This window comes from Psychrobacillus sp. BL-248-WT-3, from assembly GCF_012843435.1.
Taxonomy (GTDB): Bacteria; Bacillota; Bacilli; order Bacillales_A; family Planococcaceae; genus Psychrobacillus.
The window spans coordinates 1-51,344 of the sequence record NZ_JABAFC010000028.1; the positions used below are offsets into that span (position 1 = coordinate 1).

Annotated in this window: 42 protein-coding genes, 6 tRNA genes and 1 pseudogene; 6 read left to right on the top strand and 43 right to left on the bottom strand. The window is 34.8% G+C overall.

The genetic code is table 11. From position 1 onward, the window contains the following. Positions 1-75: 75 nt before the first annotated feature. Together HF876_RS18915 and HF876_RS13450 are read right to left on the bottom strand one after the other, a co-directional pair. Positions 76-189: pseudogene (locus HF876_RS18915) on the bottom strand (TnsA endonuclease N-terminal domain-containing protein); the annotation flags it as partial. Between the two features lie 571 nt (positions 190-760). After that, positions 761-1,894 carry a hypothetical protein gene (locus tag HF876_RS13450; protein ID WP_169360580.1) on the bottom strand — a complete coding sequence of 378 codons (1,134 nt, stop codon included), beginning with the start codon at positions 1,892-1,894 and terminating at the stop codon, positions 761-763. Between the two features lie 555 nt (positions 1,895-2,449). Here HF876_RS13450 and HF876_RS13455 point away from each other — a divergent pair. After that, positions 2,450-2,995, top strand: a complete 546-nt coding sequence (locus HF876_RS13455) for a VTT domain-containing protein (protein WP_169360581.1) — start codon at positions 2,450-2,452, stop codon at positions 2,993-2,995. 298 nt (positions 2,996-3,293) lie between these two features. Here the strand turns inward: HF876_RS13455 and HF876_RS13460 are convergent, their stop codons facing one another. Both HF876_RS13460 and HF876_RS13465 read right to left on the bottom strand, forming a co-directional pair. After that, positions 3,294-3,620: a four-helix bundle copper-binding protein gene (locus tag HF876_RS13460; RefSeq protein ID WP_205964108.1), complete on the bottom strand. Its 327-nt coding sequence runs from the start codon at positions 3,618-3,620 to the stop codon at positions 3,294-3,296. 131 nt (positions 3,621-3,751) lie between these two features. After that, entirely contained in the window at positions 3,752-5,236 is a 1,485-nt protein-coding gene (locus HF876_RS13465) for a multicopper oxidase family protein (protein ID WP_169360582.1), read from the bottom strand. 239 nt (positions 5,237-5,475) lie between these two features. On the opposite strand from HF876_RS13465, the gene spoIIP (HF876_RS13470) reads away from it, so the two are divergent. Next, a complete protein-coding gene (gene spoIIP / locus HF876_RS13470; RefSeq protein WP_169360583.1) occupies positions 5,476-6,324 on the top strand; it encodes a stage II sporulation protein P in 849 nt (282 codons plus the stop codon). 126 nt (positions 6,325-6,450) lie between these two features. Here the strand turns inward: spoIIP (HF876_RS13470) and spoIIP (HF876_RS13475) are convergent, their stop codons facing one another. The 9 genes from spoIIP (HF876_RS13475) to HF876_RS13515 all read right to left on the bottom strand — a co-directional run bounded on the left by spoIIP (HF876_RS13475) (position 6,451) and on the right by HF876_RS13515 (position 14,622). Then, a complete protein-coding gene (gene spoIIP, locus HF876_RS13475) occupies positions 6,451-7,506 on the bottom strand; it encodes a stage II sporulation protein P (protein ID WP_240949768.1) in 1,056 nt (351 codons plus the stop codon). 174 nt (positions 7,507-7,680) lie between these two features. Next, positions 7,681-8,175, bottom strand: coding sequence for a C40 family peptidase (locus tag HF876_RS13480; protein WP_169360584.1), 495 nt, complete (start codon positions 8,173-8,175; stop codon positions 7,681-7,683). A gap of 256 nt (positions 8,176-8,431) precedes the next feature. Further along, a complete protein-coding gene (locus HF876_RS13485; RefSeq protein WP_169360585.1) occupies positions 8,432-9,022 on the bottom strand; it encodes a YdhK family protein in 591 nt (196 codons plus the stop codon). 451 nt (positions 9,023-9,473) lie between these two features. After that, a complete protein-coding gene (locus tag HF876_RS13490) occupies positions 9,474-9,848 on the bottom strand; it encodes a hypothetical protein (RefSeq protein ID WP_169360586.1) in 375 nt (124 codons plus the stop codon). Positions 9,849-10,214: 366 nt separating this feature from the next. Beyond that, a complete protein-coding gene (locus tag HF876_RS13495; RefSeq protein ID WP_169360587.1) occupies positions 10,215-12,632 on the bottom strand; it encodes a heavy metal translocating P-type ATPase in 2,418 nt (805 codons plus the stop codon). An 84-nt stretch (positions 12,633-12,716) separates the two neighbouring features. Then, on the bottom strand, positions 12,717-12,923 hold the full coding sequence (copZ, locus tag HF876_RS13500; RefSeq protein WP_169360588.1) for a copper chaperone CopZ: 207 nt from the start codon (positions 12,921-12,923) through the stop codon (positions 12,717-12,719). Positions 12,924-13,031: 108 nt separating this feature from the next. Continuing rightward, entirely contained in the window at positions 13,032-13,244 is a 213-nt protein-coding gene (locus HF876_RS13505) for a copper ion binding protein (protein ID WP_169360589.1), read from the bottom strand. A 15-nt stretch (positions 13,245-13,259) separates the two neighbouring features. Beyond that, positions 13,260-13,586 carry a metal-sensing transcriptional repressor gene (locus HF876_RS13510; protein ID WP_205964109.1) on the bottom strand — a complete coding sequence of 109 codons (327 nt, stop codon included), beginning with the start codon at positions 13,584-13,586 and terminating at the stop codon, positions 13,260-13,262. Positions 13,587-13,701: 115 nt separating this feature from the next. After that, a complete protein-coding gene (locus HF876_RS13515) occupies positions 13,702-14,622 on the bottom strand; it encodes a plastocyanin/azurin family copper-binding protein (protein WP_169360590.1) in 921 nt (306 codons plus the stop codon). Between the two features lie 195 nt (positions 14,623-14,817). Here HF876_RS13515 and HF876_RS13520 point away from each other — a divergent pair, with 195 nt between their 5' ends. Continuing rightward, positions 14,818-16,881: a copper-translocating P-type ATPase gene (locus HF876_RS13520; protein ID WP_169360591.1), complete on the top strand. Its 2,064-nt coding sequence runs from the start codon at positions 14,818-14,820 to the stop codon at positions 16,879-16,881. Positions 16,882-16,971: 90 nt separating this feature from the next. On the opposite strand, the gene HF876_RS13525 is transcribed toward HF876_RS13520, so the two are convergent. The 12 genes from HF876_RS13525 to HF876_RS13580 form a co-directional block, all read right to left on the bottom strand. Beyond that, positions 16,972-17,427 carry a VanZ family protein gene (locus HF876_RS13525; protein ID WP_169360592.1) on the bottom strand — a complete coding sequence of 152 codons (456 nt, stop codon included), beginning with the start codon at positions 17,425-17,427 and terminating at the stop codon, positions 16,972-16,974. Between the two features lie 361 nt (positions 17,428-17,788). Further along, the gene (locus tag HF876_RS13530; protein WP_169360593.1) at positions 17,789-18,523 is read right to left on the bottom strand and encodes an urease accessory protein UreH domain-containing protein; all 735 of its coding nucleotides are present in this window, start codon (positions 18,521-18,523) and stop codon (positions 17,789-17,791) included. Between the two features lie 22 nt (positions 18,524-18,545). Then, on the bottom strand, positions 18,546-19,469 hold the full coding sequence (locus HF876_RS13535; protein WP_169360594.1) for a F510_1955 family glycosylhydrolase: 924 nt from the start codon (positions 19,467-19,469) through the stop codon (positions 18,546-18,548). A 15-nt stretch (positions 19,470-19,484) separates the two neighbouring features. Continuing rightward, entirely contained in the window at positions 19,485-20,162 is a 678-nt protein-coding gene (locus HF876_RS13540) for a response regulator transcription factor (RefSeq protein ID WP_169360595.1), read from the bottom strand. A gap of 52 nt (positions 20,163-20,214) precedes the next feature. Further along, positions 20,215-21,576, bottom strand: coding sequence for a HAMP domain-containing sensor histidine kinase (locus HF876_RS13545; protein ID WP_169360596.1), 1,362 nt, complete (start codon positions 21,574-21,576; stop codon positions 20,215-20,217). A 78-nt stretch (positions 21,577-21,654) separates the two neighbouring features. After that, complete coding sequence (gene resA / locus HF876_RS13550; protein WP_169360597.1) at positions 21,655-22,188, bottom strand: thiol-disulfide oxidoreductase ResA; 534 nt, start codon at positions 22,186-22,188, stop codon at positions 21,655-21,657. 42 nt (positions 22,189-22,230) lie between these two features. Continuing rightward, a complete protein-coding gene (locus HF876_RS13555) occupies positions 22,231-22,941 on the bottom strand; it encodes a cytochrome c biogenesis CcdA family protein (protein WP_169360598.1) in 711 nt (236 codons plus the stop codon). Positions 22,942-23,523: 582 nt separating this feature from the next. After that, positions 23,524-25,365, bottom strand: a complete 1,842-nt coding sequence (locus tag HF876_RS13560; protein ID WP_169360599.1) for a TnsD family Tn7-like transposition protein — start codon at positions 25,363-25,365, stop codon at positions 23,524-23,526. A gap of 15 nt (positions 25,366-25,380) precedes the next feature. Further along, positions 25,381-27,288 (bottom strand): TnsD family Tn7-like transposition protein, encoded by a 1,908-nt coding sequence (locus HF876_RS13565; RefSeq protein ID WP_169360600.1) that lies wholly within the window; start codon positions 27,286-27,288, stop codon positions 25,381-25,383. Position 27,289: 1 nt separating this feature from the next. Then, positions 27,290-29,008: an ATP-binding protein gene (locus tag HF876_RS13570; protein WP_169360620.1), complete on the bottom strand. Its 1,719-nt coding sequence runs from the start codon at positions 29,006-29,008 to the stop codon at positions 27,290-27,292. Beyond that, positions 28,998-31,163, bottom strand: coding sequence for a Mu transposase C-terminal domain-containing protein (locus HF876_RS13575; RefSeq protein WP_169360601.1), 2,166 nt, complete (start codon positions 31,161-31,163; stop codon positions 28,998-29,000). The genes HF876_RS13570 and HF876_RS13575 overlap by 11 nt, the downstream gene beginning before the upstream one ends. A gap of 25 nt (positions 31,164-31,188) precedes the next feature. After that, positions 31,189-31,998 carry a TnsA endonuclease N-terminal domain-containing protein gene (locus HF876_RS13580; protein ID WP_169360602.1) on the bottom strand — a complete coding sequence of 270 codons (810 nt, stop codon included), beginning with the start codon at positions 31,996-31,998 and terminating at the stop codon, positions 31,189-31,191. A 402-nt stretch (positions 31,999-32,400) separates the two neighbouring features. Between HF876_RS13580 and HF876_RS13585 the strand changes: the two genes are divergently transcribed. The 3 genes from HF876_RS13585 to HF876_RS13595 all read left to right on the top strand — a co-directional run bounded on the left by HF876_RS13585 (position 32,401) and on the right by HF876_RS13595 (position 36,536). Beyond that, complete coding sequence (locus HF876_RS13585; protein ID WP_169360603.1) at positions 32,401-34,470, top strand: ATP-dependent nuclease; 2,070 nt, start codon at positions 32,401-32,403, stop codon at positions 34,468-34,470. Continuing rightward, positions 34,449-36,143 (top strand): ATP-dependent helicase, encoded by a 1,695-nt coding sequence (locus HF876_RS13590; protein WP_169360604.1) that lies wholly within the window; start codon positions 34,449-34,451, stop codon positions 36,141-36,143. Before HF876_RS13585 ends, HF876_RS13590 begins: the two co-directional genes overlap by 22 nt. Positions 36,144-36,293: 150 nt before the next feature. Next, positions 36,294-36,536, top strand: a complete 243-nt coding sequence (locus HF876_RS13595; RefSeq protein ID WP_169360605.1) for a hypothetical protein — start codon at positions 36,294-36,296, stop codon at positions 36,534-36,536. A gap of 719 nt (positions 36,537-37,255) precedes the next feature. On the opposite strand, the gene glmS is transcribed toward HF876_RS13595, so the two are convergent. From glmS to HF876_RS13685, 18 genes are all read right to left on the bottom strand, one after another. Next, positions 37,256-39,058, bottom strand: a complete 1,803-nt coding sequence (gene glmS / locus HF876_RS13600) for a glutamine--fructose-6-phosphate transaminase (isomerizing) (protein WP_169360606.1) — start codon at positions 39,056-39,058, stop codon at positions 37,256-37,258. Positions 39,059-39,558: 500 nt separating this feature from the next. After that, positions 39,559-40,086, bottom strand: coding sequence for a chromate transporter (locus tag HF876_RS13605; protein ID WP_169360607.1), 528 nt, complete (start codon positions 40,084-40,086; stop codon positions 39,559-39,561). After that, entirely contained in the window at positions 40,083-40,679 is a 597-nt protein-coding gene (locus HF876_RS13610; RefSeq protein ID WP_169360608.1) for a chromate transporter, read from the bottom strand. Before HF876_RS13610 ends, HF876_RS13605 begins: the two co-directional genes overlap by 4 nt. Further along, a complete protein-coding gene (locus tag HF876_RS13615; protein ID WP_169360609.1) occupies positions 40,673-42,277 on the bottom strand; it encodes a gamma-glutamyltransferase family protein in 1,605 nt (534 codons plus the stop codon). Before HF876_RS13615 ends, HF876_RS13610 begins: the two co-directional genes overlap by 7 nt. A gap of 147 nt (positions 42,278-42,424) precedes the next feature. After that, entirely contained in the window at positions 42,425-42,937 is a 513-nt protein-coding gene (locus HF876_RS13620; protein ID WP_169360610.1) for a type 1 glutamine amidotransferase domain-containing protein, read from the bottom strand. Positions 42,938-43,094: 157 nt separating this feature from the next. Then, positions 43,095-44,447, bottom strand: coding sequence for a phosphoglucosamine mutase (gene glmM, locus HF876_RS13625; protein ID WP_169360611.1), 1,353 nt, complete (start codon positions 44,445-44,447; stop codon positions 43,095-43,097). Positions 44,448-44,482: 35 nt separating this feature from the next. Further along, positions 44,483-45,766 (bottom strand): CdaR family protein, encoded by a 1,284-nt coding sequence (locus HF876_RS13630; protein ID WP_169360612.1) that lies wholly within the window; start codon positions 45,764-45,766, stop codon positions 44,483-44,485. Further along, complete coding sequence (gene cdaA, locus HF876_RS13635) at positions 45,759-46,595, bottom strand: diadenylate cyclase CdaA (protein ID WP_169360613.1); 837 nt, start codon at positions 46,593-46,595, stop codon at positions 45,759-45,761. The genes HF876_RS13630 and cdaA overlap by 8 nt, the downstream gene beginning before the upstream one ends. Before the next feature lie 172 nt (positions 46,596-46,767). After that, positions 46,768-47,415, bottom strand: coding sequence for a zf-HC2 domain-containing protein (locus tag HF876_RS13640; RefSeq protein WP_169360621.1), 648 nt, complete (start codon positions 47,413-47,415; stop codon positions 46,768-46,770). 14 nt (positions 47,416-47,429) lie between these two features. After that, positions 47,430-48,002, bottom strand: coding sequence for an RNA polymerase sigma factor SigW (gene sigW, locus HF876_RS13645; RefSeq protein WP_169360614.1), 573 nt, complete (start codon positions 48,000-48,002; stop codon positions 47,430-47,432). A gap of 174 nt (positions 48,003-48,176) precedes the next feature. Then, a complete protein-coding gene (gene rocF / locus HF876_RS13650) occupies positions 48,177-49,079 on the bottom strand; it encodes an arginase (RefSeq protein ID WP_169360615.1) in 903 nt (300 codons plus the stop codon). A 70-nt stretch (positions 49,080-49,149) separates the two neighbouring features. After that, positions 49,150-49,728 (bottom strand): GNAT family N-acetyltransferase, encoded by a 579-nt coding sequence (locus HF876_RS13655; protein ID WP_169360616.1) that lies wholly within the window; start codon positions 49,726-49,728, stop codon positions 49,150-49,152. 131 nt (positions 49,729-49,859) lie between these two features. Then, positions 49,860-49,932, bottom strand: a tRNA-Ala gene (locus HF876_RS13660). Between the two features lie 18 nt (positions 49,933-49,950). Beyond that, positions 49,951-50,025, bottom strand: a tRNA-Gln gene (locus tag HF876_RS13665). A 5-nt stretch (positions 50,026-50,030) separates the two neighbouring features. Beyond that, positions 50,031-50,114: transfer RNA gene (locus HF876_RS13670), tRNA-Tyr, on the bottom strand. Positions 50,115-50,141: 27 nt separating this feature from the next. Continuing rightward, a tRNA-Val gene (locus HF876_RS13675) sits at positions 50,142-50,217 on the bottom strand. Between the two features lie 108 nt (positions 50,218-50,325). Further along, positions 50,326-50,398, bottom strand: a tRNA-Thr gene (locus HF876_RS13680). A gap of 7 nt (positions 50,399-50,405) precedes the next feature. Continuing rightward, positions 50,406-50,480 (bottom strand) — tRNA-Asn (locus HF876_RS13685). Positions 50,481-51,344: the final 864 nt, after the last annotated feature.

Consider the following 51,344-nt stretch of genomic DNA (forward strand, 5'->3'; position numbering starts at 1 on the left):
ACCGACAGAATTTGTTTTAAGCAAAAGTGTTCACTCTAAATTAGCAAAAAGTGTTCAATTCTACTTGACGGTTACAACATCTTGGGTTGTTAGCCATGGCTTATAATTAGTTAATTCACCTTGACCTCTTTTTTCTTTTTGATACTTTGCAATTTTTACTTCTGTCCATCCAGTTTCTCTTTTACTCATATTTATCCTTTAAACTCTCCTTTATTTTATTGTAGTGGGGAAGGGGTAAGATTTTAAAATAAAAAAATATCTGTCCGCATTAAGCGAACAGATTCAAATTAAATATATAATAGACAATTTTATTTTTTTATATACATAACTGTATATTATTTTTGTACAACTTTATTATTTATATATATACAACACTTAGCGTTTAATACTTTTTGTAGTACTTTATTTTCCAACTAAGATATTTTGTACAACTTTATTTTTTATATATAATATTTTTTGTATAACTTTATTTTTTTTGTACAACTTTATTTTCAAATCACATGTCCAATGACATTATAGTTGGTAACTCCAAAATTCAATAACAGCAATTAAATATGGATGTTTCAAAAAACTTTAACTTACATTATAGTTGGTAACCCATCCAATCGTACTTTTAAGGTATTTACATTATAGTTAGTAACCCAATGTTTTCCTTAATGTTATTGATTTTTGTTATTGCAAATTACTTTGAACGACTTTCAAAATGAGAAACCTAACAAGAGTACACCTTTATGACTGAATCTCCATTTAATTTTATTGATTAGTCATGATATTTAGGAAAACTATTTTGAGTAGTTTGTGATGCTTCCTCTAAAATCTTTTTTACCCGCAGTAATTCTAGCGGGGGAAGTTTATCTTCAGTCATAAAAGTATTGATAAATCTCTGAAATAAGAAATTATGTGGAATATGGGAAACATTTTCTTTTGTTTTACTATCAAATGTAGAATGAGCTATAACAGGATGGTAAAATGCTTTGTTTTTAAAAGGTATATTAGAAAATGGGTTATGAAAGACAATTAATCCGTCTAATAAATGCTCCACATAATTTTCCTTGAATGTTACTTCATTAATAGGTTGAGTACCAAAATCGTTATATCTAGAATGGCTGACTAAAGTAATTCTTGGATCATCACACATTACCCTCACTTTACCAAACGTTGCTGTATTACTAAAAATAACAGCGCTAATATGAGCAAACTTGGGAGTTGTAAAATATCCTAAAGGTACTTTAGCTCCATTTTTTTTATCTATTTCCTCCATGTATATAGCATCCAGTATATCTCTATTTTCATCATCCCAGTCTACTGCTATATATCGATCAAAACCATATAAAACTCTATGTATAGCTTGCATACGTTGCTCATTTGTATAAGGCGAGTCAAAAGGAGTAATTGCTATAATGAACGGTTTTCCTTTAACATGTTCCAACTGACCATACGATTCTTTATATTTTTGAGACTTGCTCATAAAAGCATTAGCAATTCTAATGGTGGCGTTATCAACAATCTTCTCCACTGGCCATTCTTTAAAGATATCTTTAGAAAAATCTTTTTTCCATTCTGGGGTTTCATCCTGTGCGTGACTAGCAATAGTTGCCTCTACATTAAAACCATCTTCACCTTCAATAACAAAATCTGGACGATTATAAGACATATTTACATTTAATTTTAGTTCCTTGCACACTGCAAAAAGGTATAGCTCCCAAAACGATGAGTTAAAAGTTGTTTGAAACTCTTTAACAAATTTATGGTCACGATCTTCAAATCCTTCTGCCCACTCTTTTATAAATTCTCTAGCATAAAACAATTTTTCATTATAAATACTCAGGAAATTTGGATGTAATTTATCTTCAGGATATTGAGGGACAAATAATAAATCACTAACTTTTTTCATTTATAACCCACCTTTAATAAAAGAAGCTTAGATATTACTACTTATTATACTATTTCATGGAAAATAAAATAAGCCTGTGGCTTTGCAGCAACCATAGGCTTTCTGTTACAATAATTCGTTTTAACTTCAAACCATTTTTCATGCTTTGATATATTTTTTTGAAGAAGTATCATAAGGTTCATATCTTTGTTTCAAAGCTGGTATCCCAAGTTTTGACTTTACAATACGCAGCTTCGTCGTGTCTATCTGTATATATTTATTTTCATCGAATGAATTTTCTGGGTTTCTATCATGTAAAATTACATTAGTTAATGGATAGGAAATCACAATGATTTATTCCCATAACATACTCCTTTAATAAAAAAACTATACAATTTCACCAACCTCAATTGTTAAATTGTGTTTTAATTACAATGGTATTAAAAAATTTAATCTCCATAACTTTTCCTTATTTCTTCTATATTATATATTAGTACACAAGGAAGGAGTATCCTCCTCATTGGAGCGACCATATGAGTAAATACTAATAACATTATCATAGGTGGTTTATAGTTTGTGAATGAATCGATAACACTCATTTCTTTAATGAGCACAACAATCAAATTTATCTTATTACTTTTCTTGAACTGGGGAATTGGTGCAATTGGCTTTATACCAAGTTTCTTTGTTACTGCTATCAACATAAACTCCTTGGGTTTAGTGCTTGGTGTCATTCTTACATTTACTGGAGAAATTTTTGGTGCAATTATTGGTTTTCACATGTATCGGTGGGGCTTCTCTAAAATTAATCCTGGATGGCTAAGTCATTCAATTTTTAAAACTATAAAAAATAGTTCTCCCATGCATGTGTTCACACTAATTATTCTATTTCGAATTCTACCATTTGTTCCATCTGGGATAGTTACCGCAGGTGCTTCTTTAACAACTATTAACGGATGGTTTTTTATGACTGCAAGTTCAATCGGGAAAGTACCTGCAGTTGTCATTGAAGTAGCAATAGTCTTTGGGGTTCTTCAAAAAATATCAATGAATTATTTATACGGGGTTATGATCTTGTTATTGGTAATATTTACACTTTTTTTGATTAAAAAGAAAATGTAAACCACTGGTCATAGTTAATGGCAAAGTAAAGAAAAAATTTAATAATCTAGATATAATAATTTACTTGGTAATAATTTTTTATGATTGTAAGTTGCTCCTTTATATATAGCGCACAAAAATATTTGGCCATATAGTTTTCTGTGTAATCTCCTCAACCTAATAATAGGAATTCTAGCAATTACTTATTTCTATTAATATTAAATGCAGTTCTTTAATAATTATAAGGCTACCACTAAAGCCATAAAGTTTGACTTTTTGCAGTAGCCTTATAATATTTTAATATACTCTGTAAATTTTCTTAAGCACTCATTTGACGACATGCTTCAGCACATTTACGGCATGACTCCGCACATCTTTGACAATGGTCATGTTCATGCTTAGCACACTCTTCAGCGCAACGTTCACAAATTTCAGCACATAGTTGGCATATTTCTTTCATAAAAGGGCTATTCGAAGTCATCGCTTGTATCGCAAAGGCGCAAGCATCAGCACAAGCGCGATCTAATCGTATACAATCGACCATCATCTTAACATCGCCTTCTTTTAAACAAGCATCAAAACATGTGTTACAAGCCTTTAGACATTCCATACAAGCCTTTAGACATTCTTCATATTTTTGATTCAAAAAAATTCCTCCTAAATATTAATATTGCATTCAGTATTAATATTCCCATGAGATATTAATTCAAACAGTAAAATGAGAACTCCTTAGAAAATCCTTATTTTTGTAACTCGTATGTAATTCTAATATAAATTTTAATCTATTTTTACTTGTCCCATCATTCCATTCTCTTCATGCTCAAGAACATGACAATGGAACATATATATACCTTTGTTATTAAATTTAACGGCTAATTTCACTGTTTCTCCTGCATCAATTGCGACAGTATCTTTCCAACCTTGTTCGTTTACTGGCGGTTCGTTTCCATCAATTGAAATAATTTTAAACTGTGTCCCATGAATGTGGAATGGATGTGTCATTCCGCCCATTGCATCAGGTTTATTATAAATTTCCCACACTTCGGTAACCCCTTGTTTTTGAGTTAAGTCAATTCGATCTATATCAAATTGCTTATCATTAATGGTCACCATTGCACCCATTCCAAAAAGTTCGAGTTTCTTCGTAACAGGTAAATTTCTTTCTTCATTTGTAACAGCAAAATTATTTAAAGTTTTTGGTAAATCACTTGAATTTGTTTTCTGTTCATCAATTTTAAATGGTAAAACGTTTGTATTTTCCTCATTAATTAATGCTATATCACTTGAGGCTTTATACTTTGAAAAATCAATGATAATCTCTGAACGTTCACCGGGTGTTAACGTTATTTCATTCATTGTTGTTGGTTCATTTAAGAAACCACCATCTGTAGCAATTTGTTGGAATGAATCTCCTGTATTTAATTTAAAAGAATAATTTCGAGCATTTGAACCATTTAATATACGTAATCTAACTTTTTCTTTACCTACCGTAAGTTTAGGATTCAATGTTCCATTTATTAATAAAGTATCTCCTATTGTTCCATCCTCATTAACTACTGCTTGGTAATCGAATTGCTTTTCCTCATTAAATTGTCTGTCTTGGAATACTAACGGAAAATCGTTTATCCCATATTCCTTTGGTAAATCGAGATTTTTCGATTTTTCATCCTCCACATAAATTAAACCAGCTAATCCTTTATACACTTGCTCAGCTGTAGCACCTTCAGGATGTGGATGGAACCATAGAGTGGATGCCTCCTGATTAACAGTAAATTTCACATCTTCTGATTCACCTGGTTGTAGGATTTGATGTGGACCACCATCACCTTCCCCTGGAATATCTACACCATGCCAATGAAATGTCGTTGGTTCTGATAAATCATTGTTAGTTCTAAATGTTACTGTTTCATCTTTTGATACTTGAATAATTGGCCCTAAAAATGAACCATTATATCCATATGTTTCGGTTTGAACATTTTTGTAAAATTCAGTTGTTCCTTGCTGTGCTGTAATATCAATGATTCCATCCTTTGGTTTAATTAAAGTTGGGAGTAATAGTTCATTTTCTCCAGTTGAATTATTTAATGCTAAAGGATTTGTATGGCTATCATGACCGTTTTCCATAGAACCCATTTCTTCCTCACTCATATTGGAATGATCCATGGTCGGATTTTTGTCAGGAGATGAATCACTTGCACTACAACCTCCAATTATAAAAATACTTACCGACAACACTGAAATAATCCACATTTTGTATTTCATCTTTATTCTCTCCCACTAATTTATTTAATACATCGGTAGTGTATCAAATAAATATGAAAAATTTGTGGAGTAATACGTTTAAACTAAATGGACGAACCAACGAAGCAATGTTAGCCGGAATATCCGGAATATATAACACTCTTTTATTTCAATTAGTATTATTATATTTTTTTATCTTACCAAAAGATACAGTTCTAATACCTACACTTCCAACATATTGTTATTTGAGGTGTATTAATATGAGAAACCAAAATAGAACTATTATTGGACTACTTTTATTACTTTTTATATCACCAATTATTATAGCTACTCTTAGTAACCCTCAACAAATAGGAAATATGGACATCGCTGATGAGAAGGCAGTGGAGAAATCAGCGGTCGTATATGCTTCAACTCAAAATCAAAATCTTCATAATATCGAATTGATTGAACCAAAGAAAGCATTATTACTATTTACACACTCCCACGAAGCCTTTATACCAATAGTAAAAAATGAGACCGGTCAAGCAGAGGTATACCATTCAACCTCAAACATAACCGCTTTTGAAGATATAATTAGAAATCATTTTAGCTTAAATTCTATTGAAACTGAGTTTCTTGGAGTTGACACCATGGATGAGTTAAAGAAAACAAATCGTACTTTTCCAGAAGCCTATAACGTTGTCCGTCCTTATTTAACAGAAAATGTTCAGAACAATAAATATGACATAATTATCGATTTACACAGAGATTCTGCAAACAGAAAAAATTCAACACTAACTTATAATAATGAAACATTTGGAAAAATATATTTTGTGGTAGGGGAAGAGAATCCGAATTACGTATTAAACAAATCCTATGCCCAACATCTTTCCTCTCACTTAAATGAATTGGTTCCCGGAATATCTAAAGGCGTCATCGGTAAAAAAGGAGACCATGTGGACGGCATTTATAATCAAGATCTTGCTAACAATATGGTGTTAATAGAACTTGGTGGAATCGATAATACACAGGAAGAAATTAATCGTACAATTTCAGTTCTAGCAAAAGCTGTTTCAGACCTATTACAAGATGAACCTACCAATCTAGTATCACATGCAGGAATTTAAAAATACAAAATGAAATGCACCTTAAGCCATAGGCTTAAGGTGCATTTCATTTTGAGATCTCAAATAATTTGAAGTATATTTGGAAAATAAACGAACTAAATAATGTCTTGGATCAAAAAAACTGATTTACATTTCTTCATGAAAATAATATTCACTTAAAACATCAGCAAAAACCTCTGTAGTTCGGTGAAGCTCTTCTACTGTATTATCTACGCCTCCTATTTCCACAATAATTGAGTTTGGAGAAATATCTTGATTATAAATTCCATTGCCTTGTTTACTGCTTTTTTGTATTACGCCTTTGGACAGCCCGGGGTATTGATTATCTAAAATTGTTTGTAGCCCTTCCGCGAACGTAAGATTCTTTCCATAACCTTCATGGCCCGTACCTACAACAAATAACAGTTTGGCATAGTTTACTCCATTCATTACAGTAGTAGTAGAATCACTACGTAAAGAATCGCGATGTAAATCTAGAAAGATCTCTAAATCCTTATTATCTTTTAATGCAGCACGTACTTGCTCTCCTGAGACATTATAAGAACTGTTATAGTTTAAACCTCTTGTAGCTAGTTCTTGAACGATATCGGTTGAATTGACTGTTGTCCCTACTCCCCTTCTTTCCAGTGCCCTTCCAAGCAGTTCTCCTACTAGTGTAATATTTGCTTTCGAGTGATAGGCTTCTTCAGGTATATCTGTTTCTTCTAAATATGGCAAAAAAGATTCCCTGCTATGAGTATGGTAAATATACAGGACTTCCTTTCCGAAAGTTGAATGGAATGATGAAATTTCTTTGGGAGATTTCATATTTTCAAAAAGAGCATCAATATTCTTTTTAGTAAGTTCTCTTTCGTTAAAGAAACGGTCCATAGTAGGCGCAAATTCATCCCTATCCTCTAGACTCAAGTTTGATTTCCCACCTGTATCTAAATTATTTGTTTTAGTAGGCATCCCATCTAATTCTTCAGATAAAGGATCTTTTAATTCAACATGGAAAAAAGGGTAGATTTTATCATCAAAAATATTTTCTTCCTCTTGTTTAGGAACATAAAAAAATGTCGCCCAGAAAGAAAAAAGCAAGAGAATAAATAGCAAAATTGTTAAGTATAATAAAATTCTTAGTAAAATATTTTTCTTTTTCTTTATTGTGTTCTTTTCTTTGTTTAGGGAGCTAGAGGACATTCGGTCCCTCCTATAATTTATCTTTTCAGTAGATTTATTTTAATAACATACCATAGAAAAGGATAACAAATAATTGTGGATAATATATGGACAAGAATGATTTTCCTACCCACAAAACATAAAAAAGCACAATCATCTATACAGTCGATGATTGTACTTGAAAAATTTTTAAGCTTAGTTATTAGTATTTTTTCCATTTTCCATAGCTACAGTTACATTAGATAACCGTTTCGCTCCTGCATATTTAGGTCCCCAATACGGATCTGTTTTTAAGTTAGCTTTTAAAATACCCTTACTTTTGGCAGATATGAACTCCCCGTTCCCCAAATAAATGCCAGTGTGAGAAATACCTTTTTTATATGTATTAGCAAAAAACACTAGGTCTCCAGGTTGTAGTTTATCTTTTGCAACTGTTTTTCCAACTTTATATTGCTCAGCAGATGTTCGTGGTAAACTAATATTGAATTTATTGTAAACATATCTAATATATCCAGAACAATCAAATCCCTTAGGAGTTGTTCCTCCAAATTTATATGGAGTACCATAAAATTTTGAAGCAAATGCTCCGATGTCAGTTGATGTTGCAGCATTGACTTTATCTGCTGAAAATACTTGTACAGAAAAAATTAAAGATACCACAATTAAAACTTGCATAATTCTACTTCTCATTTTACACCCCAGTAAAGTTATTTTTATAATTGTAACTTTATCACAAGTGATGCAATATATTCGTTACGATTTGATTACAAAATCATTACAAATTCCTAGTTTAACTTTCTTAAAAGACAAAATTCAGGACTATAGTTTTATCCGAATTAATATATCTATTTTTTATAATATGTATTGTAATTTTATATAAACTTGCATTAGAAAAAACCTAACCATTTAATGGATAGGTTTTTTGAATAAATCTAAAAGTAAAAAGTTATTTTATTGGTGACAATTCACTTTCAGTTACCCATTTGTGATTAGTCACTTTGTCTCCGGTAGTAGAAGTGTAATCAACCATATACACAGTTGTTTCTTCAGCAGAATCTATTTCAGCGGTTGCTCCTTCCATCCCCTCCATATGGTCAGCTATTAAGACTACTTCTGTACCAGGTTCTAATGGTGCAGATTGTGGTTCTCCTAATTCTTCATGAATGACCCATTTATGATTTTCTACTCGTTCTCCTCCAGTTGTAGGAGTATACGATACAGTATAAACAGTTGTATCATAAGCACCAACAATTGTTGCTTCGGCACCTTTCATACCTTCCATATGATCTGTTTCAATAATAGCTTGACTACCTACCTCAAAAGTTGGATTTTCGGCTACTTTTAAGTCTTCAGGAACTTCACCTGATCCGGACATATCCATATTAGAATGGTCCATACCTTTACTTTCTTCCGTATTCATATCCGTGTGCTCTTGTGTGTTCGTGTTCTTTTCCGTTTCCTTTTCATCACCAGCACAAGCAGACATTGTAATTGTGATAGCTAATGAACCAAGTACCATCAATAATTTTTTACTCATTGTTATCCTCCTCTAAACTCTAATAAATTTACAACAAGATACACTTCGTTGTTTTAAACAATCTTACACTGAAATTGTGAAAAAATTGTGCAGACCAGTTACTGAAGATTCTAATGCCTGAATTTTATCACTATGTAATTTGTCTTTATATTTTATACTTCCCTATTTGATTGAAAAAAAACTAGGACTTTCCTTAAACGACTATTTAAACGTTATAAACACCGTGGCACATTTAAATTTTTATATTATTTTCCTGACTTTTTATACCTATGTAGCAAATAAGATAACTGTCCTTAGCGATAAAGCATAACAATCAATTCTTCCAAACAAATAATTTTACATAGAAAAGAGCATTGATTTTTGTGAAATCAACGCTCTTTTCTAATAAATAATATCTATAATAGTGGTTACTGTTAGATATTCACTTAAGGGTATTATAGTCTAGACACAATTATATAAAAAACCACCTGAAAGTGGCCCAGGATATCAAGAGAAAAACGCTTGAAATTGCAAAGAAATACCAGATAAACTGTCTACTTTCTTGATTTTGCAGTTTTTTATAATCTTTATAAGAGATTTCCCCCATAGCGTACCTTAACCCATTTTCATTTGGTTCTACACTAATTTGTAATCCTTCATTGTTTTCTAAATTTATCCTTGTAATTAGTGATATGTCTTTTCCGCTACTTTGCATTGTGAAATCTTGTATTCCAACGTTTTTTTCACTAATAAAATCCAAACTTACTGGTTTATATATAGAGTTTTTAATTATCTTATCACTTATGATAAGCGCTTGTTGTTCGATTACATTAGTTGAAAAGCACATAGTTTTCACCTCGTCATTATCATATTTAAATCATGTTCTAAAGGTACTCAAAAGCGTAAAACAAAGGTGATTATTGTTCGAAATTCTATTAGTATGGAGAAACTTTCTCTTTATTCGGAAGACTTTTAAATACCTTACAATAAACATGTTAATAGTGCAAACTTAGTGATTGTTCATAGTTAAAATTGGTAGTTTTGCTGAAGGCTAGATACATAAGTTGCATCTATCCACTTCTTTATAAGTTGGGTATTTTATTTATTATATGATTTCATAATTAGTGTACGTAGTAGTCTCTTATTGAAGTTTTTTACACACCACGTAAGATAAATAAAAATTAACCCACCGAAGTGGGTCCGATTAAAAGTTTTACTTTTCTAGTTTTACTCTTTGAAGTCGTAATGCATTTAGTACAACAGATACAGAACTAAATGCCATAGCCGCCCCCGCTACCCAAGGTGCTAGTAATCCGACTGCGGCAATCGGTATGCCTAACGTGTTATATGCGAATGCCCAAAACAGATTTTGCTTAATGTTTCTCATCGTCTTGTGGCTCATAATAATTGCATCCGCTATGCTGTTTAAGTCTCCTCTAATCAATGTAATATCTGCAGCTTCCATCGCAACGTCTGTTCCTGTTCCAATTGCCATCCCGATATCTGCGACTGCAAGAGCTGGTGCATCATTAATTCCATCTCCAACCATCGCTACTTTCTTTCCAGTTGCCTGAAGTTTTTTTACTTCTTCGGCTTTTCCTTCAGGAAGTACCTCAGCGATAACTTGATCTATTCCAACCTCTTTACCAATCGCTTTAGCTGTACGTTGGTTATCACCAGTCATCATAATCACTTCAATATTCATATTACGCAAACGCTTGATGGCTTTCTTAGACGTTTCTTTGATTGTATCCGCAACCGCAATAAGCCCTGCATATTGACCGTCTATACTTGCCAGCATCGCTGTTTTCCCATTTCCCTCTAATTCTTCCATTATTGATAGTATGTTAGAAATATCCACGTGATACTGGTTCATTAACTTTCGAGTTCCTACAAGAACTTCTTTTTGATTAACTGTTGTTTTTACTCCATATCCAGGAATTGCTTCAAACTCCTGAACTGTATCGAGTAATATCCCTCTATTTTGGATTCCTTTCACAATTGCTTCTGCAAGTGGATGTTCCGATTGTTTTTCTGCTGTACCAACCAAAGAAAGAAACTCCTCTTCATTAACACCATTTGCAACAATTACATCGGTTAACTCTGGTTTCCCATTTGTAACTGTTCCAGTTTTATCAACAACTACTGTATCAATATGGTGCGTGGTTTCGAGATGTTCTCCACCTTTAAACAGAATACCAAACTCAGCTGCTCGGCCTGAACCTGCCATGATGGAGGTTGGTGTTGCAAGACCAAGTGCACATGGACAAGCAATAACAAGAACGGCAATCAGAGCTTCGAGTGCAGGAGTAACTTCTCCTGGATTCACCCATATAATCCATACTAAAAAAGTAATAATGGCAATACCTATTACAATCGGGACAAATACGCCAGATATTTTGTCTGCAAGCCTTTGAATTGGGGCTTTGGATCCTTGAGCATCTTCCACTACTTTAATTATTTGAGAAAGAGCTGTGTCTCTTCCGATTTTCGTTGCTTTCATTCTAATAAAACCATTTTTATTAATTGTTGAACCAAATAAAGAATCACCAATCGTTTTATCGACTGGAATACTTTCACCAGTTAACATTGACTCGTCGACAGCAGAGTTTCCCTCCATAACCTCACCATCAACCGGTATCTTTTCTCCTGGTTTTACTAAAATAATATCTCCGGTTACAACTTCTTCAAGAGGTATTTCTATTTCCTTTTCATCTCTTAGGACCAAGGCTGTTTTAGCTTGAAGTCCCATAAGCTTTTTAATAGCCTCAGACGAACGCCCCTTTGCTTTTGCTTCGAAAAGTTTACCTAATATAATTAGGGTAATCAGCACTGAGCTCGTTTCAAAGTACAATTGGGCGTTATGATGCTCACCAATTGTAATGAAAGCCTGATAAACACTATAAAAGTAAGCTGCGGATGTACCCATAACAACTAGGACATCCATATTGGCACTCCCATTTCGCAACGCTTTATAAGCACTTACATAAAACTGTTTCCCAATGATAAATTGAACTGGTGTTGCCAGAGCCATTTGTACCCAGGGATTCATAAGAAACTCGGGCATGTAAATAAACGACGTAAAAGAAAAGTGACCAACCATAGACCACAATAAGGGAAGGGACAAAATTGCCGATATAATAAATTTTTTCTTTTGCTTTTGAATAGCTTGCTCTCGGTAATCTATTGCTTCTTTTTCATCTTCTTTATTGATTGCCCCATATCCTAATTTCTCAACTCGCGCAATAATATCCGAAACGTTAATCTGAGAAGGGTTATATTCTATAGTTGCATTTTCAAGCGCTAGATTAACGTTGGCAAATGAAACACCCTCTAGCTTGTTAAGACCTTTTTCAATTCTCGTAGCGCAGGCAGCACAGGTCATTCCTGTTATTGCAAACTCTTTATTCTCCTTTGCAACGCCATATCCTAAATCCTGAATTTTCTTTTCAAGATCTTGATTGGTCAATTTTTCAGGGTCGTATTTAATCATAGACTTTTCAAGAGCCAAGTTTACGTTGGCTTGCTGTACTCCATCCATTTTATTTAGGCCTTTTTCAATTCTTGTAGCACAGGCCGCACAGGTCATCCCTGTAATTTGTAGGCTGGTTTCTTTTACTTCACTACTCATTCTGTTTTCACCTCTCCTTTAAATACTGCCAGGGGGTATATATGAAAGTAAGAAAGAGAGTGCCTAAATAGCACTCTTACTCTTTTATCCCACGTCATAACCTTGGTCATCAATTGTTTCTTTAATTTTATCTATATTTACCTTTTCTGAATCAAAAGCTACATCCACTTTGCCTGAATCTAAATGAACCTTTACAAGATTAACACCATCTAATTTTCCTACACTACCTTCAACGGCACTCACACAATGACCACATGACATTCCACTCACATTCAATGTTACGTTTTCCATATTTTTCACTTCTCCTTTTTCTATAATTAAATAGCATACTGTATAGGGGTATAAATCATTGAAAAAAAAATCCTTTGATTGATTTACAAAGCACACTACTGATTATATTTAGGCTACTACTGTATATCCTTTACCTTCGATTGTATCCGTAATTTGTTTAATATCTGTTTTCGAATCATTAAATTCTATATTCACTTTTCCTGTTTCTAATTGTACATTAACTTTCTCCACACCACTAAGTGCGCTAACGCTATTTTCCACAGATTTTACGCACCCCCCACAAGTCATTCCTTGAACTTGTATAGTCACTTGATTTGTCATTTATCTCTCCTCCTTTTATTTTCTCATTAATTTCTGAATTGTTACTAATAATTCATCTAAAACCTCATCGTCACCCTCAGCTAATCTATCCACTACACAGCCTTTTAAATGTCCTTGTAAAAGTACTTTAGCTACACTATTTAGAGCCGACTGAGTTGCAGAAAGCTGTGTGATTATATCGTCACAATAAACGTCTTTGTCTACCATACCTTTTATCCCTCGGATTTGCCCTTCAATACGGTTTAATCGATTTGTTAGATCCTTTTTTACGTGTTCAGGATGATGACTTTTTCTACAAGACACCTCAGATAATAACGTACCTTCTTCTATTACACTGTCCAAATAAGCAACCTCCTATCGTTATTTTCATAATACAGTACCTACAGGGGGTATGTAAAGCGATATGTTTAATGTTTTATCTAGACATACTAAATTTTTATTTTTCACTCTAAAATCCCTATTTCACTACAACCTGACCGACCATTCCAGATTCCTTATGTCCTGGGATTGTGCAAATATATTCGTAAATTCCTGTGCTAACAGGGGTGAAAGTTAAGTTTTCTGTACTTTTAGGTTCGGCATGAAGATGTATAAGACTTTCTTTAGTATCGTGATTATGCTTTAGGTCGTTATCATTAAGAGTCGGAATTTTTATTTCAATATCATGCTCAATATTGTCCAAATTTTCTAGAACAAAAGTGACCGGCTGATTTTTCTCTATAACTAGCTCTTTAATTGAGTATTTCATATTTTTAGCTTGAATTGTAATAACTTGTGAATTTTTATTTGTATTATTCGCCTCATTATTAGTATGGTTCTGATGTTCTGATATAGAATCCTTAGATATGGAACTCATTTGGTTTTCCGCTAGGGAAACACCTCCAATAAAATAAAAAGTAATACTAATTGCCAAGATGACTGGCTTTAATAGCCAACTTTTATTTTGTATCTTTTGATTTTTCTTGTCTGGTAATAAGACAAATAAAAAGATTGTGGAAATAGATAACAATAGAAATAATCTTATTAAAGCTATTGATTGTTCCTCGTTTATCATTTCTCCTAACATCGCACCCATCATACCGCCCATCAATCCAGACATGACCCCTTCTAAAACAGATAAAACCCCAAAATATCCGCCACATATTGAACCCGCTAATATTCCGATACCCATCGATAGAATTGTGGAGAGAAATAAGTCCCCTTGAAATGTTACGCCTAAAAGAATACCAGCTGTCAATCCAATATTCATACCAAAAAACATAGAAGTTACCATCCCTTGCATGGGATTAAATATACTTTTAGATATCCTAGCTAATATAAAAACTATTAAAGCTAACCCCACAAGCGACGCTAATACAAATATTTGATAATATCCCATCTATCCACCCTTTTTATTAAACTGTAAGATTGTTTCCGTAGTCTATATATATTTTATACCCCTTTACGGTATGCAATGTTCAAAGAATAAATTTAATTACATTTAATTGATGTACTTTAAGCTTTGCATAATTATTGCATATTTATTGTATATACTTATTGCAAAACTATATAACGAGGCAGGTGGAACTTGAAGATGACTAATCACTCACATCATAAACATAATTCCAATAACCAAAAAGGACAAGGAGAACATGATAGTCATGGTTCTGGTCATACCCATGACATTAAACAAACTCATAATGGACATCATAATCACCATTCTCATATGGTGGAGGATTTTAAAAAACGTTTTTATATTTCATTGATTATTACGATTCCAATTTTAATACTCTCTCCAATGATTCAAATGTTCCTTGGGGTTAATTGGCGCTTTGATGGCGATATGTATATACTGTTTGCCCTCTCTACGTTCGTATTCTTTTATGGTGGTTGGCCATTTCTTGTGGGAGCAAAAGACGAACTAAAAAATCGTAACCCTGGGATGATGACACTAATTTCCTTGGCTATTAGCGTGGCGTATGTATATAGTACGGCTTCTGTGTTTGGTTTTGCTGAAAATGATTTCTTCTGGGAATTGGCTACTCTTGTTGACATAATGTTACTTGGTCATTGGATTGAAATGAAATCTGTTATGGGTGCTTCTAAAGCTTTGGAGGAATTAGCTAAATTAATGCCTTCGGAAGCTCATCTTGTCGACGATAAAGGTAGAGTAACAGAAGTAGAAGTGGCTAGTTTAAAACAAGGAGATCGAGTTTTGGTCAAACCTGGTGAAAAAATTCCTATAGACGGTAAAATAGTCGATGGAAAATCTACGATTGATGAATCCATGCTAACTGGTGAATCTGTCCCTATTGAAAAAGAAGCTAACCAAGAGGCAATTGGAGGATCCATTAATGGTGAAGGTGCGCTTATTATTTCTGTAATGAAAACAGGAAATGAAACCTATCTTTCCCAAATTATTAGTTTGGTTAAAGAAGCACAGGAATCTAAGTCCCGTGCTCAAGACCTTGCAAATAGGGCTGCAAAGTGGTTATTTTACGGTGCCCTTGTGGCGGGTCTTGCAACGTACTTCATTTGGATATCTCTTGGTTATCCTGTTTCCTTTGCCATGGAAAGAATGGTAACCGTATTAATCATAGCCTGTCCTCATGCTTTAGGTCTTGCAGCACCTTTAGTAGTTGCAGTATCCACTTCGATTGCAGCCAAAAATGGTCTTCTGATTCGAAACCGTGCAGCCTTTGAAGGAGCTCGCAATATCGAGGCCGTCGTTTTTGATAAGACTGGAACCTTAACGAAAGGCGAATTTGGTGTAACAAATATTGGTACTTCAAAGGATTATAGTGAGAAAGATGTTATTGCATATGCAGCGTCAGTAGAAGTTCAATCCCAACATCCACTCGCTAAAGGTATTATAAAAAAAGCAACGAAAATGGGTATTACACCTTTAAAATTAGAGGATTTTCAATCATTAACCGGAAAAGGTCTCCGAGGAACAGTGAACGGAAAACAAATCTTAGTAGTTAGTCCTGGTTATATCAAAGAATTGAATTTAGATTATGACAAAGAACAATTTGACACGTGGTCTTCAGAAGGTAAGACAGTTGTTTTCACTTTGGTGGACAATAAGTATGCAGGTATGATTGCACTTGCTGATATCGTTCGCGAAACAGCAATTGAAGCCATTAATCAACTAAAAGAAATGGAAATTAAATCTATTATGCTAACGGGTGATAATGCTAAGGTTGCGCAATATGTCGGACATCAGTTAGGTATGGAAGAAATCTTTCCAGAAGTTCTTCCACATCAAAAATCGGAAAAGATTGAACATATACAAACAACTGAAGGTCTTCTTACTGCAATGACGGGTGATGGTGTCAATGATGCGCCAGCTCTTGCAAAAGCCGATTTGGGGATTGCTGTAGGCGCAGGAACTGATGTTGCAATAGAAACTGCTGATGTCGTCCTTGTAAAAAGCAACCCGATAGATGTAGTTAATATTATCAAGCTATCAAGAGCGACTTATCGTAAAATGACACAAAATTTGTGGTGGGCTGCAGGATATAACATTGTAGCAATTCCACTAGCAGCAGGAGCCCTTTATAAATATGGAATTGTACTAAGTCCTGCAATTGGGGCAATCTTGATGTCTCTAAGTACAGTAATAGTAGCTATTAATGCGCGACTACTAAAGCTTTAGTTGTTTTTTTCATAATAATTTTTTAAAACTCTAAGGAGAAGTAGATTCTTCTTGGAGTTTTTGTAAGTTTAGTGAATAGGAATTAGTTTATTACTTCTTAACAAATCTAACATTCCAAATTGCAAATCCTATTACGGCACCAAGCATATTAAGAATCAAATCATCAATATCAAAACTTCCTCTTCTTGAAACTACTTGTGTTACCTCAATAAATAATAATAAAACAGTCATCGTAATTACAAATATACGTATTTTATTAATTCTTTTTATGAAGTGCGGTAAATAAATGCCCATAGGTAAAAACAAAATTAAATTACCCCCAAGGTTTTTTAAAGGGATGTTAATATTTAAGGTTCCATGTGCTATAGAATGAATATATAGATTTATAGTCCTAAAAGGTATAAAATTCGAAGACCATTTTATGTATTCCCTAAAAGATACATCGGACCATCTATAACCTCTTGAATCTAAGAATAATATAAAAACTAATGCAAATAAATATAATATAAAGCTAATACAAACTAAAATGTTCTTAGAAGTTTTCATTGCTTTCCTCCTGATAATTTCACTCTACTAGAAAGAGTATAAATCTATTAATAAACAGATATTAACTCAATATCTTGTTCCATCTTAGTATAACTAGTCCTAAAATAATTCTGATAAAAGTTTCACCTAAACCAAAAGATTATTCTAATGAACATTTAAATTAACCTTCCATTTTTGTTAAATTATAGCATTTTATATAAATAGATATTTTATATAAAAAAATACATGGAGAGACCCATTAGACAGGCTCTTCCATGTAGTACTTTTAGAATAACTATTTAAGTATTATATACTTTAACTTCTTTTTCCTACTAACACGAAATAATTTTGCCTTCTAAATATTTGTCAGCTCATTTGTTAACTATATCCCCCAATAAGTGAGTGTATCAAAAAATCCTATAATTACTAGAATAACTCCCGCTATGCGTTGTATCATTCTACCCGTCTTCATGCTACGTTTCATGATTATTTTCTTAGCATCAAAAAACCATATTAAAACAAATAGAAGGATTAGTGGAATAGATGTTGCAATTCCAAAGACAGCAGGTAATAAAAAACCATAGGAAGTTGATACTACAGTTGGCATAAGCCAGACAAAAAAGAGAACAAACATAGTTGGGCAAAATGCGAGTGAAAAACTTGCTCCCAACAGAAATGAGCCAGATTTTCCTTCCTTTAATGCCATAGGTATATACATTGTTAAACGGTTAAGAAATCTAAGCTTAAATATCCCTAAAAGCAAAAGTCCAGTAACCACTAGTAGCGGACCAATTAGTTTGCGAAATAAAGGGAAATACTCTGTCATCTTAGTTTCAAATGATTGACCAAATATCCAAGCCAGCAATCCAATCAGACTAAATACTACAATTTTACCTGCAATAAAGGCTACTATTTCTCCCCAATTATTCTTCATTTGAACAGTACGGTTTCCATAAAAGGTAATTGCACTCATATTTCCTGTCAGTTGACACGGTGCCACAGCTCCAATCAAGCCGAGAAGGAGCGCAACTATAATTGGGGAATGTTCAAAGGAGTGTAAGAAAACAGTAACTGGTTCACTAATTGTTTGACTAAATCTCGACATCAAACTATACATCTGTGAAACACCCTCCATCTTCTTATTTTGCTAACTCACCGTTAGAAGCAATTTGGTCCCAAGATAGTCCTTCATCTTTTGTTATATAAATATTATTACTATTTGTAACTATTACAATCTCTTGTTGATTTTCAGGATTTACTGCGATAAAAGTGATTGGATCCATCTTCAATTCTTTTGGAAGTTGGATGTTTATTTCTTCGTCACTCTCAAACAAGAAGAACTTAAGGTATACAGTATCGTTTTCAAGATTTGAATAATACCCTCCCGTTTCAGTCAATGTTACATAAGTGACCATTTTCGTATCATTCATTGACTTAAAATTTTGTCCATGATCATTCGATATAAATATTCCGTCCTTACTACCGATTGTAAGTAATTCTTTACGAGTGGGATGAGCCGACAAATTAGAAATATAATCGGAAGTAAATCCATTCATAGCAGCTTTAGTCCATGAAGATCCTTCATCTGTTGAATAATGTAGACCTGCGTTCATCTCTTCAACTGGCATTTCATTTAAAACGTAAATCGTATTTGAATCATAACCAGCAGTCAGATAATGAAAATCAATCTCTCCGTAAAACGCTAATTGTTCGAAACTCGCTCCTTTATCTATGCTTTTAATAAGACCAAGAGGATTTTTATATTCAGACCCTTCTTCTGGATGACCACTTGAAAAGAATCCTTCTCTTACAGCTTGAAAGCCCATATAGTCATGTTTTTGACTATTTGCTTCTTTCCATCCATCCTTGGCATATTTATATAATCCAAAATGCGTTGCAATGACGACATCGCTTTCTCCATTTATATAACCTAAACCGTGTATATGATCAATTTGATTATTTTTTACTTCCTCAAAAGAGAAACCTTCATTTTCATTTGAGTTACATGCAGATAGCACTAATATTAATACTAATAAACCGAATATAATTTTATATTTCTTCATTTTGACTTTTCTCCTTTAGCTCCATTTATATCCTATTCCCCATACAGTTTTAAGAAATTCATCAATAGGAAAACCAGCATTTTTCAATTTCTCTCTTAAATTTCGGATATGTGAGTCCACTGTTCTCGTATCTGTATATGTGTCATATTCCCACGCAGCATGCAAAAGTTCTTCTCGTGTATAAGTCTTTTTAGGGCGAGAAATTAATGCTTCCACGATATAGAATTCCTTCAGTGTTAGTTGCGAGATTAGACTATGATATTGCAAGGAATAAGCTTCTTTATCTAACTTAAAATCTTCGTAGGAAATCTCTTTTTCCTCTGTTTCGTGTTCAGAGAACCGTCGTAAAACGGCATTTACTCTAGCTACCAACTCTTTTTCATCGAAAGGTTTGGTAATATAATCGTCCGCCCCAGTGTTTAATCCTTTTACTAAATCCATCTTATCCGATCTAGCTGTAAGCATAATAATAGGTACATCGGAAAATTCACGTATCTTTCTACATACTTCCCATCCATCTATATCTGGCATCATAACGTCTAACAGGACAAGATTAATTTTCTCGTTTTTTAGTAACTCAATCGCTTCCTGGCCATTTGTTTCTTTTATGCATCTGAATCCAAGCGGTAGCAGAAATAATTCAATTAGATCTAACATCCTTTGCTCATCATCAACCAATAAAATTGTCCGCATATATTCAAAAAACCTCCTATTCAATTACTGCTTGACGAAATTCTAAATAAAGCTAAATCGTTATGGTAAATGTACTTCCTTTGCCCAAGACGCTTTGGACTTCAATGCTACCACCATGTGCTTCTACTAATTCTTTCACAACAGCAAGTCCAATCCCCGAACCACCAGATATACGTGAGCGCGATTTTTCAACACGGTATAACTTTTCAAAAATGAATTCAATTTTATCGGAGGGGATACCTCTTCCGAAATCAATTACGGAAATGATTGTTTTCTTTTCTTTTTTATGAACTTTCAGTGTAACCTGTGTATTTTCTTTAGAGTATTTCAAGGCATTATCCAATAAATTCAATACAATTTGCTCTAAACGTAAGGAATCAGCATGGATTTGAAAGTTGTCTCTACATACAAAACTAAGCTTAATATTTTTCATCTCAAAAGAAGGTCCAACTAGTTTGATAATGTTTTCAAAAAACGTTTGTGCCCAAAAATAATCTTTTGTAACAGTAAAAGTATTCTCATCCATTTTTGCTAAATCTAATAAATTTCTCACAAGTACTTTCATTCGTTCAGACTCTTCAGCTATTATTGCAAGATACTGTTCTCGTTCTTCTATACTAATTTCTTTTCTCATGGCTACATTTGAATAACCAATTAAATATGTTAAAGGCGTTCTTAGTTCATGAGCAACAGAGGCTAGAAACTCATTTCGCTCTGTTTTCATACGTTCTAAATCATCAGCTAATTTTTGAATAGAACCTGACAAATCACCAAGTTCATCTTTACCGATGTATGGAAGACTCACTTCAAAATCCCCTTTGCTTAATTTCTCAGTAGCTTCCTTCATACGTATTAAAGGTCTTGTGAGAAGTCTAGATAGAGCTGTATAGACAATAAATAGAAGGAAAACACTCGTCCCACCAGCAATCCCAAAATGCATGTTTAGCTTATCCACCAATTGTTCAATAGAACTTGTACTTTGAAACATGACAACATATCCAGATTGGTTATTACTCCCTTTGTAAGGGTGTGCACTAATGATATATGGAGACTCTTCCCAATCTGAAATCAATACCTCATCTCTTCTCAAATCAAGATTCTTAATAAGAGGAAGAAATTCTGTTAAAGATGCATTGTTTTTAAAGGAACTACTAATGACTCTACCTTTATTATCTGTAATGACAACTTCTCTATCTCCTCCTTTTTCCATCAATACGATATGTTTCATGGTTGTTTCGGAATAGTATTCTTCAAGTACTTCTCTGTGATTGGATCCGTTTTTCAACAATAAAGAAAATTCTTCCTCAATTCTTGTGTGAATAATATTTTGATGGAGATAAAAAATTAGAAAAGTTTCCATTATCAATACAACAATAAAAAAATAGGCTGTTAACTTTGTCGATATTCTATTCATTAGAGCATTCGATCCTCCCAACTAGTTAAATCTGGATTGTTAAGTTGCAAATACATTGTTGTCTGATAACATTTAAGTTTAGATAGGCAATATTTGCTCCATATATTGTTTTATACTGTCTTCACTCATCTCGCCGGTTATTATTTTCTCTATTTTCCCTTCTGGGTTAATAAGAAAAGTAGTTGGCAAAGGGTTAATATTATAAGTTTCCATTACACTTTTATTGTCATCAATTAAAACTGGAAAAGTTAAGCCTTTTCGATCAATATATTTTTGAACTACAAAATCAGATTCTCCTATGTTTACCGCTAGTATTTGAAGTCCTTGATCTTTAACTTCTTGATACTGTTTGTCCATTAGCGGAAATTCTCTTTCACATGGTTTACACCAAGTTCCCCAGAAATTCAAAAAGACTCCTTGTCCTTTGTACTCCGACAATTGATGTCTTTCTCCATTCATATCAGTTAGAACGAAGTCAGGAGCTTCATCTCCTACTTGTAATACACCATTTTTCTCTTTAGATAAGTTAGAATATATGGTGAAGATAATTACTCCAACCATTAATATCAAGAGTACAAACCGTATGTAAAATCTTTTTTGCTTCTTATCCATAGTAACAATAAACCTACTTTCCTAATTATTTATAATTGTGCTCTAAAACCCTGTAAATCCTCCAAAAAAAGGAGTTAAAATTGCTATTATTTTTGTCATCATATCAAAATACAACAAGATACCCATTATAATCATTAAAAATCCACCTAATCTCATGAAAAGTCCATTTCTCTTTTGAAGAAACTTCATTTTTCCAATAAACAATGACATTATGAGAAACGGAATGGAGAAACCCAGTACATAAAATAGCATATACAACATTCCTCTGTCAGGGTCAGAAACTCCTAAAGCAATTACACCTGCTAGTATTGGTCCAGTACACGGTGTCCATCCAGCAGCAAACCCCATACCGATCAATACGGATCCTATATAACCTTTAGGTCTTTTTCTGAATTGGACTCTTTTCTCTGATAGTAAAAATTCAAATTTAAAAACCCCAATAACTACTAAACCAAAAAATACGAGGATAATAGCACCAATTTGTCTTAGTAAGTCTTGGTATTGAAGAAAAAACGTCCCGATGAAAGAGGTGGAAAAACCCAATGCCATAAAGATGGCTGAAAATCCAAGTAAAAATAGAAGCGTGTGTACCAATGCCTTCTTATTTAGTATTCCTTTTTCTTCTTTTAGTTCATTTAAAGATACCCCGGTAACATAGGACAGAAATGCAGGATAAAGGGGTAATGAACAAGGTGATATAAAAGACAGTAATCCCGCACCAAAAGCTAAAAATAAACTTAATTGTTCAAACAAAGAGTTTCACCTAACCTTTCATGCTTATAATCTACTAACAATGCTTTCTAATCCTTCTAGCAATTCAAAGAGTTTAAATAAGTCACTAAACTTATAGATATTTATCCAAGCTGTGCCTACTTGCGTGTCTTTATATTAAGAGGACATTAACTAACAAAATATTCTAAATAATAATATTTGAACGATTTAAGATATATTATTCAAACTAGAATCAACAAAGGATTAGCCTTGGGACAACTGATTAAGGCAATCCTCTGAGATAGTATAGAGAATAAATATGAAGAAACTATGCAGAAGTAACCCCAAAAAATATTATAATGAACTTTATGAGCTTTCTGTGTCTAACTATTTTTTTGTTTTCTTCATTAGATTTTTTAGATAAGACTACTTTCAATTCAAAAAAAAATGTATTTGAAAAACATTAGCACCGTAATTTTACCTATACAATTAATAAACGAGGTAACCCTAATCAAATTAGGGTTACCTCGTTTATTATAGAATGACATGTTTAGTTTACCTTGTAATTGCTTCTTACTTGTTTTGCTTTTTCCTCGAAAGTATCCTTGTCATATAGTTGACACTTTAAATAGAGCTATTTAATCTTATCTTTTTAATTATTAAATCTTTTAAATGATTTAGAACATCGGTTCTTAATCCTGCCTTCTTAGCAATTTTCCATACTTTTAATATTTCATTGTTTCTCATCAGCTCTTCAATACTTAAGTCTATTCTACGAATTTGAAATTGTTCTGTTGTTTCTACAACTTTTTCCAGTTCTCTTTTGGTTTTGGGTAGTTTTTCTAACTGTTTTTCAATCAAGGATAAGTATCCTATTCTCCTACCTATTTCAGCCTTAGTTATACGAAGCTGTCTTATTGTTATTAATTGATTTGCTGTTTCCCTTACCAGCATTGCCATATTCTCATCCCTATAATTCCAATCTACTCGATTCTTGTTAGATCTTTGATTCATATTATTGGGTTTATTTTGCATCAACCAATTCCTATCATGCTTATATAACCAATTGTATAACGATTTTCTTAATGGAGATGGTTGTTCATTTTTAATAAATATCCATTCATTTCTCCTTGTTTGTATAAAACCGTTTAGAGTTTTTAGTGTGCCATTATATATATTGGTATCAGTGATCAATAAATTAGCCTGGCGTTTAACAGTCTTAGGGTCAACACCCAATTGTCTTGCTTTTTCCCTTAAAGATAACTTTTCATCTCCCCATAATACCCAAAGTTTATTCTTCCAAACATCGCCAAACTCCTTTATCCGCCCAAATTCCATTTGAGCTCCTTCAGACGTATCAGGTCCCCTTCGTGAATAGACAAATCCGCATTCACAAGTAAAAGTCCCAACTGGTTTCCCCGTATCCGAGCATCTTGTAATAGTACATAAAGTAATGACTTTCTCTCCAAAATGTCTTGATACTTTATTTAAACAAGGCCAAGGACCATTGAAGAATGGATTAACTAACGTTGATGAAGAATTACTTTCTAAAATTGTGGAAGTTATGCTCTGCCCCAAGAAACCGTGTAATAAGATATGCCTCAGCGGGTGAATCACTTCATCAGAATTTCGCAAAAATTTATGTAACCAGGTATGCTGTTTATCTTCTTCCACATGACTTCCCATTAATGTTAATAAATCACGTCCATAATAATTGTTAAAGCTAGGGATTAGTTTATAGAACTTTATTCTACCCTTTACTGATAACATATTTATATTCTGTATTTCTTTTAAATAAATGTTCCTTACATTATTTTTTCTTACAATCTTCTCTGAATTGTAATTTAGTAAATAAAATGAATTCTGCGCTATAAATAAATTTAGATAATTTTCTACAATTACCTCTTCCGTATTAATATTTATTGTAATAGTGTCTAAAGGAACAAATTCATGCTTATTTCTTCTTTGCGAGTACGGAACATTAGCCTCTCTTAAATTAACCTTATGCTTGTAACATACTATAACTCCCGGTATTTGATGTGCACGATGCCAATAAGCTAAACCATACTGAGCTCTATTATTCATTGCACACACTGTACAATATCTTAAATTTTTGGGAGGTTTCACACCGTTTGCGGTTAAGCCCACCAACATATGGATAGAACGTCCGTTGCTAAAGTACATTTCCTCTCGAATATTTTCTAGTCTATCACTAGGAATAAAGTGACTATAATAGGGCATTAAAGTATGGTCATAAAGCAATTTCTCTTTGCTGATAACTTTACCAGGAATCCGTGAAGCTAATACATCTAGATTGCATGGTAAATCAGTTACAGAACATACTGTTTCACACCCGAATAAATCTCTCATAGTTTTTTTAAAGCTTTCATTTCCAGAGTAATTATGATATCTGGCTAATGCACTATATAGCAATTCGTCTGGATAAAGTGGAGGAAAAAAATGCATACTTCTTAATGCTCCTTACGACGAGTTAATTTGATCGATTTGATCCTCTAACCATTGTATAACCGTAAGTGAACTCTTTTTATACATTTTAAATCTATTTTGAATCAATTTTAACGATAAATTTTTATACCTGGATTCTTTAAACCACTTAACTACTTTCGGGAAAATACGAATTAAATATTGATCGTCTGTTTCTAAGCTACGCTCTATTAAATGTATTGTCCTTGGAAGATACTCACTAAATCTATAACAACGGTTCTGCACAAAACTTGGTATTGTTTTAAATATTGAAGTTTTGGTAATCTTCGTTTCAGGTGGATTTTCCCACAATCTATCTACAGCTGCTGAAACTAGTTGATACATTTCATCATCTAAAGATTCTAAATTCAGCATTTTAGGTAATTTTCTTTTTGGTGGCAAATGAAGTTCCATCCAAGTACGATCATGCTTCATTCCCCAATCGTATCGATGAATATTGTATTTTCTAATTTGAGGTCTATTTGCTCGCTTACCTAAAATACTAATAGCTTCGAGAACAGTCTCTTTACATAGTTCTAACTTTGAATTGTTGTCTGTTACCGCTACCTCAAGTTTTCCTTGCAAAATCTCTTTGTGTCCATTATTCTGGTTTATTGTTAACAGATTACTTTCATTTTCCTTCTTATAAAGCTTCAAATACTTTCTAACAGTTGTTCTATTTGAACGAAGGAACTCTGCAGTTTGAGTAATAGTATACCCTTTGTTAATATACTTTGTTGCCTGATTAATAAATAATGCACCCATTGTTTCAATTGAAAATAGAGTTTCATCTTCCAAATGGGGAAAACCTTTTCTATAATAAGTCATTCCACAATAATTACAAGTAAAATAGCCAGTAATCCACTCATGAACTTTTCTTCTACATATATTTATTACCCTTTGATTATACTGGGGACATATTCGATTATTACATACCCATGGACCATTTCCGAATGGTAATGGAAAGAAATAAGTTTCATCCTGTTTTAAGAAGTTCTCTGTATTCCCAGAAAGAAAACGCATTAATAAAATGTAAAATATTGTATGCTTCCTCAAATCATCTGGTGCGAATAAACTAGGCATTACTCTCAAAAGTTCATTAACATTCAATCCTAACTCAATTAAAACTTCTTTCCCATAGTAATCAACCATATCAGAAATAAGGTCCTTCTTAAAAATAGTATCTCCTTTAAAATGAATGTATCCTCTGTTTCCTAGGCGAACCATTAGTTGTTGATAGACATAGTTTAATGTTAAGGTGTTATACGACATAAGTGCTTTAATATCATCTAGGAATTCATATTTATTGGTGTCCATCCATTCTTTAGTATTTTCATTAATCTCATGGCCATTCGGACACTTGGGCTCGGTTAACATTAAATTAGCATTACTGCTTGCAAAGGGTATGTCGCAGTGAGAGCAACTATAAACGAGTTTTGTTTCGTGAATAGGACAAACGGTTAAAAAAGAAAATTGATGTGTTCTGTGCGCATATACTTCTCCGAACCTTTCATAATCATCATTTAGGCAAGTCGGGCAATACCTAATACTATTTGATAAAAACTGGTTTTCCAGTGTTTTAATTTTCATGCTTAAACCGCCACTAGAATTGTAAAATACATTGGTTATAGTATTATGTAAGTCTTTATTAACAAAAGGTCGAAAAAGAGGATAGAATGTGTGATTATCAATAAGATTTATTATAAATTCTTCAGAAACTCCTAGCCCATTAATAACATGAATTAAATTTTCAGGGTACATAACCATAGTAGAATATGCTTTTCCTAATAATTCTTTTCTATTTTTTAGATAAGATCTATGTGGGGAACGTAAATGGTATCTATATAAAATACTCCTAAAATCTTCATCTGGAAAAGTAGTTGGGAAAGATATGATATTGCTCATATCAAGTCTCCTCTTTCCCTAAAACGAATTCCTCATATAAACTAACAAGTCCAGCATCTCGAAGTGCTTCATCAGTGGTTTTATTAGTATTTAAACCTTCAAAGACCACGAACCTTAAATCATCGTGATCGTATTCTTCCAGGTTTTTCTTCCTTCTCTTATTGCTTTTACTTGATTTTCCAGTAACCTCTTCGCTCGTTACAATACTGTTGTTTTCCAATACTAACTTTGCCATTTCAGCATACAACAGCTCATTATCCTGTGAACCATTGTTTTCTCGTTCAACTCTTATTGCATACTTTTTAGCTTCTTCTTCTGTACAACCCATCCTTGTCGCAAAGCTAGTTAATTGTTCAATTAAGATTCTCTTATTTCTTTGCAATAAAATTCTTTTATGCTCTTCCGACATCTGACCGTCTATTTGTATACGGTGACGAATATCCATAAGATAACTATTAAACGAGATCCAGTCAGGTTTTAAATCATCGAACTCATCAGCGTTTACTTCTTCTCCATTTCGAATACGTTCGAATATTGGTTGTACCAGTCTTAAAGTTTTATTAGCAACACTTTCTATCATTTCAACATCTATCTTTTCAGTGTCACTATATAGAATTGCATGGGATTGTACATGCATAAATAGTTTGACCGCAAAATCAGGAATTCCAATCGTATGATAATACATGGCAGATTTAATTTCAGGTGTAATTTCAGTGAAGCTTTTGGTATATTGCAGATCCCATAAACTCTCAATAAACTGTTCCCATTCCCATTCATCTTTCATTCTGTCCGTTATATTTTCTCCATAGCTATTAGATACTCCCCTACGGGTATTGGCTAAGCTCGATTTAAAAATATAAAGAGCTTTAAAAGTTCCTATAATGACAATTGGAATACCTATAGAATTAGTAAGTTCCGTAATGAAATCAATCATTTTTTCATCTCCGCCTGAATGAGCACGGTTTACTCTTTGGATTTCATCAATTACTAAAATGCCCAAATTTATTAAACCTGCAACTTTTGCCATACGCTTTGCTAATACTTCAATTCTGCCATCCTTCTCAGCTAAATCCTCATAGTAAGTAGTGCCCAACAAGTCATCAACAGCTGTATAAAAATTCCGACATAGAGCACCTATTGATTTATTACTAGGACATTCAATTTTTAACCAAACCACTTGTTTACAAGTTAATTGGTTATTTTTGTAGCTAGTATGATGAATTACTTGAGGAATCAAGGATAAAAGCTTGTCGTATGACTTCGATTTTCCCATACCACTTAATCCAATTTCTGCGCACTGTTGAGCAGTTTGGGTTTGTCCAAGGAGGTTTAGCCCCTTCTCATCTGTGCCATGTTCTAATATTTTGTCATATCCAACAGAAAGATACCTATGATATAGAGGAGTCATCGGATTCCTTGATTGATAGCCGATTTTTATCATACTATATAGGTTCCGGTATTTATTGAAATGAGAAGAAAGAGGTAACCAAAAACTAGGCTTAATCTGTTGTACCAATTCAATTCTATCCTCATCATCGAGGCCATCTATATTACCATTGAACCTTGGAACTGAATAAAGTAGATCATAGAGTTCTTCTCGTGATAAACGATTAGGAAGTGCCTCGATAAAAGGATTCCCTATACTTTCAGGGACAATTTGTTCCTTATATTCTGCTCTTACTTGATAGCCCTTTAAATAGATAAAACGATCATTTTTCATTTCCACGATTTTCTCGTCTCTCCTTGTTTTTAGACATTAAGAAAAGCTGCATTTCTGTCATTTTTGTAATTTCGGATTGACGATTTGTATTTTCACTATTACTTGAGACTTCATTACTTACCTGTTTAATATCTTCCTCTCTCTTAACTGTAGTCCATGCATCCTCACTAGAAGTCATCCTCTTGTCTAAATTACGTGCAAGTCGCTTATTCTTAAACTTTCCAGATTTCGGCATACCTCTTTGTGCCTCTTTTGTTTTCTCTTTCTCAGATAAAGATAAACTTTCTGCAACAGCATCTAGGGGACCCTCTATATTTACCCGTTGTTTTTTTAGCTGTTTAAGCTGTTTGTTCTTATAACTCAACAACACCTTAACATCATTGAAGTGTAAATCCCTATAGTCATTGAATTTTGGTGTTAGGAAGCACGGTTCAAATGTTCCATCCTTTAAGCTAATAAAAATACTACTACAATTTCTAGGATCATAATTCACAACTACCTTTTTTTGTCCATAAATACTCTCTTGTTCAAACCACTTTTCCTCAAAACCTCTATCCGAAGAAAAGGACATTTTCTTAAAGGTAATACCGCTTCTTGTTACTATGCCTTCTCCTTTCGGTAGTAGTTTTAATCTAATTAAATCTCGTGGCATTTCGTGGAGGAGATTCTTTTTTAATCCCCAGTTCCATATTCCCAATGGAGTCAATTCAACTTTTTCCTCGAACATTTCCCTCGTCATTAGATATTCATCCGGTAAAGCAGATTTGTTAAACTCAAGGACAAATAAAATAGTCAATTTCGAAAAAGCCTCGATTGTATGGACCGCGTAGTTCTCTGGGTTCTTGTCCCCTCTTTCTCGATGCTCCTTTCGAACAGCACTAACGGGTATGGATTCTCGTATTCTTGCATTATATCTACGAAATTGTTGTTCAATATATGGCTTAAAATCTCCACGATAGGAAGGTGTGTTTCCGACTCTCACATTAATATCCACTAAATTATTTGAGTTTCTACTTTTATGTTCTCCACGGTCTCCAACAATAAATTTAGGCAAATGGAGGCAAGGCCAATCTTCTTCCGTTATTTCTATTCCAAACCTTTTACAATACTCTACTTTATTAGTAGAAGCATTTTCTAAAGCTACCATTTCTTCTTCCCAAGATGGAGTAATGCAAATGTGTACACCGACAATCATTCTGGACATAACATCTTTGACAAAATATACATGTGCCCTACCTATTACCGTTTCTCTATCTAACGACACAAGAATTACATCTGCTGGAGTCGAATCAATCTCATAATAAGCACCTGGACCTTGAACATTTTCCTCTGGTGTACCCTTAAAAGCTCTTGCATTCATCTCTGCTTTTCGCTCACCATACCTTGCACTGTATTTCTGCTTTGAGTTAAAGTTGTTCTGATACCAATAGCGAAACATTCTTAATGTTGGACATTTCTCGGGTTCTACTATTGGGACCATTTCGTTAAACTCTCGATAAAATCCCGTTTTATACCTATGTTGTAAAAGTTTTTTATGGGTTTCTGTAATAGTTAATCCTTGTTCAATATGAAATTTTTTTATGGCCCATAGAAAATTTTCCTTGTCTTCATCACGGATAATATACTCATTTCCATCTTCAGCTTTTGGACCAGCTTTCTTATCAGAGTATTGTCTTTTATTTACCCCACAATCAAAGTAATTATTTAATAGACCATTAATTGATTTTCCATAAAACCAGTATTTTTTTATCCATTCATGAATAGTTTTTCTTTGTTTTCCTGTAATTTTCATTACCTCTCTAACCATTAAACCTCTAGATTCTGGATAGTATATCTCTGGTTCTTTCATAACTATTGACTTTATTATCTCCCACTTAATATCTCTGTTATCAATATGCCTCTTCGAATATTCCTGATTGGCTTTAATCAACCTTATATCAGGCTCTAAATTATATGTGCTTGCAACTCCATCTTCAATTAGTTGAATTAAATCTTGATACGAGCGAAAATAGGGAAATTGCATTTTTTTCCTATTCATTATATTCATAAGAACTACTTTACTACGATCCTCAGAAATCCATAATATTCTTTCCAACACTAATTCTTGGTCGGAAATATTTTCAAATTGTATTATGGTATTTTCAAATAATTGCATACAAATTCACCTCATTTTTTTAATACTACTGTCTATCAACAATCAAACTTAGAGGTCTATTTTCCCTTATAAGCAGATTCATATCTGTTTTCCATAACTTATTTACCAACATGTGCTGAACAATATATAAAGATGTACCAGCCTCCAACCCAAGTTTCATATCGCATTTCAAACAATTTTTACTTATAGAATCTTTTGGGCTACAAGAGAAAAGGGTTTTAAGTAAAGGATCAGCAACTAAATCTATAACTTCTGAGTCAACACCTGGCCGTGTACCTAAAAATTTTGCATCATACATCCAGTCTATGTTTTTAATCATATTTATTGGTTTTGGTTTATCAAAAACCATTTTCCAACTTATACCCATCTCTAGGAAATATCGTCTCTCTATTTCAAATAATTCTAATGTTCTCTTTGTAAGCTTAGTCACTGGTTTTATAGTTCTAGCTACATCAGTTATTTCCCCGTCTTCGTTTACTACACTTAACATAAAATCCGTTGACATAATTACCTTCTCACCTTTGTAATGTGGATGGCGAATATTTAATTTATCCGCAATTTCAATAGTCATTTCTATTGGGGTCAACGGATACTGTTCTCTAATATCTACAACACAGTCTGCCCATTCTTGAACAAGAAGAAATTGGTATTCATGTTTGGATAGAGTATGATGTATTCTCCTTGTTTTCCATCCATGCGTCCTTGTCAACCATCCCTCAGAAGCTACCTTATTGTCATTGGCTTGTATAAAAGGTACATAGTCTTTCCCTCTCCCCTGGCCCCTGCCATCACTCAAACGATTTAAATGTGACTTACTAATACTGCTATTACTCATTTAACAACCCCCAATATAATAAAAGGCACATAACGGTATTCCATTATGCACCTCAATAATAGTTTTAATAATTTTCACTCTGAATTTTACTTATCAGAAAAATCTAAATGTTTATTTTATATGTAGTATAATAACCTTAATAGACTATTTTAAAACACTATTTTAAAAATAGTAGGAACTTTAAATTAAAAGATATAGTTTAAGGCAAAATAACGGATTCCTATTTAAAGCATTTGATAAATCCTTTGTTTGCTCCAAGAGTGGGAAACCTTTAATAATCCTTTTGCAAAGTTCTATGTTGAAAGGATAAAAATATTAATACAAATCCTTATTTTATTATGTTTATCTTCTTTATAAATTTTTAATGTAGCTTATAAGTCTAAAGAAAAGGATGAATTGAAAATGTATATCGCTGAATTAAGTATCGAGAATTTTAGAACATTTAATTCTAGAACAACAATTGAATTTCACGAAGGTACTAATGTGATAATAGGTCAAAATAATGCTGGAAAGACAACAATTATTAAAGCATTGCAATTGTTATTTGATAATCAACAGAACAAACGTTTATCTGTTGATGATTTTAATAGAACTATTACAACTACAGAATTAAAAAAGGCTCCTCCAAAAATAATAATTTCAGCAAAATTAGTTGAGTCGCTAGAGGAACCTGAATACTCTGATGACCTTGTAACTGTATCAACCTGGCTTACTAAAATTGAGAGTCCATATGAAGCTTGCATTACTTACGAGTTCTACCTACCAGATAAGGAAGTGGATTCTTACGTAAAAACGATGTCTGACATAGATGTAAATCAAACTGAAGAATACTGGAATGTCATTCGTAACATTTTTTTGAGAAAATACACACAAAAGATTTATGTAGGAAATCCAGAACAAAAAAACCTAATTGATCCAGAAAACATAAATAAATTTGACTTTCAATTCTTAACTGCCATTAGGGATGTTGAACGTGATCTTTTCACTGGAAGAAATACCTTATTAAAAGAAGTAATCGACTTTTTTATGGACTACGAGATTAAGATTGATGAAAAACTTAACAAAGATGAAAAAATAAAACAAATAAAAGCTAAGAAGAAAGCTTTTTCAACTGATGCACAACTTTTGATTACTTCATTGCAAGCTCGGATGAGTGAAGGAAACATTCACATGCTTAAATACGTTGAAGATACTGGAGCTGGATTTGGAGGTATGAAGCCATCTTTTGATGGGACGATATTAGATACAGAACTATATTCTGCTCTTAAACTAATTATAGAAAGTGAAACGGGTATTAAACTTCCTGCTATACATAATGGTCTTGGCTATAATAACTTGATTTACATTTCTCTTCTGCTGGCAAAAATGCAGAAAGATGCGTCAGGGGATTACTTAGGCTCAAATGCAAAGGTCTATTCAATTTTAGCTATTGAAGAGCCTGAAGCCCATTTACATCCTAATATGCAATATAAGTTTTTGAAGTTCTTAAAAGAAAACCAAAGTTCTCAAGTAAATCAAATTTTTATAACCTCTCATTCACCAAATATAACTGCAGCTGTTGAATTGGATGATATCATTGTATTGCAAAAAGAGCAGGAAAATGTTCATGTCGCTTATCCAGGGAGAGTATTTACTGCAAGTACAGAAGACCAAAAATCGAAAAATTACGTAAAACGTTTTATTGATGTGACAAAAGCAGATATGTTCTTTGCAAACAGTTTAATTTTGGTGGAGGGCTTAGCAGAGTTGTTGTTAGTTCCAGAGTTTGCAAAAAAGTTGGATTTTGATCTAGTGGATACTCATACTTCAATCATTAATATTGGTGGTCGGTACTTTGATCACTTTTTAAAATTGTTTGATCAAGAAAAGAGCGAGTATGCTATTAAGAAAAAGGTTGCATGTATTACAGACCTAGATCCCGTCCGAAAAGAAAGAAAAAAGGGTGCTTCTTGGGTTGCTTGTTCACCATTGTTTATTGACGTTGCTCCAAATAACTATGAATATAAATCATATTCGAATACTTTGATTGATAAAAGAAAAAATAATAAACAAGATTTAATTAAAGTATTTAGCCAAAAAGAAAAGGAAAGTTCTACATTTGAATATGACCTATTATTGAAAAATATTACTACTGAAAGCCTACTAACAGAATCAGTCTCTAATATAGAAGAAATAAAACGATTAATGAGCGCTTTAAAGGATGGGAAGTCGATTCAAGATATTACAGATATATTAAGCGAAAATAATTATGGAAAGGAAGTTAGAGAATATGTTAGTGGTGAAATATTTAATGAACCTAAAAAAGCGGAAAAAATAAAAGCTAAAATAATAGCCGGACGATATTTAAATTCTATAAAAAAGGGCCAAGTAGCACAGGAATTAGCTTATGTTGTTGCTACAAGTAATAAAGAAAAAATTAGTCCCCCAGACTACATTAAAGAGGCGATAACATGGATTTGTCAAAAGCAGTAAAGCTAAACGATAGTAATGGAAATATACCAATTGACAATCACTTCAAGCTTTATGCAGGTCCAGGTGCAGGAAAAACCACGTTTCTAACTCGTCATATTCACTGGATTTTAAATCAATCAAAAAAGCTATCGAAAGTTAAAAAAGTTGCTTGTATTACTTACACTAATATCGGTGTAGAAACCTTAAAAAGTCGTCTGAAAGATACAGCTGAAGATGTTGAGGTAAGCACTATACATAGCTTTCTTTACAAACATGTTTTAAAACCGTATTTGTGGATGTTAGATGATTGTCCTTTTCCTGTTGAACATTTAGACGGGCACGAAGAAGTTAAATTAGGAAGGTCTTTACTTCAAGAATACAAAACTAGAAGTAAACAACATTTTGATGAGAGTCTCAATAAGGATCTAGCTCATTCTTTGGGAAATTTAATGTGGATGTTAAATGGAACTACAATAGAACTGAATTTTCTCAAAGTATACCAATCCAAGGTTGGACGCTATAATATCAAGAAAAATTCATACTTAGTTTATAAAGAATTATGCTGGGAAAATGGACTTTTGAGTCATGATGATGTTCTATACTTTTCATATTTGCTTCTACTTCAAAAAAATGAAATAAGAGAAGTTATTAGAGCAAAATTCCCTTATATTCTACTAGATGAGTTTCAAGACACAAGTCCTCTACAAGCTGAAATCATTAAATTAATTGCGGAGAAAGAAACGGTAATCGGGGTTATTGGAGATCCTTGTCAGGCCATATTCTCATTTCAAGGTACTGATGATAATTTGTTTGATCAATTTAAACTTGATGGTATGTCCCTTCATTATTTAGAAAACAATCATCGCTCTACTGAACAAATCATCAAAATACTAAATCATATACGATCCCAGAGAGACTTTAATCAATGTAGTCCAGACAAAAAGGTTGGCGAGATTCCAGTATTACTAATTGGAAGTTCATTTACAGCACATAAGTATGTTTCTCAAACTCTTGGGATTAACAGTTTCTATACATTGGCTTACCGAAATAATGAAACTAATGCTATTAAATATGATTTCAAGGGTAATAACACGGAGGGAATCGATTTGATTTTTGGAGATAGTTCTAGAGGATGGATGATTTATTATATTATCCATGCAATTGAATACGGGAAGCAATTAAAGTTACAAGATGCCATCAAATTTATGAAAAAAGCTTACAGAAAGATTGATGGATTTTCAGATAAGAAAGCATTTAGCAATCTGAAAAGACTCTTAGAAGCATATAATAATTTTTGCGATGGAAATATTAAAGATTTTTATAACAATTACATTTTTGGTCATTATGGAGTTAAAGGAAAAATTTCGAGTGGAAAGGTGAAAGGCTACTATGAACAATTACTTTATAAGAGAGCAGCAATAGAAGTCAAAATTTCTGATGATATAAGTGTGTTTAAGACTATCCACAAGTCAAAGGGCGATGAATTTGACAATGTTCTTGTTGTGATTCCAGAGACCAATAGTGAAAAGAGCCTTGAATTTTTGCTTACACCTGATATGAGTAAAGAAGATCACCGCGTTTACTATGTCGCATTAAGTAGAGCAAAAAAGAACCTATTTATTAATGTTCCTGTTATTTCTAGTGAAGTACTTCAGGAGTTAGCACATCTAAATATAGACCCCATTTACTTATAAGCAAAAAAAGGACTCAATTTGGTCCTTTTTTTTGTGGATGTGGCCTCGACGCTATTAATAATTAACATAAACAAATAAAAATATTTCGGTTAAAGAATAAGGAGTCTATTAATGGACAATAAATATTGTAAATAGGAGGGAAAATTATCTATGTTAAAAAAAGATGATGATAAAGTAATCTATTGCTACAGTTGTCGTAAAAAGAGCATATTTACTCGGAGAGATGTAAGTAATAATAACGGTGTAGAAAGTCATTGTAGCGAGTGTGAATATGTGTGGTTTGAATGGCAAAACCGAGCAGTAGAGCGAGAAAAAGAAAAATGGCTGGAATACAATGGAGGATTAAGAAGTAAGTTTAAACTCCCCAATCAAACTTCATACAATAACTCCTGATATTTATTTTTTTCTCTTTAAGTACGATTATATCATTAACTTTTAAATCCTTTACATGCAATATTGATTAGGTATACTACCCAATTTTTAATCTGGTTCTACTATATTTGAGATATTTTATTAAAAGAAAAAGGAACTAGATTTTTTTGAGTCCTTTGTGAAAGAGAATTGTAGCGGGTTTTCACCAGGTCCCCCAAAAACACAAGTACCTCTAACAGAAGTTTAAGGTCTTATGAATTCGTTCTACTCGTAATTACATCCTTCATGCAACATCATCCAAAATCACGCTTGAAGTGTTCGGTTTGTTTGAAATTGGCGATGAATATCACACCATGAAAGAATAACACTTTTCTGTTGTAACTTTAAAATAAAGTTTGATTAAAGATATCCTTTTAACCCTAAAAAAAGCAAATAAACAAAGTAACCCGTCTTGATTTAAAATATCAAACTTTATTTAATACTAACACTGAAATGGAAAATAAAGACAGCCTGTGGTTTTGTAGCATCCACAGGCTGTCTTTAACAATAATTTTGTTATATAGATTTCTAACCATTTTCATGCTTTAATATATTATTTTGAAATAGTAGTATCTATCTGCTTGAGTTACCAACTATGTTGTAAAGTTACTAACTATGTTGTAAGGTTACCAACTATGTTGTAAAGTTACCAACTATGATGTAACTGGACATCACATAAATTACATGTAAACAAAATTATTTTACTCAACCGTAACGGATTTAGCTAGATTTCTAGGTTTATCTACGTCACAGTCTCTGTGAAGTGCTGCATAGTAGCTAATCAGCTGTAGTGGGATAACTGCTACTAGCGGAGCGAATAATTCATGTACTTTTGGAAGAACATAACGATCTTCCTCTTCCTCGAAGCCTTCCATCGCTATAATACAAGGATTTGCTCCACGAGCAACTACCTCTTTCACGTTTCCACGAACGTTTAAGCTTACTGCCTGCTGTGTTGCTAATGCAATCACAGGTGTGCCATCTTCAATGAGTGCAATCGTGCCATGCTTAAGTTCTCCTCCAGCAAAGCCTTCTGCTTGGATGTAAGAAATCTCTTTAAGCTTAAGAGCGCCCTCTAAGCTAATATAATAATCCACGTTTCTTCCGATGAAGAAAGCGTTTCTAGTAGTAGAAAGGTATTCTGTTGCAATCTCTTCAAGCTCTTCTTTAGTATCTACGATTGCTTGAACCGCATTTGCAACAATGCCAAGCTCTTGTACGACATCAAAGTCTAGCTCTTTCCCTTGGGATTTTGCAAATACAGATGCCGTGACCATTAGCACTGCTACCTGAGCAACATAAGCTTTTGTAGAAGCTACAGCAATTTCAGGACCAGCATGCAATAATAACGTATGATCCGCTTCACGAGAAAGTGTGGATCCAGGTACGTTAGTTACAGTTAGTGTTGGATACCCTTTTTCTTTGATTTTCACTAATACTTGGCGACTATCTGCCGTTTCACCAGATTGTGTGATGAAGATGAATAAAGGCTTTTCCGATAGAAGTGGCATATTATAACCAAATTCACTTGAGATATGAACCTCTACTGGGATACCAGCAATTTTCTCGAAATATTCTTTACCGATCAAACCAGCGTGGTAGCTAGTTCCCGCTGCAATGATATATAGACGATCCGCATCTTTTAGTGCCTCCAAAATAGCAGAGTCGATTGTAAGCTCGCCTTGCTCGTTTTGATAGGCTTGGATAATTTTGCGAAGAACAGTCGGCTGTTCATCGATTTCTTTTAACATATAGTGAGGATATGTTCCTTTTTCAATGTCACTCATATCTAGCTCTGCTTTATAAGGAGCACGCTCTACTTTTTTGCCATCAAGCGTTTGGATTTCTACTGATTCCTTGCGCACGATTACGATTTCTTGGTCATGAAGCTCCACGTACTGCTCTGTTACTTGTAGCATTGCCATTGCATCAGATGCAACCACGTTAAATCCTTCTCCCACACCAACTAGTAATGGGGATTTGTTTTTTGCAACATAGATCGTGCTTTCATCTTCATTATCAATTAAAGCAATTGCATAAGAACCATGAATCAAATGCAACGTTTTTCTTAATGCATCAACAGTTGATAGACCATCTTTTGAGAAGCGTTCGATTAACTGTACAATTACCTCTGTATCTGTATCAGAAGCCATTTGAACATCAGCCAAATAAGCCTTTTTCAATAAATGATAGTTTTCGATTACGCCATTATGCACAAGCGTAAAACGTTTCGTTGTACTTTGATGAGGATGAGCGTTTTCTTGGTTTGGAACTCCGTGAGTCGCCCATCGAGTATGACCAATTCCTAGGTTAGCACTTACATCACCGTCTACAGCTTCGCGCAAATCTGCGATACGTCCCTTTTCCTTAAAAACCATTACTCCATCTTCATTTAAAACTGCAATCCCCGCTGAATCATAACCGCGGTACTCTAATTTTTCTAAGCCTTTTAATAAAATTTCTTTTGCATCATTTTCACCGATATATCCTACAATTCCACACATAATATATATTCCTCCGTTATCATTCATGTCAAAATAAGCATACTAAAAAAAGCCTTAGCAATACAACGCCGGCTGGAAACGCACATAATCTATGCGATACCACTACTGCGCATATCCTAAACATTTTTTAAATACACATGCCTATTAAGCTAAGAATGCCTTCTTTTCCCCTTGGTCATTCAATCACTTGAATGGTTTCTGAAAAAGAATTACAACCGGGCAAATACGGTCGGGAGGCATCCGCCGAAATTTCGATAACCTCCACCTCGTCTGCTGAAAATTTGTTTCGTCCAATTTCTTCAGCTCAGGCGCTTTAATTGTTTTCCTTCTTTAACGCGTTACCTATCCTACCTTTCTACGCGATTACAAAATATTTTAATATAATGCAACTCCATCATTATATCTTCTCAGTATATGTGAGTCAATCGAAACGACAAGGCCTAAAGTACTGAGAAACCTATAAATAGAGAAAGAGACCTATCACTCATGGTCTCTTTTACTCATACTAAAACTGCTCCGTAAACAAGTGCTAGGATAATAACAAACGCAGGATGCAGCTTTACCTTCTCTAACAGCAAATAGCTTCCTACTATTAGAATAAGCGTTGACACTACACCAACTCCGTCTAATGAATCCTTCCCAAACTGAAGAGTCATCACACCTAACAATACTGCTATTACTGGTCTTATGAGCTTTGTAAGGTTTTTAACTTCCGGTGCCTCTTTATATTTTAATAGAATAGCCATCATACTAATCATAAGGATCAAGGAGGGAGCAACTGTCGCAAAGAGAGCAATAGCTGCTCCTAAAATCCCGCCCTCAGTATATCCAATATAGCCTGCCATTTTTGTGGCAATAGGTCCAGGCAAGGAGTTTCCAAGTGCTACTACTTCGCTGAATTCCTGAGTAGTCATCCACTCATAGTTCTCTACTACCTCGTGCTCCACCAACGGAATGGAGGCGGGTCCTCCCCCATATCCCAATATACCCGGGATAAAAAATGCTAGAAACAACTGCCAATAAATCATTTCCGCCCCCTCCTTTTCAATAGAGGAAAAAAGGCAATAGCCATACACACTAGGATGATAATTGCAGGGTGTATATGTAAAAGTTCCATTAGAAACGCAGCACCGGCTATTATTAAACAAGCCTTCCACCATCCAAGGGTTTCTCCAGATTTTTTGATAAAGTCCCAAGTCATTAATGCTAGCATAACTGCAACGACAGGAATAACTGCAGCAGTCATGCCCTGCACTCTTGGGGAATCCTTGAAAGACTGAAGAAAGCCTAGCAAGAGAATCATTAGCACCACGGTAGGAATGACAGAAGCAAGGAGAGCATTAACACAACCCCGAAAGCCAGCTACTCGATAACCAATGTAACCAGCCATCTTGGTTGCTATCGGACCAGGCATCGTATTAGCCAATGCTAAGGTATCACCGAATTCCTCCTCATCCATCCATTCATACTTTTTAACGACTTCCCGGTGAAATAGAGGTATTGACGAAGGTCCCCCGCCAAACCCTAGCATCCCTATTCGGAAAAATGCTAGAGTTATATCTCTTTGAAGTACTGGCTTAGGACGTACAGAGCCACCCTTCAAAGACGGTTTTTCTACCACGCTGCAATAGCTCCATCCGTTCTCGATTCTGTTCCACCCTGGAGGACTCCCGTTTCTGGGTTTCTCCAAATGATTTGCCCACGTCCAAAGCTACCGCCATCCGTAGCTACTTGAATATCATGTCCTTTTCTTACTAAGCTTTGCACCAAATAATTAGGGAGTTCTGGTTCAACATGTACTGTTTTACCTTTAATCCATTGCCAGCGTGGCATATCAAGTGTTGCTTGAGGATTTAACAAATAATCTACCGTGTTTGTTACAACCTGGAAATGTCCCTGGGGCTGCATGTAGCCTCCCATCACACCGAACGGCCCTACGGCTTCTCCGTCTTTCGTTAAGAAGCCTGGAATAATCGTATGGTAAGTTTTCTTTCCTGGCTTTAATACATTAGGATGTGATTCATCTAGAGAGAAATCATGTCCTCTGTTTTGCAATGCAATACCTGTGCCTGGAATGACAACACCAGAACCGAAGCCCATATAGTTACTTTGTATAAAAGAAACCATATTTCCTTCCTCATCAGCAGTTGCCAAATAGACAGTTCCCCCTTTTGGTAATTCATAAGGTTCGGGATCTGTAGCTTCGTCTTGGATTACCGCTTTACGCTTTTCTGCATATTCCTCGGACAATAAATGCTCGACACTTACTGGCATTTCATCAGGCTCCGTTATAAATGCCTGGCCATCCGTAAAGGCTAGCTTCATCGATTCAATTTGTTGATGTAGCGTATGAACACTTTGCCACTCGGGCTTATCTAGCTTATTAAATACATTAAGGGCCATCAAAGCGACCATACCCTGACCGTTTGGAGGAATCTCCCAAACATCATAGCCACGGTAGTTCACAGAAATTGGGTCTACCCACTGAGGCTGATAGGATTGTAGGTCACTTTTAGACAGATATCCCCCATGCTTTCTCATAAATCCATCTATTTGTTCAGCAAGATCTCCTTCATAAAAAGCTTTTGCATTTGTTTCTCCTATAGCACGAAGCGTGCTTGCATGGCCTGGAGACTTCCACACCTCTCCTATTTCTGGAGGGCGACCATCTGGAGCAAATGTTTCAAACCATGCGTTGAATTCCTCTGTCGTAAAGCTCGCTTTAAACTTTTTGTATGCTACCTTCCAATACTTCCCTAAAATTGGGGACAGAGGATAACCCTCCTCCGCATATTGAATTGCAGGCTCTAGTACTTCTTTTAACGGTAATTTGCCAAACCTTTCTGATAAGGCTGCCCATGCAGCAGGGACTCCTGGCACCGTTATTGGTACTACTCCATGCACAGGCATCTTCTCTAGGCCTTGTGCTCGTAGCTTTTCAGCCGAAATAGATTGTGGTGCAGGACCTGATGCATTCAACCCATGAAGCTTTCCTTTTGTCCAGACTAAAGCAAAAGCATCTCCACCGATTCCATTGGAGGTTGGCTCCACCACAGTTAATGCAGCAGCAGTAGCAATAGCTGCATCAATGGCATTCCCACCTTTTTTTAATATATCTAAACCAGCCTGTGCCGCTAAAGGTTGTGACGTTGCAACCATACCTTTTTTAGCAAAAACGGTATTTCTCTTACCTGGAAATGGGTGATATAAGTAATCCATTACGTTCCCCCTATGTAATCATTATTAAATTATTCTGAAAATAAAAATAACACTAGCTTAATATAATGTAAAGGATTAATTACGTAAATGTCAGAAAAAAAGAGATACCAGTATATGGTATCTCTTACTTCTAGCTTAATCCATTATTTAAGCCAACAGTTTAACGATTTCACGGTTGAACGCTGGAATGTCATCTGGTGTACGACTAGTAACTAATTGTTTTTGACAAACGAAAACCTCTTCGTCATGGAACTTAACGCCTGCATTTTCTAAATCTACTTGAATAGATTTATATCCAGTTGCATCTCGACCATTCAGTGTTTTTGCAGTAATTAAAAGCTGAGGTCCATGACAGATTGCAAATACGGGTTTTTTAGCATCCATAAAGTATTTAGCAAATTGTACGAAACGATCATCTGCTCTTAAAATATCGGGAGAAAATCCACCAGGAATGAATAATGCATCAAATTCTTCTGGCTTCACATCGTCAATACCATAGTCAATCGTTACATTTACTTCACCATTTTTACCGGTTACTTGTTTCCCAGCCTCTTGTTCAATAGCGAATACCTCGTGTCCAGCTTCGTTTAAAGCTTGTGCCGGTTTCGCATATTCCGAGTCCTCAAACATATTTGTGATTAATGTTGCTACTTTAGCCATTTCCTCACTCCTCAATTGTTTGTTCTCTCTTATAATTCCACTATACTAGCTAGATTAAACATTTTTCATGAAAAATAGAAAGAAGAGCTTTTTAAGGTTCCCTTTTTACTATAAAAAACCCTGACCGTATTTCTACGGTCAGGGTTACATTATATCTTTAGTCTACTAATCCCATTTCTGCTTTTACTACTTCAACTATACGATTTACATATTTCTCACAGTCTTCTACGGTAGAAGCCTCTACCATTACGCGAACTAATGGTTCTGTTCCTGAAGGACGAACTAACACGCGTCCGTTACCAGCCATTTCTGTCTCCACTTCACTAATGATTGCAGCTACTTTATCATTCTCAGTAACAGCATGCTTATCAGTCACGCGTACATTTACTAGCTTTTGAGGAAAGACTTTCATTTCAGCTGCTAGCTCAGAAAGTTTCTTCCCTGTTACCTTCATAATGTTTACAAGCTGTAAGCCGGTTAACAAACCATCACCTGTAGTATTGTAATCTAGGAAGATAATATGACCAGATTGTTCTCCACCTAGGTTGTAACCATTCTTCTTCATCTCTTCTACAACATAACGATCTCCAACAGAAGTTTTTACACTTGTCATATCATTCGTCTCAAGTGCTTTATAGAAGCCCATGTTACTCATAACAGTAGAAACAACTGTCTTGTTGTTTAATCGTCCTAGGGAATTAAGATATTTTGCACAGATATACATGATTTGGTCGCCATCAACGATGTTCCCTTTTTCATCTACTGCGATAATTCTATCTCCATCACCATCAAATGCTAATCCAACATTTGCTCCCTTTTCAAGAACAAACTTAGCTAAGCCTTCTGGATGTGTAGACCCTACACCATCGTTTATATTCAAGCCGTTAGGCGAAACTCCCATTGTCGAAAGGTCGGCATCTAAGTCAGCAAATACATGAGTACCTAAGGAAGATGTTGCACCATTCGCACAGTCTAAGGCTACATGAATGCCTACGAAGTCTTCATCAATTGATTGCTTAAGATATTGAATGTATTTTTGACCGCCTTCGAAGTAATCGGATACGGATCCGACACCACCACCTGTGGGTCTTGGCAATTCATCCTTCTCTGCATCAAGCAACTGCTCAATTTGTTCTTCTTGCTCATCCGTAAGCTTAAACCCATCTGAACCAAAGAATTTGATACCGTTATCTTCCACGGGGTTATGGGAAGCAGAAATCATTACACCAGCATCTGCGCTCATTACACGTGTAAGATAAGCTACTCCCGGTGTACTAATAACACCTAATCGCATTACTTCCACTCCGACAGATAAAAGACCAGCAACAAGCGCGCCCTCTAGCATATGTCCAGAAATACGTGTATCCCGTCCAATGAGTACCTTTGCTCGCTCTTTAGTATCTTTTGTTAAAATATATCCACCAAAGCGACCTAATTTAAATGCTAATTCCGGTGTTAATTCCTCGTTTGCTACACCTCTTACTCCGTCTGTACCAAAATATTTTCCCATTAATCTTCTCTCCTTAATTACCTGTTATCCTGCTTTTATGCGTCTTTTATCATTAATTTTGCTTCGGATTCAGATGTTTGCCATTCTACATTAGAAGGACCATCAATTTGAATAGGAAGAATTCTTTCACCAACTTCTATGTTTTGGGCATCTACGTAGATAGAAATGTCCCCTGACTGAATATCTTTCAAGGCATCCGGTGTTCCCTTGGCCACAACAGAAATTATTCCATCAGTAGGTGTTTCGAAGCTACTCGCTAGCTGCTCTGGTAATCCTTTTACAGCTATCCTCATTTCTGTAAAGGACTTCTCTGTTATCTCATCAGCTACAGCTGTGTCCTCATCTTCCTTCTCGGCTTCATCCGTACCGTTGGAAGGGGGTGCTACGCTTGTAACATCTGCTTTTATATCAATTTTTTCTTGAGATAATTTGGTCACTCCCTCAGGCACAACCATTTTAACACTGATTGACCCAGTGTCTTCAATTTTACTCACATCTACATCGACATTCAACCTATCAATTTTATCAACAACTGACCTAGGACCATATACCCGCACCTTCTGAGTCGCTGTTGATAGTGCATTAATAGTTAAACCTTCCTTTGGAGTTCCTTTTTTCGAAAGCGAGATAGGTACTTCTTTACTGTATTCTTCAACTGTCACTTTAACATTTACAGTTCTCGGCTCAACAGAGACATCAAGCTTATTAAGATCCAAATCAAGCACTCTAACGCTAGCTTCTTGCTCAAAGGACTTATCTATGCCTTTTTCGCTCGAAATGGTTGCTTTTACATAGCCTATAGATTGTATAACACTTTTTGCTCCTGTTACGTTTACTGTTCGAGGTTCTACAGAAGAAGTCATGACATAGTTCTCTGCTAACAGGCTTTCATTCATGTCAAGATCTACCCGGAATTCCTGGGTGATTTTTTCTTCAATTACTACATTCACATATACGGGGTCTGTTCGGACCTTTAATTTTTCTGAGAAATTTTCCTGTGATATAGCAACTCTATGTTCGCCCATTGGAAGTTCTCTTAAATCTACAAACAGCTTGTAGTCCTTCATAATCTTTGCCGAAGTCACAAAGTTTGCAGGGCCTTGTATATTTACATCTACCGTATCTGGAACTCCAGTGACGACTAAATTTTCATCATCATAATAGACTTCTACTGGAACATCCCTTAATACGTCAATTGCATTGTTGCTAGAGTTCTGATGATCAGATTCCAAATCCGATTTCACGGAAACAAACAGCAATATGGCAAAGGTAAGTGTAATAATTCGCAAAAGCCACGGATTATTCATCATTTTATCCATTTTGTTTCCCCCTCCATCGCCACTTAGAAGGTGTCACTTGCTCCTCAGTTGGACCAAACCAAAGTCTTGTTAAATGATTTTTAAATTCATCCATTGAAAGATTTCGATGTAGGTCTCCGTTAGAAGTAAGGCTTACTGCTCCTGTTTCCTCTGAAACTACAATTGTAATAGCATCTGTGACCTCACTAAGCCCTATTGCAGCTCTATGCCTTGTTCCAAGCTCCTTCGAGATAAAAGGACTTTCAGAAAGTGGTAAGTAACAGCCAGCAGAAACAATCTTATTTTTTTGAACAATAACCGCCCCATCATGTAGTGGCGTATTTGGAATAAAAATATTAATCATTAACTCAGAAGTTAAGTGGGCATTTAAAGGTATTCCCGTCTCAATATATTCTGTCAATCCAGTCTCTCGTTCGATGGAAATTAAAGCACCAATTCGACGCTTTGCCATATAGCTAACAGACTTGGTCATTGCTTCTATTAGACGAGTCTGCTCTTCTTCCTCTTGTAGAGAGCTTCTAGAAAACAATTTCCCCCTACCTATTTGTTCAAGTGCTCTTCTGATCTCAGGTTGGAAAATGATAATAATTGCTAAGAAACCATATGTGATAACTTGATTTAACATCCAGCCAAGTGTATCTAAACCTAGAAAATCAGTTACTACTTTTGCAATAACGATGACAAAGATACCTTTTAATAATTGAACTGCTTTTGTACCTTTAATAAGAGTAATTAATTTATATATAACGAACCATACGAACAAAACGTCTAATATATTGACGATTACGTTCACTGGCATCAAGTCTGTAAATTGTTCCATAAACGACATTGGGCATCCCCCACTTTTTCTCGCAAATCCATATAAAGTAAGTATAACATATTTGAAGTATAGATTTCTCGTTCTAATACTAACGCAAAAAGTCTATCCAGGTTCCTGGATAGACTCCTTTTTTAAAAAGATAGGATAATATATGTGTTTCTCGGGGTATTTATTTCTATTTTTATTCTTCAGTCTTATCGCTTTTAAAGAAGGAGGTAATTTCATTAGCAGTATCTTTTATGGTATACCATAACCAGTCAAATGCTTTGTTAATTTCCTCACTTTTACCTGTAACATTGGCTGTGGAAGCCATATATTTAGAACCGTCGATAATGGACCCATTAATCACTGTTAAATTGCCGTCCAATTCTCCATCAACACGCACATCACCATTCTTAACTATCAAATCTCCTTTAACGACTTGTCCCTCAGGGATTATAACTGTTTCTCCCTCGACAATAACATTCTCTTGCTTTGTGAATGAAAACTGTTGGTCGTTATTATAATTGGAGAAAAGGGCACTACTCATTAAAAGCATAAACATAGCTGCTGCCGTAAGAACAGGATGCTGTCTAAACCATCTGCTTACACCTGTATGTGATTTTTCTTTTGGAAGTCTAGACATAACTGATAAAGTAAAATCATTTGGTGCCTCTACATGAGCTGCTCCTTTTACAAAGGCTACTACATCGCTTAACTCATGCATATGATTGCGACACTCTTGGCACGACTGCAAGTGTGACTTGAGCTCCAGCTCGTGTTCACGACTAATTTCACCATCTAGATATTCATGCATATAGTGAACAATTCGTTCTGGACACGCACTCATCATGATTCCTCCTATTAAAGATTCGGTTGTTTACTTAATTGTTTTCTAAGTGCTTCCCGACCTCGATGTATTCTTGTTTTTACTGTGCCTAATGGGAGATCTAAAATTTCACTTATTTCCTGTAATGATAGTTCCTCCATGTATTTAAGCACTATAGCAGATCGATACTTATCTGGAAGACGGCTGATCTCATATTGAATTCTATCTTGTAGCTCAAGTTTCATCAACTCTTCCTCAGGAAGTTCGTCAGAGGCAGCTATTTGAGAATACATGTCGAGACCTTCCGTACCTTTTACTTCTGCATCTAAATAATAATCAGGCTTTTTTTTACGTATACGATCAATACATAAATTGGTAGCAATACGATACAGCCACGTAGAAAATTTTCTCTTTTGATCGAATGTATGAATATTTATATAGGCCCGGACAAATGCCTCTTGTGCTATATCTTCAGCTTCGTGACGATTGCCAAGCATTCTATAACAAACTTGGAAAAGCCTATTTTGGTAAAGGTCGACAATCTCCGCGAATGCGTCTTTATCTCCTTTAAGTACTTGTTTTATTCTTTTGTTAACTATCGCATCCATCGTGTGATTTCCCCTCCGCTCTATGCGGCTGTCTCTACCTATACGTAAGAAGGATTCAACAGGTTTCATTTTTTTATATTATTTTAATTTTATCAAATATTTCCTGTGTTGTGTTGTTAAAAAAAAGAAAAAGCTGACAATTAGCCTGCTTTTCCTAAAATACTAATAAAACTATTATATTAAGCTTTCTCCAAATAATGAGCCCATAAGTGCTACTGCAGTATCAGCTGTCTTATTTTTCTCATCGAGAATAGGATTTACTTCTACAAATTCAGCAGATGAAATTAAATGAGAGGAATAAAGCATTTCCATAGCTAAATGACTTTCACGATAGCTTATACCTCCTGGTACCGGCGTTCCCACTCCAGGTGTATATAGCGGATCTAATCCATCTAAGTCAAGAGACAAATGCACACCGTCCACTTTACGTTCCAGGAAGTAAGTTATCGTTTGATTCATAACCTCGGTCATTCCTAGCTTATCTATTTCATGCATGGAGAAAACTTTAATACCTTTTTCTCTAATCAGTTCTCTCTCTCCCGGGTCTACAGAGCGGGCGCCAATTATAACTATATTCTCGGGTTTAATCTTCGGTGCAAATTCACGTATGTTCACTAAATCCTTGTGACCTAAGCCTATGCTTACGGCTAATGGCATACCATGAATATTTCCCGATGGAGAAGTTTCAGCAGTGTTTAAGTCTGCATGAGCATCGTACCAGATAACCCCTAGATTTTCATAATGATCAGAAAGACCTGCTAATGTACCGATAGCTATACTATGATCTCCACCTAGGACAAGTGGGAAATCACCTGCCTCTACAACCGCATGCACTTTATTGGCAAGAGCTGTATTAGCTTCAATCACCTGCTCTAAATTTCTTAAGGTAGTAGATGATTCTTTTTTTCTAGTCTGACTGATTAAAATATCCCCTTCATCCTTCACCGTATGACCAAGGTCAGTCAAGCGTTCCACTACTCCAGCATAACGAATTGCACTTGGTCCCATATCTACCCCACGTCTATTTTGGCCAAGATCCATGGGAACCCCTATAATTGTTAGATTTAATTTATTCATTATTTTATACCCCCTTTAGTTCATACACTTATTGTAATTCCTTAAAGGCAGTTGGCTCAACTTAGCATTTTCATGTATATTTATTCAATAATAATTGAAGATGATTTTTTGTTTCTGTCCATTCGTCATTTACAATCGAATATAAAACCGCGTTTCTGACGGTCCCGTTGGATCTCACACGTTCGTTCCTTAACACACCTTCCTTGATGCCCCCAATTCTTTCAATAGCTCGCTGTGACGGTAAGTTTAACTCGTCGGTTTTAAACTGCACACGAATCATCCCCAACGCCTCAAAGCAATGCTGGAGCATCAAGAACTTACAGGTCGTATTTACATGAGTTCTCTGAAAAGCTTTCCCGTAAAAAGTAGAGCCAATTTCACAAGCACGGTTAACTTGATCTATCCCGTAAATCCTAGTCGTACCCATTATTTTCTTGGTATCTGTATGTTCCACTACATAAACAATTGCGGTTTGTTGACCTTGCATTTGATCAATTCCTGCCTGCAGCCAATCTCCTAGCTGTTCTTCACTTTCTACCCTATGTAACATATATTCAAATACGCTAGGCTCATACAGCTCCCACAGTAACGGTATATCGCTTTTCGTTAACAATCTTAACGTAACATCCCCTAGGATTAAGCTTTCCATTTCCTCTCACAACCTCTTCTCTTTTTCTATTTATATCGGAATGTAGAAGTTATTTTGTTATATATCTAAATACAAAAAAACTCTTTTCAATTGAATGAAAAGAGTACAGTATACACACATTAGAATTAAAATGGAGCCTAGCGGGATCGAACCGCTGACCTCCTGCGTGCAAGGCAGGCGCTCTCCCAGCTGAGCTAAGGCCCCATAATAGATAATAGAAAATGGCTGGGGTACCTGGATTCGAACCAGGGCATGACGGAATCAAAATCCGTTGCCTTACCGCTTGGCTATACCCCAAAAACTGGTGGAGGGGGACGGATTCGAACCGCCGAACCCTAAGGAGCGGATTTACAGTCCGCCGCGTTTAGCCACTTCGCTACCCCTCCAGGCTATTATAAAAACTTTAAACTTTATGGTGGAGGATGACGGGCTCGAACCGCCGACCCTCTGCTTGTAAGGCAGATGCTCTCCCAGCTGAGCTAATCCTCCAAAACAGTAATCCTCTTTAAAAACCGGACAATTAATAGTTTAGCATAAGTATTACTTCAAAACAAGCACTTTTTTATGTACATTCCCTACTTTTATGTAAAATAGAAAAGCTTCCAACCGGATTTGAACCGGTGACCTCTTCCTTACCATGGAAGCACTCTACCTACTGAGCTATGGAAGCATAAAAATGGCTCCGAAGGTAGGACTCGAACCTACGACCAATCGGTTAACAGCCGATTGCTCTACCACTGAGCTACTTCGGAACGTTCTTATTATTTAAAGTACAAATATAATTATAACAAGTATACTTTAAATTTCAAGCTTAATTTAGGTATTTTTCCAATGAAATATTCAAGGTTCCAACATATAGAAGTTACCATCTTTTTGAATGATATTCTCTATATTTTATTTCATAGAAGATGCTTCACCATATTATATTGTCCATTTTTATTTAGAAATATGCATAGAAGAATTTTTTATTTAGAGTTTTTTTAATCTATTTTTTAATTCTTAATTATAGCCAAAAATTTAAGCTATTAATAGAGAACAGTGAAATTTAATATTGCTTTTTTATGTTTAAAGTAGAGTTGGTTTTCGCTCTAGACGTAAGCTTTCCGCGGGGGGAGTCGCCGTCTGCCTCTCCAATCAATAGAGTAATTAATGTTAGTATTTTATAGGTAGTGCATTCTATATAAAATTCAACGCTCATTAAAAGATTTAATTATTGCTAGGAGAGTGCTTTTAAAGTAGACGAATGGTACGAGCAGGAATCACAGCTGTCACAGAGTTTAAACGCCTTTTTGATCAGGCTCACGTAATTATTACTCGTAACTCTTTCCTTGCCCTATTCATAACATGCTTAAGTATTTTTGTAATTTCTGGGGAGAGATTGCCTTCTAAACAAAAAAACACCAGCCACAGTCGTTCAGTTCCTCGAACTCTTTGCCCCTCCGGCTTCTCGCTCATTTCTTTATGGAGAGAGTGCCTTCGGCTTTTTTTTGATACAGGACAAAACAAAAAAGCCGCCACCGATTACTCGGTAACGACTTTCTTTGGTGCCCAGCGACGTCCTACTCTTGCAGGGGCGACCCTCCAACTACCATCGGCGGCTGCGAAACCAGGTGGGC

Bases quoted from the DNA above. Each gene is read 5' to 3' on its own strand.
- HF876_RS13450 (WP_169360580.1), bottom strand. From the start codon at position 1,894: ATGAAAAAAGTTAGTGATTTATTATTTGTCCCTCAATATCCTGAAGAT.
- HF876_RS13465 (WP_169360582.1), bottom strand. From the start codon at position 5,236: ATGAAATACAAAATGTGGATTATTTCAGTGTTGTCGGTAAGTATTTTT.
- spoIIP (WP_169360583.1), top strand. From the start codon at position 5,476: ATGAGAAACCAAAATAGAACTATTATTGGACTACTTTTATTACTTTTT.
- spoIIP (WP_240949768.1), bottom strand. From the start codon at position 7,506: ATGTCCTCTAGCTCCCTAAACAAAGAAAAGAACACAATAAAGAAAAAG.
- HF876_RS13480 (WP_169360584.1), bottom strand. From the start codon at position 8,175: ATGAGAAGTAGAATTATGCAAGTTTTAATTGTGGTATCTTTAATTTTT.
- HF876_RS13485 (WP_169360585.1), bottom strand. From the start codon at position 9,022: ATGAGTAAAAAATTATTGATGGTACTTGGTTCATTAGCTATCACAATT.
- HF876_RS13490 (WP_169360586.1), bottom strand. From the start codon at position 9,848: ATGTGCTTTTCAACTAATGTAATCGAACAACAAGCGCTTATCATAAGT.
- HF876_RS13495 (WP_169360587.1), bottom strand. From the start codon at position 12,632: ATGAGTAGTGAAGTAAAAGAAACCAGCCTACAAATTACAGGGATGACC.
- copZ (WP_169360588.1), bottom strand. From the start codon at position 12,923: ATGGAAAACGTAACATTGAATGTGAGTGGAATGTCATGTGGTCATTGT.
- HF876_RS13505 (WP_169360589.1), bottom strand. From the start codon at position 13,244: ATGACAAATCAAGTGACTATACAAGTTCAAGGAATGACTTGTGGGGGG.
- HF876_RS13515 (WP_169360590.1), bottom strand. From the start codon at position 14,622: ATGGGATATTATCAAATATTTGTATTAGCGTCGCTTGTGGGGTTAGCT.
- HF876_RS13520 (WP_169360591.1), top strand. From the start codon at position 14,818: ATGACTAATCACTCACATCATAAACATAATTCCAATAACCAAAAAGGA.
- HF876_RS13525 (WP_169360592.1), bottom strand. From the start codon at position 17,427: ATGAAAACTTCTAAGAACATTTTAGTTTGTATTAGCTTTATATTATAT.
- HF876_RS13530 (WP_169360593.1), bottom strand. From the start codon at position 18,523: ATGTATAGTTTGATGTCGAGATTTAGTCAAACAATTAGTGAACCAGTT.
- HF876_RS13535 (WP_169360594.1), bottom strand. From the start codon at position 19,469: ATGAAGAAATATAAAATTATATTCGGTTTATTAGTATTAATATTAGTG.
- HF876_RS13540 (WP_169360595.1), bottom strand. From the start codon at position 20,162: ATGCGGACAATTTTATTGGTTGATGATGAGCAAAGGATGTTAGATCTA.
- HF876_RS13545 (WP_169360596.1), bottom strand. From the start codon at position 21,576: ATGAATAGAATATCGACAAAGTTAACAGCCTATTTTTTTATTGTTGTA.
- resA (WP_169360597.1), bottom strand. From the start codon at position 22,188: ATGGATAAGAAGCAAAAAAGATTTTACATACGGTTTGTACTCTTGATA.
- HF876_RS13560 (WP_169360599.1), bottom strand. From the start codon at position 25,365: ATGCATTTTTTTCCTCCACTTTATCCAGACGAATTGCTATATAGTGCA.
- HF876_RS13565 (WP_169360600.1), bottom strand. From the start codon at position 27,288: ATGAGCAATATCATATCTTTCCCAACTACTTTTCCAGATGAAGATTTT.
- HF876_RS13570 (WP_169360620.1), bottom strand. From the start codon at position 29,008: ATGAAAAATGATCGTTTTATCTATTTAAAGGGCTATCAAGTAAGAGCA.
- HF876_RS13575 (WP_169360601.1), bottom strand. From the start codon at position 31,163: ATGCAATTATTTGAAAATACCATAATACAATTTGAAAATATTTCCGAC.
- HF876_RS13580 (WP_169360602.1), bottom strand. From the start codon at position 31,998: ATGAGTAATAGCAGTATTAGTAAGTCACATTTAAATCGTTTGAGTGAT.
- HF876_RS13585 (WP_169360603.1), top strand. From the start codon at position 32,401: ATGTATATCGCTGAATTAAGTATCGAGAATTTTAGAACATTTAATTCT.
- HF876_RS13590 (WP_169360604.1), top strand. From the start codon at position 34,449: ATGGATTTGTCAAAAGCAGTAAAGCTAAACGATAGTAATGGAAATATA.
- HF876_RS13595 (WP_169360605.1), top strand. From the start codon at position 36,294: ATGTTAAAAAAAGATGATGATAAAGTAATCTATTGCTACAGTTGTCGT.
- glmS (WP_169360606.1), bottom strand. From the start codon at position 39,058: ATGTGTGGAATTGTAGGATATATCGGTGAAAATGATGCAAAAGAAATT.
- HF876_RS13605 (WP_169360607.1), bottom strand. From the start codon at position 40,086: ATGATTTATTGGCAGTTGTTTCTAGCATTTTTTATCCCGGGTATATTG.
- HF876_RS13615 (WP_169360609.1), bottom strand. From the start codon at position 42,277: ATGGATTACTTATATCACCCATTTCCAGGTAAGAGAAATACCGTTTTT.
- HF876_RS13620 (WP_169360610.1), bottom strand. From the start codon at position 42,937: ATGGCTAAAGTAGCAACATTAATCACAAATATGTTTGAGGACTCGGAA.
- glmM (WP_169360611.1), bottom strand. From the start codon at position 44,447: ATGGGAAAATATTTTGGTACAGACGGAGTAAGAGGTGTAGCAAACGAG.
- HF876_RS13630 (WP_169360612.1), bottom strand. From the start codon at position 45,766: ATGGATAAAATGATGAATAATCCGTGGCTTTTGCGAATTATTACACTT.
- cdaA (WP_169360613.1), bottom strand. From the start codon at position 46,595: ATGTCGTTTATGGAACAATTTACAGACTTGATGCCAGTGAACGTAATC.
- HF876_RS13640 (WP_169360621.1), bottom strand. From the start codon at position 47,415: ATGAGTGCGTGTCCAGAACGAATTGTTCACTATATGCATGAATATCTA.
- sigW (WP_169360614.1), bottom strand. From the start codon at position 48,002: ATGGATGCGATAGTTAACAAAAGAATAAAACAAGTACTTAAAGGAGAT.
- rocF (WP_169360615.1), bottom strand. From the start codon at position 49,079: ATGAATAAATTAAATCTAACAATTATAGGGGTTCCCATGGATCTTGGC.
- HF876_RS13655 (WP_169360616.1), bottom strand. From the start codon at position 49,728: ATGGAAAGCTTAATCCTAGGGGATGTTACGTTAAGATTGTTAACGAAA.